This is a genomic window from Streptomyces sp. NBC_00104 (genome assembly GCF_045160825.1).
Classification (GTDB): Bacteria; Actinomycetota; Actinomycetes; order Streptomycetales; family Streptomycetaceae; genus Streptomyces.
Map to the genome: position 1 here is coordinate 10057343 of NZ_CP108215.1, position 57671 is coordinate 10115013.

40 protein-coding genes and 2 pseudogenes (2 of these 42 running past the window's edge) are annotated in these 57671 nt (G+C 72.8%); 18 read left to right on the forward strand and 24 right to left on the reverse strand.

All coding sequences use genetic code 11. The annotated features are described in order from the left end of the window. Window positions 1-785, reverse strand: the beginning of a protein-coding gene (locus tag OG272_RS44030) for a sugar ABC transporter ATP-binding protein (RefSeq protein WP_405895860.1). It extends 1201 nt beyond the left edge of the window; 785 of the gene's 1986 nt are visible here — the first part of the coding sequence; it begins with the start codon at window positions 783-785; its stop codon lies off the left edge, out of view. Window positions 786-794: 9 nt separating this feature from the next. After that, window positions 795-1832 carry a sugar ABC transporter substrate-binding protein gene (locus OG272_RS44035; RefSeq protein WP_405895861.1) on the reverse strand — a complete coding sequence of 346 codons (1038 nt, stop codon included), beginning with the start codon at window positions 1830-1832 and terminating at the stop codon, window positions 795-797. Between the two features lie 237 nt (window positions 1833-2069). Between OG272_RS44035 and OG272_RS44040 the strand changes: the two genes are divergently transcribed. Together OG272_RS44040 and OG272_RS44045 are read left to right on the forward strand one after the other, a co-directional pair. Beyond that, entirely contained in the window at window positions 2070-3086 is a 1017-nt protein-coding gene (locus OG272_RS44040; RefSeq protein WP_328224548.1) for a LuxR C-terminal-related transcriptional regulator, read from the forward strand. 35 nt (window positions 3087-3121) lie between these two features. Next, window positions 3122-3712, forward strand: a complete 591-nt coding sequence (locus OG272_RS44045) for a flavoprotein (RefSeq protein WP_327726489.1) — start codon at window positions 3122-3124, stop codon at window positions 3710-3712. On the opposite strand, the gene OG272_RS44050 is transcribed toward OG272_RS44045, so the two are convergent. The 4 genes from OG272_RS44050 to OG272_RS44065 form a co-directional block, all read right to left on the reverse strand. Further along, the gene (locus tag OG272_RS44050; protein ID WP_327726488.1) at window positions 3702-4493 is read right to left on the reverse strand and encodes an MBL fold metallo-hydrolase; all 792 of its coding nucleotides are present in this window, start codon (window positions 4491-4493) and stop codon (window positions 3702-3704) included. The genes OG272_RS44045 and OG272_RS44050 overlap by 11 nt on opposite strands. A gap of 63 nt (window positions 4494-4556) precedes the next feature. Then, on the reverse strand, window positions 4557-5354 hold the full coding sequence (locus OG272_RS44055) for an alpha/beta hydrolase (protein ID WP_327726487.1): 798 nt from the start codon (window positions 5352-5354) through the stop codon (window positions 4557-4559). A gap of 64 nt (window positions 5355-5418) precedes the next feature. Continuing rightward, the gene (locus OG272_RS44060) at window positions 5419-6243 is read right to left on the reverse strand and encodes an alpha/beta hydrolase (RefSeq protein WP_327726486.1); all 825 of its coding nucleotides are present in this window, start codon (window positions 6241-6243) and stop codon (window positions 5419-5421) included. A gap of 141 nt (window positions 6244-6384) precedes the next feature. Further along, window positions 6385-9147, reverse strand: coding sequence for an AAA family ATPase (locus OG272_RS44065; protein WP_327726485.1), 2763 nt, complete (start codon window positions 9145-9147; stop codon window positions 6385-6387). A 112-nt stretch (window positions 9148-9259) separates the two neighbouring features. On the opposite strand from OG272_RS44065, the gene OG272_RS44070 reads away from it, so the two are divergent. Together OG272_RS44070 and OG272_RS44075 are read left to right on the forward strand one after the other, a co-directional pair. Beyond that, window positions 9260-9901, forward strand: coding sequence for an ATP-binding protein (locus OG272_RS44070; RefSeq protein WP_327726484.1), 642 nt, complete (start codon window positions 9260-9262; stop codon window positions 9899-9901). After that, on the forward strand, window positions 9898-10563 hold the full coding sequence (locus tag OG272_RS44075) for a response regulator transcription factor (RefSeq protein ID WP_326574130.1): 666 nt from the start codon (window positions 9898-9900) through the stop codon (window positions 10561-10563). Before OG272_RS44070 ends, OG272_RS44075 begins: the two co-directional genes overlap by 4 nt. Before the next feature lie 19 nt (window positions 10564-10582). On the opposite strand, the gene OG272_RS44080 is transcribed toward OG272_RS44075, so the two are convergent. After that, window positions 10583-11377 carry a phytanoyl-CoA dioxygenase family protein gene (locus tag OG272_RS44080; protein ID WP_326574129.1) on the reverse strand — a complete coding sequence of 265 codons (795 nt, stop codon included), beginning with the start codon at window positions 11375-11377 and terminating at the stop codon, window positions 10583-10585. A gap of 64 nt (window positions 11378-11441) precedes the next feature. Between OG272_RS44080 and OG272_RS44085 the strand changes: the two genes are divergently transcribed. Then, window positions 11442-12431 carry a helix-turn-helix domain-containing protein gene (locus OG272_RS44085; protein ID WP_327726483.1) on the forward strand — a complete coding sequence of 330 codons (990 nt, stop codon included), beginning with the start codon at window positions 11442-11444 and terminating at the stop codon, window positions 12429-12431. Between the two features lie 37 nt (window positions 12432-12468). On the opposite strand, the gene OG272_RS44090 is transcribed toward OG272_RS44085, so the two are convergent. Both OG272_RS44090 and OG272_RS44095 read right to left on the reverse strand, forming a co-directional pair. Next, window positions 12469-13728, reverse strand: coding sequence for an SLC13 family permease (locus tag OG272_RS44090; protein ID WP_405895862.1), 1260 nt, complete (start codon window positions 13726-13728; stop codon window positions 12469-12471). A gap of 102 nt (window positions 13729-13830) precedes the next feature. Continuing rightward, window positions 13831-16245, reverse strand: coding sequence for a SpoIIE family protein phosphatase (locus OG272_RS44095; protein WP_327726481.1), 2415 nt, complete (start codon window positions 16243-16245; stop codon window positions 13831-13833). A 262-nt stretch (window positions 16246-16507) separates the two neighbouring features. Between OG272_RS44095 and OG272_RS44100 the strand changes: the two genes are divergently transcribed. From OG272_RS44100 to OG272_RS44120, 5 genes are all read left to right on the forward strand, one after another. Then, window positions 16508-19603: a glycoside hydrolase family 2 TIM barrel-domain containing protein gene (locus tag OG272_RS44100; RefSeq protein WP_405895863.1), complete on the forward strand. Its 3096-nt coding sequence runs from the start codon at window positions 16508-16510 to the stop codon at window positions 19601-19603. A 190-nt stretch (window positions 19604-19793) separates the two neighbouring features. Then, the gene (locus tag OG272_RS44105; protein ID WP_405895864.1) at window positions 19794-22037 is read left to right on the forward strand and encodes a glycoside hydrolase family 9 protein; all 2244 of its coding nucleotides are present in this window, start codon (window positions 19794-19796) and stop codon (window positions 22035-22037) included. A 126-nt stretch (window positions 22038-22163) separates the two neighbouring features. Then, entirely contained in the window at window positions 22164-22409 is a 246-nt protein-coding gene (locus tag OG272_RS44110) for a hypothetical protein (RefSeq protein WP_149830721.1), read from the forward strand. A gap of 3 nt (window positions 22410-22412) precedes the next feature. Further along, on the forward strand, window positions 22413-22790 hold the full coding sequence (locus OG272_RS44115; protein ID WP_326574123.1) for a toxin Doc: 378 nt from the start codon (window positions 22413-22415) through the stop codon (window positions 22788-22790). Window positions 22791-23336: 546 nt separating this feature from the next. Then, window positions 23337-25172, forward strand: coding sequence for an RICIN domain-containing protein (locus OG272_RS44120; protein WP_405895865.1), 1836 nt, complete (start codon window positions 23337-23339; stop codon window positions 25170-25172). Between the two features lie 92 nt (window positions 25173-25264). On the opposite strand, the pseudogene OG272_RS44125 reads toward OG272_RS44120, so the two are convergent. Continuing rightward, window positions 25265-25706, reverse strand: a pseudogene (locus OG272_RS44125) (alpha-hydroxy-acid oxidizing protein); the annotation flags it as partial. Between the two features lie 53 nt (window positions 25707-25759). Next, on the reverse strand, window positions 25760-27361 hold the full coding sequence (locus OG272_RS44130; RefSeq protein WP_327726477.1) for a cytosine permease: 1602 nt from the start codon (window positions 27359-27361) through the stop codon (window positions 25760-25762). A gap of 525 nt (window positions 27362-27886) precedes the next feature. On the opposite strand from OG272_RS44130, the gene OG272_RS44135 reads away from it, so the two are divergent. Further along, entirely contained in the window at window positions 27887-28321 is a 435-nt protein-coding gene (locus tag OG272_RS44135) for a protease inhibitor (protein WP_326574120.1), read from the forward strand. A 201-nt stretch (window positions 28322-28522) separates the two neighbouring features. Here OG272_RS44135 and OG272_RS44140 read toward each other — a convergent pair whose 3' ends face one another. The 4 genes from OG272_RS44140 to OG272_RS44155 all read right to left on the reverse strand — a co-directional run bounded on the left by OG272_RS44140 (window position 28523) and on the right by OG272_RS44155 (window position 30860). Beyond that, the gene (locus tag OG272_RS44140) at window positions 28523-28714 is read right to left on the reverse strand and encodes a hypothetical protein (RefSeq protein WP_326585499.1); all 192 of its coding nucleotides are present in this window, start codon (window positions 28712-28714) and stop codon (window positions 28523-28525) included. A gap of 109 nt (window positions 28715-28823) precedes the next feature. Beyond that, window positions 28824-29294, reverse strand: coding sequence for an anti-sigma factor antagonist (locus OG272_RS44145; RefSeq protein WP_405895866.1), 471 nt, complete (start codon window positions 29292-29294; stop codon window positions 28824-28826). A 319-nt stretch (window positions 29295-29613) separates the two neighbouring features. Then, the gene (locus OG272_RS44150) at window positions 29614-29778 is read right to left on the reverse strand and encodes a hypothetical protein (protein WP_405895867.1); all 165 of its coding nucleotides are present in this window, start codon (window positions 29776-29778) and stop codon (window positions 29614-29616) included. 59 nt (window positions 29779-29837) lie between these two features. Next, window positions 29838-30860: a Ppx/GppA family phosphatase gene (locus OG272_RS44155; RefSeq protein WP_327726474.1), complete on the reverse strand. Its 1023-nt coding sequence runs from the start codon at window positions 30858-30860 to the stop codon at window positions 29838-29840. A gap of 166 nt (window positions 30861-31026) precedes the next feature. Between OG272_RS44155 and OG272_RS44160 the strand changes: the two genes are divergently transcribed. From OG272_RS44160 to OG272_RS44175, 4 genes are all read left to right on the forward strand, one after another. Then, on the forward strand, window positions 31027-31578 hold the full coding sequence (locus OG272_RS44160) for a GNAT family N-acetyltransferase (RefSeq protein WP_326574117.1): 552 nt from the start codon (window positions 31027-31029) through the stop codon (window positions 31576-31578). An 86-nt stretch (window positions 31579-31664) separates the two neighbouring features. Beyond that, window positions 31665-33158, forward strand: a complete 1494-nt coding sequence (locus OG272_RS44165) for an ABC transporter substrate-binding protein (RefSeq protein ID WP_405895868.1) — start codon at window positions 31665-31667, stop codon at window positions 33156-33158. Window positions 33159-33457: 299 nt separating this feature from the next. After that, window positions 33458-34927: an ABC transporter permease subunit gene (locus OG272_RS44170; RefSeq protein WP_405896133.1), complete on the forward strand. Its 1470-nt coding sequence runs from the start codon at window positions 33458-33460 to the stop codon at window positions 34925-34927. Between the two features lie 221 nt (window positions 34928-35148). Beyond that, entirely contained in the window at window positions 35149-36435 is a 1287-nt protein-coding gene (locus OG272_RS44175) for an MDR family MFS transporter (RefSeq protein WP_405896134.1), read from the forward strand. A 304-nt stretch (window positions 36436-36739) separates the two neighbouring features. Here the strand turns inward: OG272_RS44175 and OG272_RS44180 are convergent, their stop codons facing one another. The 4 genes from OG272_RS44180 to OG272_RS44195 all read right to left on the reverse strand — a co-directional run bounded on the left by OG272_RS44180 (window position 36740) and on the right by OG272_RS44195 (window position 42983). Beyond that, window positions 36740-39622 (reverse strand): NHLP bacteriocin export ABC transporter permease/ATPase subunit, encoded by a 2883-nt coding sequence (locus tag OG272_RS44180; RefSeq protein WP_405895869.1) that lies wholly within the window; start codon window positions 39620-39622, stop codon window positions 36740-36742. Between the two features lies 1 nt (window position 39623). After that, on the reverse strand, window positions 39624-41861 hold the full coding sequence (locus tag OG272_RS44185; protein ID WP_405895870.1) for an NHLP family bacteriocin export ABC transporter peptidase/permease/ATPase subunit: 2238 nt from the start codon (window positions 41859-41861) through the stop codon (window positions 39624-39626). Then, a complete protein-coding gene (locus tag OG272_RS44190) occupies window positions 41858-42664 on the reverse strand; it encodes an HlyD family efflux transporter periplasmic adaptor subunit (RefSeq protein ID WP_327726469.1) in 807 nt (268 codons plus the stop codon). Before OG272_RS44190 ends, OG272_RS44185 begins: the two co-directional genes overlap by 4 nt. Before the next feature lie 103 nt (window positions 42665-42767). Further along, entirely contained in the window at window positions 42768-42983 is a 216-nt protein-coding gene (locus OG272_RS44195) for a type A2 lantipeptide (protein ID WP_326574112.1), read from the reverse strand. A 685-nt stretch (window positions 42984-43668) separates the two neighbouring features. Between OG272_RS44195 and OG272_RS44200 the strand changes: the two genes are divergently transcribed. Further along, on the forward strand, window positions 43669-45129 hold the full coding sequence (locus OG272_RS44200; RefSeq protein ID WP_405895871.1) for a S1 family peptidase: 1461 nt from the start codon (window positions 43669-43671) through the stop codon (window positions 45127-45129). 312 nt (window positions 45130-45441) lie between these two features. Here OG272_RS44200 and OG272_RS44205 read toward each other — a convergent pair whose 3' ends face one another. Continuing rightward, complete coding sequence (locus OG272_RS44205; protein WP_327726466.1) at window positions 45442-47583, reverse strand: SpoIIE family protein phosphatase; 2142 nt, start codon at window positions 47581-47583, stop codon at window positions 45442-45444. A gap of 185 nt (window positions 47584-47768) precedes the next feature. Here OG272_RS44205 and OG272_RS44210 point away from each other — a divergent pair. Next, window positions 47769-48383: pseudogene (locus tag OG272_RS44210) on the forward strand (LuxR C-terminal-related transcriptional regulator); the annotation flags it as partial. Here OG272_RS44210 and OG272_RS44215 read toward each other — a convergent pair. From OG272_RS44215 to lanKC, 4 genes are all read right to left on the reverse strand, one after another. Beyond that, window positions 48306-50234 (reverse strand): ATP-binding cassette domain-containing protein, encoded by a 1929-nt coding sequence (locus OG272_RS44215; protein WP_405896135.1) that lies wholly within the window; start codon window positions 50232-50234, stop codon window positions 48306-48308. The pseudogene OG272_RS44210 and the gene OG272_RS44215 overlap by 78 nt on opposite strands. A 299-nt stretch (window positions 50235-50533) precedes the next feature. Continuing rightward, window positions 50534-52621: an ABC transporter ATP-binding protein gene (locus tag OG272_RS44220; protein WP_405895872.1), complete on the reverse strand. Its 2088-nt coding sequence runs from the start codon at window positions 52619-52621 to the stop codon at window positions 50534-50536. Window positions 52622-52821: 200 nt separating this feature from the next. Next, window positions 52822-52938: a SapB/AmfS family lanthipeptide gene (locus OG272_RS44225; RefSeq protein ID WP_005483995.1), complete on the reverse strand. Its 117-nt coding sequence runs from the start codon at window positions 52936-52938 to the stop codon at window positions 52822-52824. Window positions 52939-53023: 85 nt separating this feature from the next. Then, complete coding sequence (lanKC, locus tag OG272_RS44230; RefSeq protein ID WP_405895873.1) at window positions 53024-55672, reverse strand: class III lanthionine synthetase LanKC; 2649 nt, start codon at window positions 55670-55672, stop codon at window positions 53024-53026. A gap of 253 nt (window positions 55673-55925) precedes the next feature. On the opposite strand from lanKC, the gene OG272_RS44235 reads away from it, so the two are divergent. Further along, window positions 55926-57671: the 5' portion of a SpoIIE family protein phosphatase gene (locus OG272_RS44235; protein ID WP_326574107.1), read on the forward strand. The gene runs 678 nt beyond the window's last position; 1746 of the gene's 2424 nt are visible here — the first part of the coding sequence; it begins with the start codon at window positions 55926-55928; its stop codon lies beyond the right edge, outside the window.

Here is a 57671-nt window from a genome sequence, read left to right on the forward strand (position 1 = left end):
TGGCCCCCTGTCGCCGCATGGTGGGCGACCCGGCCGTCGCGGAGCACGGTCACCGCGTCCGCGAGGCGTTCGACCTCGGCCAGGAGATGGGTGACGTAGACGATGGCGAGGCCCTGGGTGCGGAGATCCTCCACCCGGGTGGCGAGGGCGTCGCTCTCGGTACCGGAGAGGGCGGCCGTGGGCTCGTCCAGGACCAGGACCGAGGCGCTGCGGCTGAGGGCTTTGGCGATCTCGACCAACTGCTTCTGGCCCATGGGCAGTTCACCCACCCGGTCGCGGGGCGAGCAGCTCGCGGCGACACGGTCGAGGAGTTCGGCGGCCACCCTCTCCTGGGCCCGGCGGTCGATCCGGCCGTACCGGGTCCACTCCTGGCCGAGGAAGATGTTCTCGGCCACGGTCAGGGAGTCCACGACGCTCAGCGTCTGGAAGATGATCGCCACCCCGGCCGCGATCGATTCGCGCGGGCTGAGCCGGGTGTACGGGACACCGCCCACCTCGATCGTCCCGGCGTCCGGCGGGAAGGCGCCGCCGAGGCACTTGATCAGCGTGGACTTGCCGGCGCCGTTGTGCCCGAGGAGCGCGTGGACCTGCCCCGCGGGCACGGTGAGGTCCACCCCGTCCAGGGCCCGCACGCCACCGAAGGACTTGCTCAGGGAAGTGATCCGCAGATTCGGCGGATTGGCCACCGGGGCCGCCCCAGCCGCTGCTGTCGCCCCAGCGGCTGCCATCGTCCCGGCGGCTGCCATCGTCCCGGTGGTTTCGCTCGTGTCGCTCGTGTCGGCCATCGCGCGGCCCTACCCGTTCTGGGCGAGCAGCGCGTCGATCTCCGCCGTGTCGCCGCGCTGGATCAGCTTGACCGGCACCTCGACGCTGGGGTTCGCCTTCCCGGCGGCGACCGCGAGCGGCACGTCGACGATCGCGTTGGCGATGTCCAGCGGGGCGAGGGCGGCGGAGGCCCGGTAGAACGTGCCCTGCTTGATGGCGAGGAGGGAGGGGGCCGAGCCGTCCTGGCCGCCGACGAACGTCTTCTTGTCGCCGTTCTTCCGCCCGGCCTGCTGCAACGCCTTGAACCCGCCGTACGCCGCCGCGTCCGTGATGCCGAGGATGATGTTCAGGTCGGGGTGCTTGGCGAGGAGCGCGTTGGACTTCGACAGCCCCGTGTCGGGGTCGATGGCCTGCTCCTGCGCCACCACGTCGACACCGGGCGCGAGCTTCGTGAACGCGTCGATCATGCCCTTCGTGCGCTCCCGGCCCAGCTCGATCGTGTTGTCGACCAGGAACGCGATCTTCCCCTTCCCGCCCAGCTCGTCGTTGGCCCACTTCGCGGCCGACTCGCCCAGCAGCGTGCCGCTCTCGCGGAAACTGAACCGGATGTCGGCGCTCTGGTTCTCCAGTGTCCCGCCGTACGTCACCCAGATCAGGCCCGCGTCGAGCGCGGCCTTGGCGATCGACTCGGTGGCCTCGAAGACCATCGGGAACGACACGATCGCCTGCGTCTTCCGCGTGACCCAGGTGTTGAGGTTGCTGGCCTGGGTGTCGGGGTTGCTCGCGTCGCTCGTCGTCAGCAGCTTGACGTCGTGCTTCTTCGCGGCCGTCGTCGAGAGCTGCACCAGGGTGCTGTAGAGCGGGATCTGGGTGAAGGGGTAGTCGAGGCCGATCTGAGTGAGCTTCTTCGCGGAGGGGGACGCGCCCGCCGCCTTCGCCGAACCGGAGCTGCTCTCCGGGGCACTGCAGCCCGTGGCGGCCAGTCCGGTCGTGGCGATAGCTCCGGCGGACCACGCGAGGAACTGCCTGCGCGAGGCCGGGGTGACGGAAAGGGGGCGTCTGGTCATGGCGGGGATCTCCAAGGGGGACGGGGCCCGTCAGCGGCGGGCGTCCTGCTGTGCCGAACAGGAAAGACCCCGGCGCCCCGCCCCACCATCCGTACAAATACCGAGTGCGTACGGCGGGCGGCCGGCAGCGGGCCCGTACGTCACGGATCGGTGAATGCCTTGTCCACCGATCCGAGCCCCTCTATCGTTAGGGCCCAAAAGACCTCTCCGGTCTCGGGGCGGCCCCGGGAGGCTCGCATGCTCACCCATCACCAGATCGCGGCCGCCGCCCGTATCGGTATGCTCACCCGCGAACGCGACACCGCCTCCGCCTGTGCCGAGGCCCTCCACGAACTCGGCCGCGCCCTGCCCCTCGACGCCGCCACCCTCCTGGAGATCGACCCGATCACCGGCACCTACGTCCAGGTCGCGGGCGTCGGCTACGACGCCGACGTCTCCGAGGCCCTGGCCGCCGAGTTCGTGTCGACCCCCTGGTACGCCAACGTCCTGCGCAGCGAGATCCCGCCGTCCATCTGCGAGGACGTCGAGGACCCGGGCGAGCGCTACCGCGACGGCTGGTTCTACGCCGAGCGCATGCGCCCGGCGGGCGTCCGTGACGCGGTGACGGGCGCCCTGCGCCACCACGGCCGCCTCGTCGGCCTGATCACCCTGTCCACCGCGACCCCCGACGCCTACGACACCGGCACCCGCCACCTGCTGGCCTCCCTCCTGCCCGCCCTGGGCGTCCTCGCGGACCCCACCGCGCACGCGGGCGACCTCCCCGACCTCCCGGCGGAGGGCGGGGCGAGCCTGGTCGTCGCCGACGACACCCTCGAACTCCCCGGCCGGGACCCCGCCGTGGTCCTCCAGGACACCGAGTTCCACCGTGTCCTGCGTGCCTTCGCCGACTCGCACGGCAGCCGGCTGCGCCTGCTCTGGCCCGTCGGGCCCGACTGGTACCGGGTCACCGTCCGCCGCCACACCCTCGGCACGGCCGTCGTACGCCGGGCGGTCCTCGTACACGAGACGCCCGCCCCGCTGCCGTACGGCCTCAGCCCGCGCGAACTGGAGGTGCTCACCCGGGCGGCCACCGGTCAGACGAACCAGGCCATCGCCCAGGCGCTGTTCCTGTCCCCGCGCACCGTGCACACCCACGTCGAGCACCTGCTGCGCAAGACCGGCGCCGCCTCCCGCGCCGAGGCCACGGCCCTCGCCGTACGCGACGGACTGCTCCGGCCGACCGCCGCGGACGTCGAACGCTTCGTCGAGAGGTGACCCGGAGGCCGAGCCCCGTTCTATAGGGTTCGACGGTGACTGCGACTGGAGAAGCGACCGGAGCCGGGCCCGGACAGGGCGGGAGGCCCTTCCTCTACGTCGTCGTCTGCGCCGCCGGGATCGCCGTGGAGGTCGGCAAGCTGATCACGGCCGCCCAGGAGCGCGGCTGGGAGGTCGGGGTCATCGCGACCCCCGTCGCCATGGGCGGCTTCTTCGACACGGCCGCGATCGAGGCGCGGACCGGCCGCCCGATCCGCTCCGCCTGGCGGTCACCGGGCGACCCGCGCCCGTTCCCGCCGCCGGACGCCGTCGTGGTGGCGCCCGCCACCTTCAACACCGTCAACAAGTGGGCCGCCGGCACCGCCGACACTCTCGCCCTGGGCACCCTGTGCGAGGCGTACGGCCTCGGCGTCCCGATCGCCGTCCTGCCCTGTGTGGCCGACGCGCTCGCCGCCCACCCGGCGTACGGCGCGAGCCTGGAGCGGCTGCGCGGCATGGGCGTCCGGTTCGGCGATCCGTACGCCGGCGGGGTCGAGGAGGACGGCGGGCGCAAGACGTTCCACTGGGAACGGGCGCTGGACCTGCTGGAGGCGGGCGACGACGAGGGGACGGCCCTCACACGCTGAGCTCCGTCGCCGTCCCCATCGGCAGCCAGCGGAAGACGTCGCGCACGGCGGCCGGAGCCTCGGAGAGCGTCCGCTCGGCCGCCGCGCGGGCCTCGCGGAAGTGACTCCACCCTTCGTAGTGCACCGGCACGACGGTACGGGGACGGAGCAGCCGGCAGACGCTCACGGCCTCGGCGGCGGTCATCGTGTAGCGGAGCGGGCCGGTGACCGGGAAGCCGACGCCGCCGAGGTGGAGCAGGGCGGTGCCCACGGTCAGGCGGCGGCCCACCTCCCGGACGCCCTCGAAGAGGACCGTGTCGCCGGAGATCCACAGCACCCCGTACCGCTGGCCCGGCCAGCCGAGGGCGAATCCGGTGACCTCGCCGACGACGGGGCGGGACAGGGGCGGGCCGTGCCGGGCGGGGGTGGCGGTCACCTCGACGGTCGTACCGTCGGAGGAGGAGAGCTTCCAGGTGTCCCAGGGGGCGAGTCCGCGTGCGTTGCCGCCGAGCCGCCGGGCCCCGGACGGGGTGGTGAGCACGGTCTCCGTGCCGGGCAGCAGGGCGCGGCCGGCGTCGTCGAGGTTGTCGCCGTGGTGGTCGTGGGTGAGCAGCACCGCGTCCACCGGGGGCAGTTCGGCGGCGGACAGCGCGGGGCCGGCCGTCTTGCGGGACGACGTGCCCCAGCCGAAGGCGTAGCGGCGCCCCGGCGGGTCGAACGTCGGGTCGGTGAGCAGGCGCAGCCCGCCGATCTCGATCAGGGTGGTCGGGCCGCCGATGTGCGTGACACGGACACCGGTCATACGGAGATCCCTTCCGGAAGGGCCCGGGACGGCCGTGCCGACGGCCATCCCGAGGCACGAGAGCTACCGCGCGTGCGAGACCGCCCAGTCGAGGGCCTGGTCCGCGATCGCCTCCCAGCCGGGCGCGGCCGGCAGCAGATGCGGCATCCCGGGGTACTCCTTGACCTCGGTGACCGTGTGCGACTTGTAGTGCTTGGCGTTGGACTGCTGCACCTTGGGCGGCATCAGATGGTCCTTCTCGCCCGCGACGAACAGCAGGGGCGCCCGGTCGTCGTTGTGGTAGTTCACGTACGTGCTCTGATGGCCGGGACGCAGGGTGGCCAGGGCGCTGTCCCAGAAGATGCTGCCGGACGCGGGGACGGCGTACCGCTCGTACAGCGCCTTCGACTCCTCCTCCGGGAAGGTGTTGGTGAAGGCGTAGTGCCACTGCTCGAAGGTGAGACCGACCGCGCGGTGCCGGTTCGCGGGGTTCTTCAGCACCGGGAACGCCGACTTGATCTGGGTCAGGGGGAGTACGGCGACCCCCTCGGTGGGCGCCGAGTTGATCGCCACGCCCGCCGCGCCGAGGCCCCGGTCGAGGAGGAGCTGTACGAAGACGCCGCCCGCGGAGTGGCCGATCAGGACCGGCGGCTTGTCGAGGCCCTGGACGAGGGTCACCAGGTTGTCGACGATCTGGGGGACCGTCACCTTCTCGATCGGGGTGGTGTCGGCGTTGAGCGACTCGACCTCCACCTCGAAGCCCGGGTAGGCCGGCGCGAGGACCCGGTAGCCGCGCTTCTCGTAGTGGGCGATCCAGTGCTCCCAGCTCCGGGGTGTCACCCAGAAACCGTGGATCAGGACGATCGTGTCGGGACTGCTCATCGTTTTCCTTCCAGGGGCTGGAACGAGGTGAACGAGGTGACCAGGGCGAACAGGGCCTGTGTGCTCAGGAGTTGAGGAACTCCAGCAGATCCGCGCCGAGTTGCTCCTTGTGCGTGTCCGTGATGCCGTGCGGGGCGCCCGGATAGACCTTCAGCGTCGCGTTCTTGATCCGGGCCGCCGACGGCTTGCCGCCCACCTCGATCGGCACGACCTGGTCGTCGTCGCCGTGGATGACGAGGGCGGGCACGTCGACGGCGTCGAGATCGGGGCGGAAGTCGGTCGCGGAGAAGGCCGCGACGCATTCGTACGCGTTCCGGTGCCCGGAGTGCATGCCCTGGAGCCAGAACGAGTCCCGCGCTCCCTGCGACACATCGGCCCCGGGCCGGTTGTTGCCGAAGAACGGGCCGTCGGCGAGGTCCCGGTACAGCTGCGACCGGTCGGCGAGCGACCCGGCGCGGATCGCGTCGAACACCTCGACGGGGACGCCGCCGGGGTTGTCGTCGGTCCTGAGCATGAACGGGGGTACGGCGGAGACCAGCACCAGCTGCGCGATGCGCCCGGTGCCGTGCCGGCCGATGTAGCGGGTCACCTCGCCGCCGCCGGTGGAGAACCCGACGAGCGTGACGTCCCGCAGGTCGAGGGTGTCGATCAGCATGGCAAGGTCGTCGGCGTAGGTGTTCATCTCGTTGCCGTGCCAGGTCTGGGTGGACCGGCCGTGACCGCGCCGGTCGTGCGCGACGACACGGAACCCGTGCGTGGCCAGGAACAGCTGCTGCGCCTCCCAGCTGTCGGAGTTCAGTGGCCAGCCGTGACTCAGCACGACCGGGCGGCCCTGACCCCAGTCCTTGTAGTGGATCCGTGCCCCGTCTGCTGCGGTGACGTACGGCATGGGGTGCTCCCGTCTGCGGGCGTGTCCGACCCGTGCATCCTCCGGCGGGCCGGGGCGGCGCCGAATCCCGTGGAACGCGTAGTCATGACACGGGCCGTGCGTCGACGCTATGCCGCGGCTCCCCACCCCGCCACAGCGGCCTCAGAGCTTCGGTACCCGCGACAGCTGCCGCCGTGAGGTGACGTCGAGCTTCCGGAAGATCTTCCGCAGGTGGTAGTCGACCGTGCTCGCGCTGATGAACAGCCGGGCGGCGATCTCGGCGTTGGTCGCGCCGTCCTTGGCGAGCCGGGCGATGGTCAGCTCCTGCGGGGTGAGCGCGCTGCCCGCCCCCGCCGCACCGCGTCGCGGATGCTCGCCGGTCGCCGCCAACTCCTGCGCGGTGCGCGCCGCGTAGCCCTTGGCGCCCATGCCGTCGAACAGGGCCAGGGCCGTACGCAGCTGCTCACGGGCGTCCTTGCGGCGCTTGCGACGGCGCAGCCACTCGCCGTACAGCAGATGGGCGACGGCGAGATCGGCGCGGGCGCCGCTGCCGGAGAGCAGGGCGATCGCCTCGCGGTACAGCGCGTCGGCGTCGCCCGCGGGCGCGAGCAGGGCCCGGCAGCGTGCCAGCAGGCCGAGCGCCCACGGGGTGCCGGTGGCCGTCGCCCGCGAGGCGAGGGTCCGCAGGGTGGCCGTCGCGAGGACACGGTCGCCGCAGCGGACGGCCGCCTCGACCAGGTGGGGGAGGAGCCGGGAATGGTAGGCGAACACGTCGTGGCCGGTCAGCTCCTGGGTGATCGCGCGGGCCCGGGAGTAGTCGCCGGCGCCGAGCGCGAGGACCGCCATGCCTATACGGGCGATGGACTCCACCGCGCCGTTGCCCAGCCAGGTACCGGCCTCCATCGAGCCGCGCAGGACCGACTCCAGCTCCTCGGCGTCCGCGTGCCAGGCGAGCAGCTCGGGGTGCCGGTAGAGCTCCCACATGTCGTCGGTGGCGCCGATCGCGGCCCGTATCTGGTGGCCCTGGGCGTGCAGCTCGTCCGCGAGGGTCAGTTCGCCGAGGTTCGTCTCGTGCATCACCGAGCAGTACAGGGCGGTGTCCAGCTGCGACAGGGCGCCCGTGCCGCGGGCGACGTCGGCGGCCCGGCGCATGACCGCGCGCTGGGCCTCCTCTTCCCACAGCATCATCGTCAGAGTGGTGGTGGGCAGATAGGCGCGCAGCACGTCCTCGTCCGAGGTCCGCGGGTCCCGCAGCATCTCGTGGGCCCGCCGCATATGGGGCACGGCCCGCTCGTAGCCGTCGGTGACGAGGACGGCGAAGGCGCGCAGCACCACGTCGACGCCGGTCGCGGGCGTCGTGCGGGGCAGCAGGTCGTCCACGGCACGGGCGATGTCGGCGACAGTCGTGTCCCGCATGAGGTGCTCGGCGGTGATCGCCCGGTCGACCGCCCGCAGCAGCGCCTCCCGGGCCAGCTCCGGCGCCCCGTCGGCGAGGGCCCGCGCGGCGCGCAGACACAACGCGGGCGCCGCGGCGAACGAGCCCGCGTCACCGAGGAGCGTGACGGCGTGGGCGCGCACCAGCAGGGCCCGGCCCCGGCCGACATCGCCGAGAAGCCCGACGTCGATCGCGTCCAGCAGCGACTCCGCCTGGAGCGGGGCCCCCGCCGACAGCGCGGCCTCGGCCGCCGCCAGCAGCCGGCCGGCCCGGGCGACTTCTCCCGGGGTCAGCTCGGCGGCCCGGCCGAGGAAGGTGGCGCGGGCCGCGTAGCCGCCCCGGGAGCCCGCCCGGTCGGCCGAGCGCTCCACCTCGGCGGCCACCGCCTCGTCCGGCCCGAGGGCGGCCGCCGCCAGATGCCAGGCCCGCCGGTCGGAGTCGGCCGGCCGGTCCGTCACCTCGGCCAGCGCCCGGTGGGCCCGCCGCCGCTCCACGCTGGTGGCACCGCCGTACACCGCCGACCGCACCAGCGGATGCCGGAACTCGGCGGCCGTGCGCAGCACCACCAGCCCTGCCGCCTCGGCGGGACCCGAGTCCTCGGGCCCGATCCCGAGCAGCCGCGCCGCGCTCGTGACGTACCCGACGTCGCCGCCGGGTGCGGTCGAGGCCAGCAGCAGCCAGGTCTGTGCCGCCTCCGGCAGCTCGCGCACCCGCCGGAGGTAGTGCGCCTCCAGCCGGCCGCCCACGGGCAGCGGTTCGGGCAGGGCGAGCGAGCCGGACAGCTGGTCGGCGGTGAGCTCCTGCCCCAGGTCGGCCAGCGCCAGCGGGTTCCCGGCGGTCGCGGCCACGATCCGCGCGCCCACCCGGGCGTCCAGCGGCCCGGCGACGGCTTCCCGCAGCAGTTCCAGGGCGAACGGCTCCTCAAGACCGGCGACCTCGGTGACCGGCAGGCCCGCGGGCGCCTCGAACCCGGTCCGGGCCGCGAACAGCAGCCCGACCCCCTCGGCGTGCACCCGCCGCCCCACGAAGGCGAGGACGCCCAGCGACTCGTCGTCGAGCCACTGCGCGTCGTCGGCGCAGACCAGCACCGGCCGCTGTTTCGCGGCCTCCGCGAGAAGCGTCAGCGTCGCGAGCCCGACCAGGAACCGGTCGGCGGGCGGCCCGTCGGCCAGCCCGCACGCCACCCGGAGTGCCTCGGCCTGCGACGCCGGCAGCACACCGGGCTCCTTCAGCCCGTCCAGGAACGACGCGAGGAGCCGCTGCAACGCGGCGAACGGGAAGCCCGACTCCGACTCCACGCCCGCCACCCGTAACACCCGCAGATCGGCGGCCTCCCGGCCCGCGTGATCGAGCAGTGCGGTCTTGCCGATCCCGGCGTCGCCCCGCAGCAGCACGACCCCGCTCAGCCCCTGCCGTACCTCCGCCACCAGCCGGTTGAGCCGCTCACGTTCGCTGACCCGCCCCTTGAGAACCACGCCGACGCCCTTCAACGGGGGCCTCCTGTGAAGGCCGTATGAGGTTTTGGTGGAGCCGCCTCATTCAATCAGCGCGCGCCCCGGCGCACGCGGGCATCGGGCGAGAGCGGTACGGGGTGATCGATCCGTGACGGATGAGGCGCGGGGACGGGGTGCGGGGACGGGGTACACGCTCGCCCAGGAACGCGCCGGCAGCCGCATGCTCCTCCAGGCCGCCGACCGCGACTGGGACCGCCGCCCCGACCTCGCCAGGACCCAGGTCCGTGCGGTCGTGGACGCGCTCGGCGCCAACCTCGCCGAGACCCGCACCATCATCAGCGACCTCACCCCGCCCGCCCTGGAGCACGACGACCTCGGTACCGCGCTGCGCATCCTCTGCGCCCGCACCACGGCCACGCCCTCGCGGGTGGTGTTCCGCACCGAGGGCGAGCCGGGCGCCCTGCCCAGCGACCGGGCCGCCGCCCTGCTCCGCGTCGCCCAGGGCCTGCTGGCCAACGCCTGCGAGCACGCCCGCGCCCGGCACGTCTGGATCACCCTCGACCACCGCGACGACACAACCGTCGCCGTCGAGGTACGGGACGACGGCGTGGGCTTCGACACCGCGAGGGCGACGGCGAAGCCGGGAGACCGGGGCCTCGGTCTGACGGCCGGCCGGGAGCGCCTGGGCGCCCTCGGCGGCTCGCTCACCGTCCGCGGCGCACCCGGCCGCGGCACCCTCGCCCGCGCCAGCCTCCCCGTGGACGCCCTCGCCCTGGCGGGCAGCCGGTGAACGCCCCGAACGGCACCCCGCTGCGCGTCCTGATCGTGGACTACCACGTCGTCGTACGCGCCGGCCTGCGGGCCCTCCTCACCGGTGAACCCGGCTTCGCCGTCATCGCCGAGACCGGCGACGGTGAGGAGGCCGTCGGTCTCGCCACGCGACTCCGCCCCGACGTGGTGCTGATGGACCTCCGCCTCACCGACGACACCGCCCCCGGCGCCCGGGTCAACGGCCTCGACGCGACGCGGCGGATCACCGCCGAGGCCCCCGGCAGCCGGGTCGTCGTCCTCACCGGCTCCGCCACCCAGGGCGACGTCGTCCGGGCGATGGCGGCCGGCGCCCGCGGCTACATCCTCAAGGCGGGCCCGCCCGAGGAACTGTTCCGGGCCGTGCGCGCCGCCGCGGCCGGCGGCATGGGACTGGCCCCGGAGGCCGCCGGACACCTCGCCGGTCACCTCGCCGACCCCGGGACCGCCCTGAGCGACCGGGAGATCGAGGTCGTACGGCTGCTGGCGCTGGGGCACAGCAACCGGTCCATCGCCGCCTCCCTCCATCTCGCCGAGGCCACGATCAAGACCCACCTGGTCCGCGTCTACCGCAAGCTCGGCACCGAGAACCGGGCGAGCACGGTGTCCGAGGCGGTCCGGCGGGGACTGCTCGAACTGGGTTGAACCGGGGCCGGGGCCCCCGTCAGTGGGCGCCCATCGGCTCGAACTCCGTGCCGCACGGGCCCGCCCCCTCGCTCTCCGGCAGCGACACGGAGTCGCCGCTCATCGTCAGCGTCTCGTAGTAGCGGCCGATGCGTTCGGTGGAGCGGCCCACGTAGTGGCCGATGAAGGAGCGGCGGAAGCGGTCGGCGGTGCGGTTGGGCTGGGAGCCGTGGACGAGGCTGCCGTTGAAGAAGAGGACGTCGCCCGGGGCCATGTCGACGGGCACGGCGGTCAGGCCGGGCGGCGGCGCCACGTACTCGCGGACGAAGGACACCTCCGCGTCCGCCTCCTCCGGGCAGAACAGATCCATACGATGCGTCCCCGGCACGACCTCCAGACCGCCGTTGTCCCGGTCGATCACATCGCAGGCGATCCACGCGGCCACACACGTCCCCGGCTCGACCCGCAGATAGAAGTTGTCCTGGTGCAGCGCCTGCCCCCGGGCGCCCGGCGGCTTGAAGTAGAACATGCTCTGCGCGGCCAGGACCTCCTCCCCGAGCAGCCCTTCGAGGATGTCCCGCAGCCGTGCGTCGAGGAGCACCCGCAGCGAGAGGTCGTCGATGCGATGGGGGTGCATGACGCGGGGATGGACGTGCAGCGGGTCGGCCGGCGCGTCCGCCGTGGGCGGGCGGGGCTGGAAGTGCCCCGGGATCGGGCCGCCCTCCCGCAGGGCCGAGAACCGGTCGCACAGTTCCTCGATCTCGGCGGGCGAGAACAGTCCCCGCACCACCAGATAGCCGTTCTCCTCGAACCGCACCTTGTCTGTGGCTGCCATCCGCGCATCCCTTTCCGCCGTCGTCCTACGTGCCTCACGCTAGGTCCGCGACCCTTTGGGGAGGATGCCTGTGCATGCTGACGACCTGCCTGGAACTGCTGCGCCCGCGGATCCGTCGCCGCCGCCCGGCCAGGTGATCATCGGACGCTTCGACCAGCGGCCGCCGTACGCCGTGCACCGGCCGCGCGGCGCGGACAGCTGGCTGTTCACCTGGACCACGGGCGGCGGGGGACTGCTGCGGCAGGGCACGGCCGCGACGCCGGCCGCCCCCGGCGACCTGGTGGTCCTCGGCCCGGGTGTGCCGCAGCGCTACGCGGTCCGCCCCGGCGCCGGGCACTGGGCGTTCTGGTGGGTGCACTGCCAGGCCCGGGCGTCCTGGACGGCCTGGCTGCGCCCGTACGAGACCGCGGACCGGCTGTACGCCGTGCCGTCGGCCCCCGGCGGCGTCCGTGCACGCGTCGACGCGGCCTTCCGCCGGATGCTCGCCGACGCCCGCTGGACCGGTGAGGGCACACCGCCGACGCCTGTCACCGCCTCGGTGGGCGCCGAGGACACGCGGTCGGCGGCCGCTCCCGCCGGGCCGGAGACGTCGAAGCCCGGGGCCGTCCCGCTCGGCGGTGAGGTCGCCGTGGCGCACGGCACCGCCGCCCGCGAACTCGCCCTCTGCTCCCTGGAGGAGGTCGTGCTGCTCACCGCCGCCCGGGCCGAGCCGCGCCGGTCGGGGGCGGATCCGAGGATCCGCCGGGCGGAGGACCTGATCGCCGCCGACCCCGGAGCCCCGCACACGGTGCGCTCCCTCGCCGAGCGCGTCTCCCTCTCCCCGTCCCGCTTCGCACACCTGTTCACCGAGCAACTGGGCCACTCCCCGATGCGTGCCCTCCGCCACGCCCGCCTGCTCCACGCCGCCCGGCTCCTGGAGGCCACCGAACTGCCCGTCGAACGAGTGGCCGCCGCCTCCGGGTTCGGCAGCCCGTTCCACTTCAGCCGGGTGTTCCGACAGCGCTACGGGGTGCCGCCGGGGGAGTACCGACAGGGGCTGCGGGACGACGACTGACGGTCACCTCCCTCGTAGCCCCTCGCGCGTGGTCGTCTCAGCCCCCGAAGGCGAGCAGCGACAGCCACAGCGCCACCACCGAGGAGACCAGCGCCGCCGGGACGGTGAGCAGGCCGAGGCGGGTGAACTCGCCCAGGTCCACGTCGTGGTCGTGCTGGTGGACGATCCGGCGCCAGAGCAGGGTGGCCAGGGAACCGGCGTAGGTGAGGTTCGGGCCGATGTTGACGCCGAGGAGTACGGCGAGGACGGCGCCCGTGCCGAGCGGGGCGGCCGCCGGGATCAGGACGAGGACCGCGGGCAGGTTGTTGATGACGTTGGAGAGGAGCGCGGCGAGGGCGGCGACGCCGAGGAGGGCGAGCAGGCCGGTGCCCGACGGCATCACGCGGCCGAGCGCGTCGGCGAGGCCGTTGTCGACCACCGCGCGCACCACGACGCCCAGCGCCAGCACGAACGCGAGGAAGGGCAGGGAGACCGACCGGAACAGCGCGCCCGGGCTCGTGGTGCGGCGGACGAGCGCGCGGACCGACAGCACCACGGCCCCGGCCAGCGCCGCCCACACGGGCTCGATCCCGAGCGCGGACGTCACCACGAACCCCGCGAGCGTGCACAGGACGGTGACCAGCGCGAACATCGGCAGCTCGGGCGCCTCGGCCGGCTCCTCGGCAGACGGTGCCCCGGCGTCCAGATCGGCCGCGAAGAACCGGCGGAACACCAGGTACTCGGCGGCCACGGCCACCGCCCACGGCGCCGCCATCAGCAGCGCGAACCGTGTGAAGGTCAGCCCGCTCGCGGTGAACGCCAGCAGGTTGGTGAGGTTGGACACGGGCAGCAGCAGCGAGGCCGTGTTCGACAGGTGCGCGGTGGCGTACACATGCGGCTTGGGGCGGGCGCCCAGCCGGGCCACGGTCGCGAACACCACCGGCGTGAGCAGCACGACCGTCGCGTTCAGGCTGAGCACCGCCGTGATGCCGGAGGCCAGCGCGAACGTCGAGCCCAGCAGGTGCCGGGGCCGCCCCGCCGAGGCGCGCGCCATCCACGCCCCGCACGCCTGGAAGAGCCCCTCGTCGTCGCAGAGCCTGGCCAGCACGAGCACGGCGGCGAGGAACCCGAGCACCGGGCCCAGCAGTTCGGCCTCGGCACGGGCGTGGTCCAGGGAGACGGCACCGGCCGCGACGGCGATCCCGGCGGCCGGTACGGCGACCACCGCCTCCGGCAGTCCGAACGGGCGGGCGACCGCGCAGCCGAGGACGACGACGAGCAGGACGACGGACAGGACCTCGGCGAGGGCGGTGTTCACGGCGGGACTTTCGGGACGTTCGGGGGCGCGGAGACCGGTGCACCCTACAACTGCCCCCGGCCCGTCGACGAACGCGCGTGCGGCCCTACGGTGAGGCCCTTCTCACTCCTCCGACAGCGTCAGCTCCGCCCAGATCGTCTTGCCGTCCTCGGTGTGCCGGCTGCCCCACCGCTGGGTCAGCTGGGCCACCAGCAGCAGACCGCGACCGCCCTCGTCGAAGGTCTTGGCCCGGCGCAGATGCGGGGCGGTGCCGCTGCCGTCCGACACCTCGCAGATCAGGGTGGTGTCGTCGTGGATCAGACGCAGCTGGATCGGCGGGGCGCCGTGCCGGACGGCGTTGGTGACCAGCTCGCTCACCACCAGCTCCGCCGTGAACGCCGACTCGCTGATGCCCCACAACGCCATCTGCGTCAGCACGTACTGGCGGGTCCGGGCGACGAACGCGGGGTCGGCGGGTATCGACCAGGTCGCGACCCGCTCCGCCCTGAGCCCACGGGTACGGGCCAGCAGCAGCGCCACGTCGTCGGGGGCGCCGTTCGCGGGGAGCAGGGACTGGACGACGTCCTGGCAGATGTCGTCCAGTGGTCCCTTGCGGCCGGACAGGGCACGGGCCAGTAGCTCCTGACCGGCGTCGATGTCCCGGTCCCGGGTCTCGATCAGCCCGTCGGTGTAGAGGGCGATGACCGTGCCCTCGGCCAGTTCGAGCTCGGCGGACTCGAAGGGAAGTCCGCCGAGGCCCAGGGGCTGTCCCGACGGCACTTCCACCTCCATCGGCCGCCCGTCCGGGTCCAGCACGACCGGCGGCGGATGCCCGGCACGGGCGAAGGTGCAGCGGCGGGTCACCGGGTCGTAGACGGCGTACAGACAGGTGGCGCCGACCTCGCCGGTCACGCCTTCGCTGCCGGCTTCCGCGGACAGCCGTACGACGAGGTCGTCGAGGTGGGTCAGCAGTTCGTCGGGGGCGAGGTCGACGTCGGCGAGGGTGCGTACGGCGGTCCGCAGGCGGCCCATGGTGGCGGAGGCCTGGACGCCGTGGCCGACGACGTCGCCGACGACCATGGCGACCCGCATCCCGGAGAGCGGGATGACGTCGAACCAGTCGCCGCCGACCCCGGCCTGCGCCGCCGGGAGATACCGGGAGGCCGCCTCCAGGGCGGGCATGCGGGGGAGGGTCTGGGGGAGCAGGCTGCGCTGGAGGGCGAGGGCGGTCTCCCGCTCGCGGGAGTAGCGGCGGGCGTTGTCGATGCAGACAGCGGCCCGGGCCGTGACCTCCTCGGCCAGCAGCTCGTCGTCGGCGGTGTACGGGTCGAGCCGCTTGAAGCGGGTCAGGACGGCCACCCCGAGGGTCGTGCCCCGGGCCCGGATCGGCACCGACATGGTGGTGTGGACGCCCAGCTCCTTGACCCGTCGGCTGCGTATCGGGTCCCAGTCGAGCCAGTCCACCAGCGTGTTCGCCGGGTCCGTCGCCACGATCGTGTGCCCGACCGACAGGGACGCCGCCTGCGGGGAGGTGGCCGGGTAGACGTCGGTGCCGCCCACCTCGACGACCGCCTCGGGGCAGCCCGGGGTGACCGACTGATGGGCGGCGCGGCGCAGCGTGAACGGCGCGGAGAGCGGGCCCTCGTGCGGTTCGTCGCCGTGGTCGAGGGACTGCATGAGGTCGACGCTGACGAAGTCGGCGAGGACCGGGACGCACACGTCGGCCAGCTCCTGGGCGGTGCGCCGCACGTCGAGGGTGGTGCCGATGCGGATGCTCGCCTCGTTCACCAGCTGGAGCCGCTGCCGTGCCAGGTACTGCTCGGTGATGTCGTGCCCGGTGACACAGACCCCGATCGGCACCCCGGAGTCGTCCATGAGCGGGGCGATCGCCGCCGACCAGGCGTGGGCGCGGTTCTCGTCGGCGGCCCGCAGGAAGGTCTGCACGTCCTTGCGCCGGCCCAGGGCGAGCACCTCGCGCAACTGCTGCTCCAGCTGCTCGCCGCGCCGGCCGCCCACGATCTCGGACATGTGCAGGCCCCGGAGATTCTCCTCGGGCATCCCCACGGCGTCCGCCATCACGTCGTTGATGCCGCGCAGCCTCAGCCGGTCGTCGAAGACCGCCATGGCGCACGGTGACTGGACCATGACCGCCGCCGCCAGCGGATCGTCCTGCTTCAGAGGGCCGGGGTCGTCCAGCGGGCAGAGAACCAGCCAGCCACCGGTGCTGTCGCCGTCCTTCGGGCTGCGGTGGTGCGCGAGCAGCCAGGCGGTCACTGTCCGGCCGTCGCGGTGACGCAGGGTGAGCGTGCCGCTCCAGCTGGGGCTGCCCGGCGAGGGCGGCAGGAAAGGGTGCCCCGGAGCGAGCAGTTCTTCGGCGGGGCGTCCCACGACCTCCGCCGCGGGCCAGCCCAGCAGGCGTCTGGCGCCTTCGTTCCACTCGACGATCGTGCCGTCGCCGTCCATGGCCGCCCGCGCCGTGGCGGCACCGTCCAGGGCATACGCAGGGGCATCACCGTGCGTTACCTTGCGGCTCCTCATCGTCGCGAGTTCCATTCCGCCGGACCGAACGGGCTTACGGGTGAATTCAAGCCTATGTGCTCCGCCGGGAAAGCGGACTGGAAACCGTATTCCCCCCGGGATCTGTCGCACCCGTGTTCCCCGAGTGAGGTGAGGGGCTCTTGACGTCTCTGAGCCGCGTCGTCAGATTTTGTTTGGTCACGATCAATTGTGATGGCTTGTGGGGCCTTGCGCTTCACGGCTCCCCGGAACGTCCACCCGCACGTTCGACGAAGGGAACACCATGACCGTCACACGCAGGTCCTTACTCATCGCGGGCACCTCCGCCCCGATGGTGGGAGCACTGGCGGGCACCGCGGCCGCCGGCCCCCGGGCGAGACCCTCGTCCGCCGGCCGGGCCGTCCCGCTCCGGGACGGCTGGCGCTTCGCCCTCGTCGACCCGGACGGCATCACCGACCCGACCGGCGAGTACGCCGACGCCGCGAAGCCCGCGTTCGACGACTCAGGCTGGCGTCGGGTCGCCGTCCCGCACGACTGGAGCATCGAACTCGCCCCGACCACCCGGCACGGCACCACCAGCGGCACCGGCTTCTTCCCCGGCGGCCTCGGCTGGTACCGCACCACCTTCACCCTGCCGCCGTCTCTCGCCGGGAAACGGATCTCCGTCGAGTTCGACGGCGTCTACATGGACTCGTACGTCCACTGCAACGGCACCGAGGTCGGCCGCCACCCCTACGGCTACACCGGCTTCGCCTTCGACCTCACCGACCTGCTGCACGCCGACGGCACCACCGAGAACGTCATCGCGGTCAAGGTCCAGAACCGCCTGCCCAGCAGCCGCTGGTACTCCGGCAGCGGCATCTACCGCGAGGCCCGCCTGGTGGTCACCGACCCGGTGCACGTGGCGCGCTGGGGCACGTACGTCACCACGCCGGACATCACCGACGAGCGTGCCCTCGTCCGCGTCCGCACCTCCGTGGTGAACGTCTCCGGCGCCGGAGCGGACGTCGAGGTCGTCTCCCGGATCGTCGACGCCCGTGGCCGTACGGTCGCCCGTACCTCCTCCACGGTCGCCGTCACCGACACCGAGACCGCGACCGAGACCCACGAACTGACCGTTCGCGAGCCGAGGTTGTGGGACTTCGCGGACCCGCACCGCTACACCCTCAGGACCGAGCTGCGCGTCGGCGGCAGAACGACCGACACCCATCGCACGCCCTTCGGCATCCGCACCTTCCGCTTCGACCCCGACGAGGGCTTCCACCTCAACGGCACCGCTCACAAGATCAGGGGCGTCGACCTCCACCACGACCTGGGCGCGCTCGGGGCCGCCGTCAGCGCCGACGCGATCCGCCGGCAGATGACGATCATGAAGTCGATGGGTGTCAACGCCTTCCGCACCTCCCACAACCCGCCCTCGCCGGAGATGATCGAGGTCTGTGAAGAGCTGGGCATCGTGATGATGGTGGAGGCCTTCGACTGCTGGAGGAGCCCCAAGACCCGCTACGACTACGGGCGTTTCTTCGACGAGTGGGCCGACCGGGACGTCACCGAGATGGTGGAGGCGGCCCGCAACTCGCCCGCCGTCCTCTTGTGGTCGATCGGCAACGAGGTCTCCGAGTTCACCTCCACCTCCGGCCTGGCCATGGCGGACCGGCTGATCGCCGCCGTCAAGGCCGCCGACGGCACCCGCCCCGTCGTGATCGGCTCCCACCGCCACCGCAGCGTCCCCGCCCCCGGCACCCCGGGCGATCTGATCCTGGCCAAGCTCGACGGCCTCGGCCTCAACTACAACACCGCCAAGTCGGTGGACGCCCTGCACGCCCGCTACCCGAACCTGTTCCTCTTCGAGTCGGAGTCGTCCTCGGAGACCTCGACGCGAGGCGTCTACCAGGAGCCCGAACACCTCAACACCGGGGAGAACCACACCCCCGGCAAGCGGGGCGTCTCGTCGTACGACAACAACCTCGCCTCCTGGACCATGAGCGGTGAGTACGGCCACAAGAAGGACCGCGACCGGAAGTGGTTCGCCGGGCAGTTCCTCTGGTCGGGCATCGACTACATCGGCGAGCCCACGCCGTACGACGTCTTCCCGGTGAAGGCCTCCTTCTTCGGCGCGGTCGACACGGCCGGCTTCCCGAAGGACATGTACTACCTGTTCCAGAGCCAGTGGGTCGGCGAGCCGATGGTTCATCTGCTGCCGATGAGCTGGAACCACGACAAGGGCGACACCGTCGAGGTGTGGGCGTACTCCAATGTCGACACCGTCGAGCTGTTCCTGAACGGAAAGTCGCTCGGGACAAGGAAGTTCGACGAGAAGAAGACCGTGGACGGGCGAGCCTACCTGGAGACCACCGAGGCGACCGGCGACGACAAGACCTTCACCGACGGCCCCTACCCCGGTAGTTACACCAGCCCCAACGGCAGCGCGGGCAAACTCCACCTCACCTGGAAGGTGCCGTACACACCGGGCGAGTTGAAGGCCGTCGCGCGCCGGAACGGCAAGGCCGTCGCCACCGACGTCCTGCGCACGGCCGGCCGGCCGCACGCCGTGCGCCTGACCGCCGACCGCAAGTCCCTGGCGGCGGACGGGCGTTCCCTGGTCTTCGTCACCGCCGAGATCGTCGACGCCCGGGGCGTGGTGGTCCCCGACGCCGAGCATCTGATCTCCTTCGACGTGCGAGGAGGGTCCCTCGCCGGGCTCGACAACGGCCGTGAGGAGAGCGCCGAGCGCTACCAGGCCTCCACCCGTACCGCGTTCGGCGGCAAGGCGCTCGCGATCGTACGGTCCGGGGTCGAACCCGGTGCGGTGAAGGTGACGGCGCGGGTGGAGGGCCTGCGGACCGGGAAGGTGGGCGTCCGGGCCACGTCGGCGCCCGCTGAGTCCACCACCCCCGCTGCCGCGTTCACCCCCGACCACCCGGCCGCCGTGACCTATCCCTTCGCCGATGCCAGTTACTCCGGTCGCCCCGACACCCTGCCCGCCGCCATGCTGGACGGCGACCCCGCCACCGGCTGGTCCAACGCCTTCCTCAAGGCGGCCACCGCACTGCTGCCCGCGTTCGGCGGGGCGCGCCCCGAGGACTGGGTGTCGGTCGACTGGGGGCGGGCCGGGACGGTCGACCGGGTCGAGGCCTCCTTCACCGTCGACGCGGGACACACGCTGCCCGAGGCCGTCGGCGTGGAGGTGTGGGACGGCGAGCGGTACGTCCCCGCCGAGGGCGTGAAGACCGACTGGGCCACGACCTCCGACGCCCCCACGGTGATCACCTTCGCTCCGCTGCGCGGCTCCCGGATCCGGCTCACGCTGACGAGCCGCCATCCGGGCGAGGCGCGCGGCGCCGTGCGGATCAGCAGGCTGGACGTCCTCGCACTCTGACCGCGTGGGGAGACGTCACTTCGGTCCGGACGGGAAACCAGTCCCGTCCGGACCGTTGACGGGCTGTCATGTCTCTAACAGCATGGCCAACGTCCGCATCTGGGAGCGCTCCCACGCCTCTTGGTCCCCTGCGCCATCCGACACGACCCGTCAACGCTGTGCGCCCCCACCTCCCCCGAGGAGCCCAGACGTGAAACGACGCAGAACCACCCTGCTCGCCCTGACGGCCCTCCTCGCGGCGGCGCTCACCGCGCTGCCCGCCGGTCCGGCCCAGGCCGAGGAGGTCGAACAGGTCAAGAACGGCACCTTCGACACCGGCACCGCCCCCTGGTGGACGACCGGCAACGTCACCGCCGGCCTCACCGACGGCCGCCTCTGCGCCGACATCCCCGGCGGCACCACCAACCGCTGGGACGCCGCCGTCGGCCAGAACGACATCACCCTCGTCAAGGGAGAGTCGTACCGGTTGAGCTTCTCCGCGTCCGGCACGCCCCAGGGCAACGTCCTGCGGGCCATCGTCGGCCTGTCGGCGGCCCCCTACGACACGTACTTCGAGGTGAGCCCGCAGCTGAACGTCTCGGGCGACTCGTACGCGTACACCTTCACCTCGCCCGTCGACACCGCGCAGGGCCAGGTCGGCTTCCAAGTGGGCGGCAACGCCGACCCGTTCACCTTCTGCATGGACGACGTGTCGCTGCTCGGCGGGGTGCCGCCGGAGGTGTACGAGCCCGACACCGGGCCCCGGGTGCGCGTCAACCAGGTCGCCTATCTGCCCGCCGGGCCGAAGAACGCCACCCTGGTCACCGAGGCCACGGGGAAGCTGCCCTGGCAGGTGAAGAACGCCACGGGTGCCGTGGTCGCCCACGGGCGGACCACCCCGCGCGGCCTCGACGCCTCCTCCGGGCAGAGCGTCCACGCGATCGACTTCGGTGCGTACCGGGGGCGCGGCACCGGCTTCACCCTGGTCGTCGACGGCGAGAGCAGCCGCCCCTTCGACATCGACCCGGGCGCCTACGAACGCCTGCGGCTCGACTCGCTGAAGTACTACTACACCCAGCGCAGCGGCACCCCGATCAGCGACGAACTGCGCCCCGGCTACGGCCGCGCCGCAGGGCATGTCGACGTCGCACCCAACCGGGGCGACGGGAACGTGCCCTGCCAGCCCGGTGTCTGCGACTACACGCTCGACGTCACCGGCGGCTGGTACGACGCCGGCGACCACGGCAAGTACGTCGTCAACGGCGGTATCTCCACCTGGGAGGTGCTGAGCACCTACGAACGCGCGCTGTACGCCCGTACCGGGGAGCCCGAGAAGCTCGGTGACGGCTCGCTGGACATCCCGGAGAGCGGCAACAAGGTGCCGGACCTGCTGGACGAGGCCCGCTGGCAGCTCGACTTCATGCTCAGGATGCAGGTGCCGAAGGGGCAGCCGCTCGCCGGCATGGCCCACCACAAGATCCACGACGAGCAGTGGACCGGGCTGCCCCTGATGCCCGCGGACGATCCGCAGAAGCGCGAACTGCACCCGCCGAGCACCGCGGCCACCCTGAACCTCGCCGCCACCGCCGCACAGGCGGCCCGCCTCTACCGCCCCTACGACCACGCGTTCGCCGCGAAGACACTCGACGCGGCCCGCACGGCCTGGGCGGCGGCCCTGGCACACCCCGCGGTCCACGCCTCCGAGAGCGACGGCATCGGCGGCGGCACCTACTCCGACAACAACGTCACCGACGAGTTCTACTGGGCGGCCGCCCAGCTGTACCTCACCACCGGTGAGAAGGCGTTCCGGGAGTACGTCCTCACCTCGCCCGTGCACACCGCCGACATCTTCGGCCCCGTCGGCTTCGACTGGGGCCGCACGGCAGCGGCAGGCCGCCTCGACCTGGCGACCGTGCCGAACAGGCTCCCCGGCCGTGACAAGGTCCGCCGGTCCGTGGTCAAGGCCGCCGACCGCTACCTGGCCACCCTCAAGGCCCACCCGTACGGCATGCCGTACGCACCCGACAACAACCTCTACGACTGGGGCTCCAACCACCAGATCCTCAACAACGCGGTCGTCATAGCCACGGCGTACGACATCAGCGGGGCGTCGAAGTACCGCGAGGGCGCGCTACAGAGCATGGACTACCTCTTCGGCCGCAACGCCCTCAACATCTCCTACGTCACCGGCTACGGCGAGGTCGACGCCCGCAACCAGCACAGCCGCTGGTACGCCCACCAGCTCGACCCGGACCAGCCCAACCCGCCGGTCGGCACCCTCGCGGGCGGCCCCAACTCGAGCATCCAGGACCCCTACGCGCAGAGTAAACTCCAGGGCTGCGTCGGCCAGTTCTGCTACATCGACGACATCCAGTCCTGGTCGACCAACGAACACACGATCAACTGGAACGCGGCGCTGGCCCGCATGGCCTCGTTCGTGGCGGACCAGACCTGACACCTCGCTGCCCCTGTACGCGGCCGACGTCCTCCGGGGCGTCGGCCGCCCTGTTGTGGTACCGCGCCACATGCCACTTGACCTGCTGCTATTTACGAGTAAGTACCCGCGCGGTACCGTTGGCGCATGCCAGCTCTGAATGTGGAGTTCAGCGACCGCGAGCTAGAGGATCTGCGGCAGATCGCCAAGGAGCGCGGTACGTCGATGAAGGCGCTCGTGCGGGAGGCGGCCGCGGCCGACATCGTGCGACACCGGGCGCTGAAGGAGGGCGCGGAGGCCTTCCGGCAGTTCTTCACCGCGCACGCCGACGAGTTCGCCGCCGCCTTCCCGGACGACGAACCCGCCGCCAAGGTGGAAGGACGGGCCGTCTGACCGATGGCTCCCGTCATCCACATCGACGTGCCCTGGCTGCTCCAGCGACACGAAGAGGTCATGCCCGAGCAGCCCACCATCAACGACTTCTCCGCGCTCGTCGCCGCCGTCGCCCGGCATCGCGTCGACCCCCCGCGTCTCGGTGTCGACTCCGACCCGGCCTGGCGGGCCGCCGCGCTGCTGCACACCCTCGCGGTGCTCAAGCCCCTGCCGGCCGCCAACGCCCGTTTCGCCTGTGCGACGGCCGTGGCGTACATGTTCGTCAGCGGTGTCGGCATCGACCCGCCGTACGGGTCCCTCGTGGACCTCGCGCGCGACCTGATCTCCGGGAGGACGGACGTCTACGGGGCGGCGGACCGGCTGCGGTCCTGGCAGATCTGAGCGAGCCGGAGCCGACCTGTCTCCGGGGCCGCCGACCGAGGGCGGGAGGATCAAGGTCGGCGGCCCGTTTCGCGCGGGAGAGCCGCCGTTCCGCGCGGGGCCTTCCGAGTTGGCCGCCCCAAGTGAACAACGAACCGTCGGTGCGCCGGGAGCGTGCGCGGGCGGTCGGGGTGTGCGTACGCTTCACACGGGGTGCTTGAACCCTTGAATATCCAGGAACCGGAAGGCTTCGTTCTGCGAAGCGGAATCGCTCGTACCGGTCATCTGACCTGCTTTTAGTGATGCGGATGTTGCACAAGCGCCTTGTTAGTCATGAGTAACTTGTGCAAGGGTGAACTTCCTGCGCAGGGCAATGGCCCGGTCAGAAAGGCCACTTGGCTTTTCCGGTCGCCGAAGGGCCCAAAAGGCTCAAGGATCACGGTCATCGAGCGGCTCCGTCCCCGGCCGCTTTCCCAGCGCCCGCCAAAAAGGTACGCACCAATCCAGGGCCCTTTGCGGCGGCCAGAACTCCGTGTGCCATCTTGTGCCTTGGAAGGAACCCGCTCTGTGCACACCCCCCACCCTCCCCGTCCCGCTTTTCCGCCCGCTCCCGGGCCGGTTCCCGGAGAGTCCGACGAGACTCTCGCCGCCCGGCTGAGAGGCTGGCCGGAGGGGGGCACCGGCGATCCCGTCGCCCTGTTGATGGCACGGCACTGGCAGTCGACGTACGACTACGCGGTGATCTGCCTCGCCACCCAGTCCGGTGTCGCCTCGATGGTGACCGCGACCGCCTTTCACCGGGTGCTCGACGGCCTGATGCGGGGCGAGTCGGGCGTCGCCCTGCGGCCCCGGCTGCTGGTGGCCGCGCGCGACACCGTCAAGGAGTGGTCCGCGGAAGGGGGCGTCTCCGGTGTTCTGCCGGATCTGAGGAAGCCCGCGGGCGGGCGCGGTATGCGGGCGGCGAAGTCCATGACGCCCGAAAACCGCAAGCTCGTCGAGCGCTCATTCCAGGCGCTCCCGGCGGTCGCCCAGTGCCTGCTGTGGCACACCGAAGTAGAAGCCGAAATGATAACCATACCCACTGGTCTGCTGGGGCTGGACACCGACAGCGCGGTGGCCACACTGGAGCAGGCGCGCGACAAATTCCGCGAGGGATGCGTCCGCGCCCATCGGGAACTCGCGCCGTCCAAGGATTGCCGCTTCTACAACCGCCTGCTGGACGTACCCATTCGCCGCGGTGGCGCTCTGCTGCCGGATGTCCAGCAGCATCTGCTGGAGTGCCGCTACTGCCGCTACGCCGCCGAGCAACTCAGCCATTTCGAGGGCGGACTTGGCGGGGTCATCGCCGAAGCCGTACTCGGCTGGGGCGCCCGGCGCTATCTCGACTCCCGGCCCGGCCGGTTGCCGCAGAAGGGGAACTCGAGACGCCCGGGGAGCGGCGGCCGGCACCGCCTGCTCTCCCAGATCCCCGCGCAGCGCCGCCGGATCACCTCCGGAACGCGCAATCCCAGAGCCCTGATCACCGTCGGCATCTCCTCGGGGGCGCTGCTCGCGGCCGTCCTGGGTGCCGCGTTCCTCTCGGACGACGGCAGCGGAGCCGATCCCGCCGCCTCGACCAGCGCCACCGGCGGCATCGCCACGGCGCCGGACACCGGCAACGACACCACCACCGACACCGCGTCGCCGACCCCGCCCGCCATGGCCGGACGGCCCACGGCACCCCAGCAGACGCGGCTGCGCAACCAGGCCGCCGACCTGTGCCTCGACATCCACGGCGGCAAGGCCGAGAAGGGCGCCTCGACCGAACTCGCGGAGTGCGACTCCGCCTGGACCCAGAAGTGGTCCTACGAGGAGGACGGGCTGCTGCGCAGTGTCGCCAACCCGGAACTGTGCCTGGACTCCCAGGTCGACGCCGGAGTGGTCGTCCTCAACAAGTGCGCCGACGAGGACTCCCGGCGCGGCGACGACGTGCGCTACGACTTCACCGTGCAGGGCGAGTTGCTGCCCCGGTGGAGCGAGGGACTCGCCGTCGCCCCCGTCACCACGGGCACCGAGGCCGACGTCGTCGTCAAGGTTCGGGACGACTCCACCACGCAGCGCTGGCTCACCGACGGCGTGACCGCCAGCCCCGAGTCCCTCTCCGTCTCCGGCTCCGGGGCGCCCACGCCCGAGAGCGAGCCGATCTCCGAGGACCCGGACGCGGACGACGTCTCCCCGGCGCCGGGAGCGGAGAAGTCCGGCTCTCCCGCGCCCGGTGCCTCCCCGGATGCCGAACAGGGCGGTTCCATCATGTCCGTGGGCGACGACACGAGCACGGACACGGAGCCCGGGACCGGCGACGAGCCGGTGCTGCCCCTGACGTCCGTCCGGCTCCCGGACCTTCTGACGGGGCTCGGGCTCTGAGGGGGGCCGGTGCGAGGGCGCGGGCCGGGTGTGGTAGCCCGCGTCGTTCCCCGCGCCCCTGAGAAGGGGGCGGCGGGGGTGGCCATCGGCCCTCAGACGGCCCCGTCGACGAGGCTGTCACGGTCGATCGTGGCGGGCGTGCGATGGCCGGACAGGGCGAGCGTGAGGTCGAACTCCGCGAGCAGACAGCGGATGACGTGTTCCACGCCCGGCCGTCCGTCGAGGGCGAGACCGTAGACGTAGGGCCTGCCGAGCGGTACCGCCTTGGCCCCGAGCGCCAGGGCCTTGAAGACATCGTGACCGGCGCGGACACCGCTGTCGAAGAGTACGGTCAGCCGGTCGCCCACCGCTCGCTCGGGCCACCCGCGGCAGCGCCTCGGCGGCCCCGACGCCGCCCGCCACCTGCGGCCCCCGTTTCGCCGACGATCCTGACGAGCCGGGCGGGCATCGTCCACCGTTGTGCGCACGCACGCACCCACGCACGCACGCACCCAAGCACGCGCACGGTCGGCCGGAGCCGGGGCGGAAGGGGCCCCAGGTCGCCCTGTCGCGCTCCCGCCGGGCCGGTGACCGCCCCTCGGCTCCCCTCAGCCTCCTTCGGCGGCGAGTACCGGCGCCGCGGTGTCCGTCGGTGCCCCCGGCCCGGTGATCGGCGGCACCGGCACGTCGGCCGTACGGACCAGCCGGGCGCCCTCGGGGCCGTACACCGCGCGCGGTTCGGGGAACAGGCGGAGCAGAGTGAGGAAGAGGACCGCCGACACGGCCAGGGAGAGCGGGAGGCTGATGTCGACGCCGCCCGCGAGGTCGCCGAACGGGCCCACGAACTGGCCCGGGATGTTGGTGAACAGCACGCCGAGCAGGGCCGAGACCCACCACGCGGTCATGCCGCGCCAGTTCCAGCCGTGCGCGAACCAGTAACGCCCGCCGCGCTGGCGGCGGTTGAAGACCTGGAGCGCCTCGGGGTCGTACCAGCCGCGCCGGGTCCAGAAGCCCAGCATCATCACGACCATCCACGGAGTGGTGCAGGTGATGATCATCGTGGCGAAGGTGGAGATGGACCGGACGAGGTCCAGCCCGAACCGGCCGACGAAGATGAACCCGATGGACAGGACGCCGACCAGCACCGTCGCCCGCACCCGCGACAGCCGGGGGAAGACCGAGGAGAAGTCCAGACCGGTGCCGTACAACGACGTCGTGCCCGTCGACAGGCCGCCGATCAGGGCGAGCAGACACACCGGCAGGAAGAACCAGCTCGGTGAGATCGCCAGCAGTCCGCCGACGAAGTCGGGAGCCGCCGGATCGACGTACTCCGGGGCCTTCGCCGCGATGATGCTCGCCGTGGACAGTCCGAAGAGGAACGGCAGCAGCGTCGCGATCTGCGACAGGAACGCGGCCCCGATCACCTGGCGGCGTGGGGTGCTCGCCGGGATGTAGCGCGACCAGTCGCCCAGGAACGCGCCGAACGACACGGGGTTGGACAGCACGATCAGGGCCGCGCCGATGAACGACGGCCAGAACAGCGACTGGGTCGCCGCGTCCGCCGAGTCCGTGAAGACACCGGCGTACGACGGGTCGAAGTCACCGGCGAAGGCGATCGCGCCGAGCAGGAACAGCAGGCTCGCCGAGGTCACCGCGACCTTGTTGACGAGGAGCATGAACCGGAAGCCGTACACGCACACCGCGAGGACGAGAACCGCGAAGAGGGCGTACGCGACGACGTACGAGGGTGTCGAGCGCTCCAGGCCGAAGAGCCGGTGCGCGCCGCCGACCAGGGCGTCTCCGGAGCTCCACACCGAGAGGGAGAAGAACGCGACGGCCGTCAGCAGGGAGAGGAAGGAGCCGACCACCCGGCCGTGCACACCCAGATGGGCGGACGAGGAGACGGCGTTGTTGGTGCCGTTGACCGGGCCGAACACCGCCATGGGGCAGAGGATCAGCGCGCCGACGACGACGCCGAGGAGGGTGGCCGCGAGCCCCTGCCGGAAGGAGAGGCCGAACAGGATCGGGAAGGCGCCCAGCACGCAGGTGGAGAACGTGTTGGCGCCGCCGAACGCGAGCCGGAACAGGTCGAGCGGTGTCGCGGTGCGGTCCGCGTCGGGGATGCGCTCGACGCCGTGCGACTCGACCTCCGTCAGGGGCGGAGGCGCTACGGCGGGGGAGTGCTCGGTGGTCGGGGACGTCTCGGACAAGGGGGCTCCAGCGGAGGACCGGCGGCGGGGCGTGTCGTGGCGCGGTGGGCGGGAGGGGCCGGTGTGTCGCAGGGTGAGCGACAGGAGCGGGAGCCGTCCTCAGGGGGGTGAGGCGACGTTAAGGGGCCCCGTCACGCCGACACCAGAGGGCGCTTCGTCCATTCTCCGGGGCCGAAGTGGATGAAGCGTCCATCACCCCCGGTCGCGCGGGGGTCGTTCGGGGGGTGGTCGCGAGGGGAAGCGGAATGTTTCAGGCCGATTGCTCAGCCGGGGAGATCCGGCCATTCGTGATCATGTGGCGATCGGGAACCGCTCAGAATCGGGGTTCGCGCGGTCGGGTTCTGTTACTTCGAGCCACTGATTCAATACTCAAAGTTACCGAAACCTGTGGGTTCGATGTGTGTTCCGGCCCAGGACCCGGCAGACTCGCGCTCGCCGATCCGGCACCGTCCGGGCCGGCTTCGTACACGCGACCGATGTGACGGGGCCGTCCGGGCACTCCTACAGAGCGGAAGGATGCACACCATGCCGAAGACCGCGCGTTGGGCAGCGACTCTCACCCTGACGGCCACCGCCGTCTGCGGTCCCCTCACGGGCTCCGCGCTCGCCGCCCCCGAAGCCGCCGCGTCCGGGCTCTACGCCCCCTCGGCCCTGGTTCTGACCATGGGCCACGGCGAGACCTCGGCCACCGTCACCCCCGAGCGCGCGGTCACCCTGACCTGTGCGCCGAAACCTTCCGGCACGCACCCGGCGCCCGTCGACGCCTGCGCCGAACTCCGTCTCAGCGGCGGCGACTTCGACGCCCTGGCCGGCCGTGCCGGGGTGATGTGCAGCAAGCAGTACGACCCCGTGATCGTCACCGTCCAGGGCGTCTGGCAGGGCAAGCGCGTCGCGTACGAGCGCACCTTCGCCAACGAGTGCCTGAAGGACTCGGCCGCGAGCGTCCTGTACGCCTTCTAGCCGCCGCGTCGGATAGGACCAGGCCGCTTCGCGGCCGACAGACCGGGGGTTGCGTGGCCCCGTGAGTGATGAGCGAGGGCCCGTGGCTGGGGAGCGCGAGCCCTGTCGCGGTGTGTCACGCGATCCCCGTCCGGGGGCCGGCCAAGCGGAGTGGGGCCGCAGGCCGGCCCCCGGCATCGCATGCCGGGGGCCGCCGGTCGGTCACTCGGAGGATACGGTCCAGCGGCCGACCTCCTGATGGCCGGAGTCGTACAGGGGCTGGCCGTCCCCGGGTTTGATCTCGCAGTGCCGGAGGTTGCCGCCCCAGTAGCGCAGGATGCGCTCCAACTCCTGGACAGTGGTGCCCTCGTCCCAGTCCGTGCTGTCCAGGTCGACTTCGAGAAGGAACTTCACTTCGCGCGTCTCCACTTCTGTATCGCTTCTGTATCGCTCGGATTCCGTGCCGGTGGTGGCCGGAACGGTGTGTGCCTGCCGCAGGTCCTTCAATCGTTTCATTGAACTGCTACTTGAGACTTGGCCGTTGCGGCGGCGGGGACGGCGGAGGGGGACCGGGCGGAAGGTCCGGGAGCGGCGGGAAGCGGCCGAGCAGCCGGGCGGCGCGCAGCAGCCGGTACATCCGGGGCTGGTCGGCGACGAGACGGAGGCGGCCGCCACGCGCCGTGGCCGCCGCCTCCGCCCGGCACAGCACGCGCAGGCCCGAGCAGTCGAAGAAGGAGACGCGGCGCAGGTCGACGAGCACGTCCGGCGCGGCGGACCCGGTGGCGGCGGCCGTCAGATGCTCGGCCACCAGGCCTGCGGACGCCATGTCGATCTCGCCGGCGACCTCGATCACGGTGAACGGGCCGATCCGGCGGGTGCGGGCGTACGGGTTCGCCGCCACCGTCGGCTCGGGTCCGGGGCCGGGGCCGGGTCCGGGGCCGGTGGCCGCGTCCTCGGGCCGAGGGGCGGCACGGTCATGGGCATCCGGAGTCATGGCGGCTCCACCTCGTCAGGGGTAGGGCGCATTCGATCCCGGTGACTACCCCGGCACGGACCCGCCCATCCCTTTCGCACCCGGCGCAAGATCTACGACACTCGAAAAGGTGAATTCCTGTTCCGCGTATTGACTTTCAAGGTCTGTTGTCGCAGGTCGGCGACCCGACCGGCGCGGACGCGCCGGAGGGGTGCGGGCGCGCCAGGGGATGCGGTGCGGGATCGTCGCATCGCCCCCTGGCCGTGGTGGGAATCCTCCTGTGCGCGCTCGTTGGGCGTGACCGCGTCGCCCGCCTCCCCGCCTCGCCTCGGCGCCGCCGTCACCTCTCGGAGTCGGTGACGCGCGTCTCGGCCTGCTCCGCCTCCCGCAGGACGTCGTCCCAAGACGTGTCGGGCTTGTCGTGGCCGCTGTGCTCGTCGTGCCCGTCGTGCCCGTCGTGCTCGTAGTGCTTGTTGTCCGGGTTCCGCTGGTCGTGGTGGGTCATGAGGGTGCTCTTTCCAGCGAGGTGAGGTGAGGTGACGTGAAGGGAGGTGTGAGGTCGGGTCAGCGGGCCGGTGCGGCGATGCGCAGGGGTACCGCGCCCGGCGCGCTCGAACCGGCCCGCCCGGTGTCCTCGATGTCCCGCGCCACCTCCGACCACCACGCCGGGCCGTCCTCGATGTGCCGCAGCAGTACGCCTTCGCGGATCGCCCAGGGGCAGATCGTCACGGCCTTCAGACCGGCGAGCTTCATCGTGGTGTGCCCGACCAGCGCCCCGGCGAGGCTCTGTGTGGCCCGGGGCGCGGAGATGCCCGGGAGGGCGGCGCGCTCCGCCGCGGGGAGGGAGGCGAGGCGGGTGATGGCAAGACCCAGGTCCGCGCACCTCAACTCCCGTTCCACGAAGGGCCCGTGGCGGCCCGGCGCGGATCCGCACAACCGGGAGAGCTGCTGGAAGGTGCGCGAGGTGGCCACGGCCGTGCGCGGCCCCTCCCAGCGGATGCGCGCCGATACGTCCCGGAGCTGATGACGGACCTTGCGCCGCAGTGCCTTGATGCTGTCCGCCGACGGCGGGTCCTGCCCCTGGAAGAACTCATGGGTCAGCCGGTTCGCGCCCAGCGGCAGCGAGGCCACGAAGTCCGGCAGCCGGCCCCGCCCGAAGGCCACCTCCAGCGAACCGCCCCCGATGTCCAGCAGCGCGAGCGGCCCCGACCGCCAGCCCATCCACCGCCGGGCCCCGAGGAAGGTGAGTTCGGCCTCCACCTCGCCGGGCAGGGTGCAGATCAGCACCCCGGTCTTGGCGCGCACGGTCCGCAGTACGTCCCGGCAGTTCGGCGCGGAGCGCACCACGGCGGTCGCGAACGCCAGTGGCGTCGACGCCCCCCATTTCTCCGCCGTGCGGGCCGCCGCCGTGACCGCGTCGCACAGCTGTCCTACCGCCTCGTCGGGCACCTCGCCCCCGGGCGGCACCGACTGGGACAGCCGCAGGCGCCACTTGGCGGTGTGCACCGGCAGCGGCACACCGCCCTCGGCGTCCGCCACTACGAGTCTCACGGTGTTCGATCCCACATCCACCACGCTCATCCGCATGCCCCACGGAGTACCCGGTGGCAGCCTCAACACGCGTGTTCCGCACGGCGGCTGGTGGCACAGGGGCGCATCGAGGCGACTGTGCGCCACCGCTCACCATCCCGGTGGAGGGTCGGCCGCTCGGACCGCTGGTCGGATGATCAGACTTATTGCCTATGATGCGCAGGTGCAGAACTATGACATCAGGGTGGCGGGACCCGGCGACCTCGACGGCGCCCGTACGGTGATGCTCGACACCGTCTACCGCGACTTCGGCACGGGCTATGTGCCGCGCTGGCACGAGGACATCATCGATCTGCGCGGCGCGTACGTCGCCCCCGACCGGCATGTCCTCCTGGTCGCGGTCGACGGGCGGGACGGCGCGGTCGTCGCCACCGGCGCGCTGGACTCCCGGGGCCCCGCTCATCCGCCCAACCCCCGCTGGCTGGCCGAGCGTTACCCCTCCGGCGAGACCGCCCAGCTGCGCCGTGTGTATGTGCGGGCCGAACATCGCAGGCGGGGGCTGGCCCGGCGGCTGGTCGCCGCGCTGCTGGACTTCGCGGCGGCCGACGGTGCTTACCGCTCCGTCTACCTGCACACCGACCCCGGGGTGCCCGGCGCCGAGGGCTTCTGGCGCTCGCAGGGCGTGGCCGTGTGCGACGAGCGCGAGGTGACCGGAGAACGGGTCGTGCACTTCGAGATCCCGGTGCGCGCGGGGGCCCGCACTCTCACCGCTTAGATGAAAATCATTCTCATGTAGGCTGTGTCGCGCCCCACCCGCCGCTCCCGTCCCCCACCCGCGTCCCCCACACAGAACCAAGGACCATGCGCTCTCCCCGCCGCCGTCGCGTCGCCGCCGGCCTGCTCCTCGCCCCCGTACTGACCGGCTGCTTCGCCTCGGGCGGTGGCACGTCCGACGACGACTCCGCCGACGGCTCACGGCTGCGCGTGGCCCTCGCCTTCCCGCCCGCCGAGAACTTCTCCCCTTACGGCGCCGACGCCACCCTCCTGAGCCGGCTCGGCGTCACCGAGGGCCTCACCAAGCTGGACGCGAACGGCGCCGCGGCTCCCGCACTCGCCGAGTCCTGGACGCGCGAGAACGACCGGAACTGGCTTTTCACCTTGCGTGAGGCCACGTTCCAGGACGGTACCGAGGTCACCCCGGCCACCGTCGCCGCCGCCCTCGCCCACGCCGCCGAGGCCGAGCCGGTCACCGCCGCGCTCTCCGGCATCACGCTCACCGCGAAGGCGAGCGGCGACCGCCAGGTGCGCGTCACCACCGGGGACCCGGACCCCGCCCTGCCGTTGCGCCTCACCGGCCCCGGCCTCGCGATCCTGTCCGCCAAGGCCTACGGCGGCAAGCGGGTGAACCCGGTCGGCACGGCCACCGGCCCGTTCGAGGTCACCGAGGTCACCGGCACCACCGCGGCCACCCTGGACCGCTACGACGCGTACTGGGGAGGCCGCGCCCAGGCCTCCGGCATCGACGCCAAGTTCATAGCCGACGGCTCCGCCCGCACCAACGCCCTGCGCACCGACCAGGTCGACATCGCGGAGGCCGTTCCCGTGGCGCAGGCGTCCACCCTCGACAAGGGCACCCGGCGCGAGACGGCCACCACCCGCACCACCAGCCTCCTCCTCAACACCAAGTCCGGCGCCTTCAAGGACCCGAAGCTCCGGGCCGCCGCCCGCGAGGCCGTCGACGGCTCCGTCCTCGCCAAGGACGTGTACGAGGGCTACGCCGACGCCGGCGTCGGTGTCTTCGGGCCCGCCGTGACCTGGGCCGTCGGCAAGCGGGTCGAACCGGCCGGGCGCGCGAAGGCCGCCGACCCCGACGGCACATCCGTGACCATCGCCACGTACGACAACCGTCCCGAACTGCCCGAGGTAGCCCAGGTGCTGCAACAGCAGCTCCGCCGGGCCGGATTCAAGGTGAAGCTGGAGGTCCGCGAGTACTCGCGGCTGGAGAGCGACGCCCTGGCCGGGACGTTCGACGCCTTCGTCGGTGCCCGCAACTCCCTGCTCGACACCGGCGACCCCGTCTCCGTCCTCGCCGGCGACTTCACCTGCGACGGCAGCTACAACCTCGCCCTGCTGTGCGACAAGAAGGTCGACCGGGCCGTCGCCACCGCCGAGAAGGAGTCCGACACCGCCAAGCGCCGGCAAGCGGCCATGAACGCCGAGGCGGCCATCCTCGGCACCGACGCCACCGTCCCGCTCGTCCACCAGCAGATCATCACCGGCGTCGCCGGCTCGGTGCGGGGCGTGATCCTCGACCCCTACGAGCGCACACTGGTCGGAACGGGGACCCGGCGCTGATACGGGCACTCTGGCGGGCCCTGCTCGCCGCCACGCTGCTGTGCGGCATCGGCCTGCTGCCGTGGCTGTCGCGCACCGACCCGGCGCTCACCGTCCTCAAGGCACGCTCGGCCGAACGTGATCCCACGCCGGACGTGCTGGCCGCCGTACGGGACGAACTCGGCCTCGACGCCGGCCCGTCGAAGCTGCTGGGGGAGTGGTTCGGCGGGCTGGCGCGCGGTGACGCGGGCCGCTCGTGGATCTCCGGCGCCGAGGTCACCCCCTCCGTCGTCCAGGCCCTCGGTGTCTCCCTGCTGCTGATGGCCGCCGCGCTCCTCGTGGCGACGGCCACGGCCGCGGCGGTCTGCGCCCGCACCCTGTGGCTCGGCGCGCACCGCCGCCTCGACGACCGCAGCGGCGGCGGCAGCGTGGCCGCGATGCTCGCCGCGCTGCCCGAGTTCCTCACCGCGTCCGTGCTGGCCGTCGTCGTCGGGGTGCATCTCGGCTGGCTGCCCGCGCTCGGCTGGTACGGGCCGCGGTGGATGGTGCTGCCCGCCCTCGCCCTCGGTCTGCCCGCCGGCGCGCTGCTCGGCCGCATGCTCGACGACCTGCTGCCCGGCGCCTTCGCCGAGCCCTGGGAACTGGCCGCCGCCGCACGCGGCATACCCGGGCGGGCCACCGCCCGCCAGGCCGTACGCCGCTGTGTACCCGGACTGCTGCCCAACCTCGGCCTGTTCGTCGTCGGCCTCACCGGCGGCGCCGTCACCGTCGAGCAGATATTCGACATCCCCGGCCTCGGCCGCACCACCCTCCAGGCAGCCATCGCCCAGGATCTCCCCGTCCTCCAGGCCGGCACCCTCGCCCTCGTCCTGCTGGCCGCCCTCGCCGGAGCCCTCGCCCGCCTCGCCGCCCGCCAACTCATCGGCCCCGCCCTCCGCGACGGCGCCCTCCACTCCCTGCACCGCCCGAAGCCGCCCGCACCACGCCGCACGCCCCTGCTCCACGGCACCCTGCTGCTCGCGGTCGTCGTGTTTGGCCTGACCCGCGACCCGCTCGCCCTCGACACCGGCGACCGGCTCCGACCCCCGTCCTGGGCCCACCCGTTCGGCATCGACGCGCTCGGCCGCGACCTCCTGGCCCGCATCGGCCACGGGGCGTTCACCACCCTCGCCCTCGCCGTCACGATCAGCGCGGCCGCGCTGCTGACGGGCGTCCTGCTCGGGCTGCTGCCCCGCCTCTGCGGACCCCTCGTCGACACCGTCAACGCCGTACCGGCGGTCCTCGCGGGCCTGCTCGTCGCCGGAGTGGCCGGCAGCGGAGCGGCGACACCCGCGCTGGCCGTGGCCGCCGTCGCCTGGGTGCCGCTCGCCGCGCACACCACGGCCCTGCTCGAACAGGAGCGGGCCACGACACACATCACGGCCACGAAGGGGCTCGGCGCGGGTGGTGCCCATCTGCTCCGCCGCGAACTGCTCCCCGCCGTCCTGCCGCCCGTCGCCCGCCACGCCCTCCTCCGACTGCCCGGCGTGGCCCTCGCCCTGACCTCCCTCGGCTTCCTCGGCCTCGGCGCACAGCCGCCGGACCCGGAATGGGGCCTCCTCCTCGCCGAGAACCAGCCCTACGCCGAGCGCGCCCCCTGGGCCGTCCTCGCCCCCGCCACCGCCCTGGCCGTCCTCGGCGCGCTGGCGGTCACGGCGGCGGGCGGGGTGCGGTGGCCGCGCCGCCGCTTCGCCGGAGCCGTACGCCGACCCGAGCCCGCCGTCGCCACGACCGTCGGAGAGACCGGATGACCGAGCCGACCGAGCGGCGACCGAGCGGGACGCCCCGGCGGCGCTCGGCCGGGGAGACGGCCGCGAGGTGGGCGCCGAGCGAGGAGCGGGAGAGACGAGCGGTGGGTGAAGTGCCCGAGAGGAAGGTCGAGAGGAAGGTGACGAGCAAGGTGCCCGATCAGCAGGCGGCGAACGAGACGCGGGCGGCGCACGAGATGCCGGGGCCGCGGGCGGCGCACGAGATGCCGGAGACGCGGGCGGGGAGCGGGGTGCCGGGGCCGCGTGACGTGCCCGGGGGGTGTGAGGGCAAGCCCTCCCGTCGCGGTACCTGGGCGCGTCTCGATCCGCTGCTTCGCTTGCTGATTCTCACCCAGCTCGCCTTCAACATCGGCTTCTTCGCCGTGCTGCCGTTCCTCGCCGAGCATCTCGGCACGGCGATCGGCATGGCCGGCTGGATGGTCGGTTTCGTGCTCGGGCTGCGGACCTTCAGCCAGCAGGGGCTGTTCGTGGTGGGCGGTGCGCTGGCCGACCGGTACGGCGTACGGCCGGTGGTGCTGGCGGGGTGTGTGCTGCGGATCGCCGGGTTCGCCTGGCTCGGGTACGCGGACGCGGACTGGTCGGTCATCGGGTCCGTTCTGCTGATCGGATTCGCCGCCGCGTTGTTCTCCCCGGCCGTCGAGTCCGAGGTCGCCCGGCAGGCGGTGGTGTGGGAGGAGTCGGGCCGCGGTCCCCGTACGAGCGTGCTGGCGCTGTTCACGGTGGCCGGGCAGGCCGGGGCGTTCGTCGGGCCGCTGATCGGCGCGTTGCTGCTGGCCGTGGACTACCGCGTGGTGTGCCTCGCGGGGGCCGGGGTGTTCGTCCTCGTCCTCGCCGGGCACGTCTGGTTGCTGCCCCAGCACATTCCGGGGCGGGAGCGGGTCGAGGTGAAGGGGGGCCTCGGCGGGCTGCTGCGCAACCGGCGGTTCCTGGCGTTGTGCTGCGCGTACGGGGCGTACCTGCTGGCGTACAACCAGCTGTACCTTCTGCTGCCCGACGAGGTGGAGCGGGCCACGGGGTCGCAGTCGGCGCTGGCCTGGCTGTTCGGGCTGTCCTCGCTGCTCGTCGTGACGGCGCAGCTGCCGGTGACGCGGTGGGTGGCGGAGCGGCTGGATCTGCGTCGGTCGATGACGGTGGGGCTGTTGCTGATAGCCGCCGGGTTCGGGGTGGTGGCCGTGGCGCTGCCCGCCGGGTGGACGGGGGGTGCGGGGCTGTTGCCCGCTGCCGGGTTCGTGGTGTTGCTGACGGTGGGGCAGATGTTGGTGGCTCCGGCCGCGCGGGCGTGGGTGCCGGATCTTGCGGCCGAGGGGCGGCTCGGGCTCTATACCGGGGCGCTGTCGTCCGTTTCGGGGTTGATCGTGTTGGTGGGGAGTGCGGGGGCCGGGGCCTTGATGGACGCGGAGGTGCCGGGGGTTGTGCCGTGGGTGGTGCTCGCGGTGGTTCCGGTTGCCTCGGTGCTGCTTCTGCCGCGACGGCATTCCACTCGGCCGTAGGTGACTTCGCGGGTTTTCCCGCCCCCGCCGCCCCTACCCGTCCCGTCCTCCAGGGGCGCTGCCCCTTCGACCCCCCGGCGCGGGTCCGGTGGGGGCTGGTCGCGCAGTTCCCCGCGCCCCTGAAGGGCCTACGGCCCTTTCGGGCCGAAAAGCACGGGGCGCAGCCCCTGCTTTTCAGGGGCGCGGGGAACTGCGCGACCGGCCCCCACCCACCCGCACCCGACGACGAACCCCTCGGGGTCGAAGGGGCGCGGCCCCTGGAGGACGGGACGGGTAGGGGCGGCGGGGGCGAGAGTAGAGGCCCTCAGGTCATCTGGCGGCGTACCAGCTCATGCAGGCGGCCCGTCGGGTTCGCCAGCAGCTCACCCGGTGCCCCCACCTCCGCCACCTTCCCGTCCTCCATGACCACCACCCGGTCCGCGTCCATGACCGTGGACAGCCGGTGGGCGATGACGATGCGGGTCGCGTTCAACGCCCGCGTGCTCTCGATGACCGTCCGCTGCGTCTCGTTGTCGAGCGCGCTGGTGGCCTCGTCGAAGAAGAGGATGCGGGGGCGGCGGATCAACGCCTGGGCGATCATCAGGCGTTGGCGCTGTCCGCCGGAGATCGCGCCGTTTCCCTGCACGATGGTGTGCAGGCCCATCGGCATGCGCTGGATGTCCTCGGCGAGACCCGCCATCGCGGCCGCCGCCATCGCCTCCTCGGGCGTGAACGGCTCGGTGCCGCAGATGACGTCCAGGATGGAGCCGGTGAACGGCTGGGCGTGCTGGAGGACGACACCGCACTGGCGGCGTACGGCGGACTGGTCCAGGGCGCCCAGATCCTGGCCGTCGTACAGGACACTCCCGGAGACCGGCTTGTCGAAGCCGATGAGCAGACGCAGGAGGGTTGATTTCCCACAACCGCTCGGGCCGACGATCGCCACGAACTCGCCGGGCTCGATGGCGAAGGACACGTCGTCCAGCACCAGGGGGCCGTCGTCCGCGTAGCGGAAGGCGAGACGGCGGGCCTCCAGCGCGCCGGACAGCACACCCGGGCGGGTGCTGGCCGTGCGGACCTCCGGGGTCGCCTCCAGCACCGGCTTGATCTCCTCGAAGAGGGGGAGCACGGCGACCGCCGACACGAACGCGCCGGTGAGCTGGGTGACCGAGGTGAGCAGCATCGTCACCGAGGTGTTGAAGGTCAGGAACTCCGCCGCCGACATCGAACCCCGGGCCGGGCCCGCCAGCAGCATGAACATCAGCAGGGTGCAGAGGGGGAGATACACGGTGCCCAGCACCGTGTTGAGGTTCTTGATGCCGCCGACCTTCTGCTGGAGCTCCCGGCTGCGCGCGAACTCGCCCGCCCAGGCCGCGTACGCGTAGTTCTCGGCGGCCGCCACCCGGAGCTTCGGCAGACCCCGCAGGGTCTGGAAGGCCTGGTTGTTCAGTTTGTTGCTCAGCACCACCAGGCGGCGCTGCCAGCGGACCTGCCACAGACCGAGGCCGAGGAACACGGCGGCCACGACCGCCAGCATCCCGATCGCCGCCAGGGCCATCGGGACGCTGTACCAGAGCAGCAGACCGAGGTTCACGGCACCGACGGTCACCGACTGGGCGACCACCGGGCCGACCCCGGCCAGGGTGCGGCGGATCGCGCTGATGCCCATGGCCGCGCTGGCCAGTTCACCCGTCGAGCGGGAGGCGAAGAACTTCGTGGGGAGTCTCAACAGGCGGTCCCAGACCGCCGGTTGGAGGGTCGCCTCGATACGGCCCTCCATGCGGAGGATCGTCAGATTCTGGAGCAGCAGGAACGCGGCCGACACCACACTCGCGAGCATGATCGCCAGGCAGACCTGCACGATCAGGTTCTCCTGCGCCTTCGGCACGTACTCGCCGAGGATCTTGCCCGTCGCGATGGGGACGAGAGAACCGAGCACGACCGTCACCAGGCCACTGAGCAGCAGGCCCGTCATGTCACCGCCGGTGCCGTGGAGGCTCCAGCGCATCAGGCGCAGCGGGGTCGGTACCCGTTCGGGCAGCGGCCGGTAGAACATCACCGCCCGCGGCTCGAACTCCGCCGCGTTCGCCTTCTCGATCGGCGTCTCCCGGCCGGACGACGGCTGCACGGCCACGTATCCGCCGCGCCGCCACAGCAGCGCCACCGGAGCACCGGACAGGGCCCGGTGCCCGACCAGCGGGCCGACGTTCTCCCGCCACCAGCTCCCGGCGAGGCGTACGGCGCGGACGCGGACCCGGGAGGCGAGCGCGATGCGTTCCACCGGGTCGAGCCGGTCGCTCTCGGTGCCGCTCTGCGCGGGCTCGGACAGGGTGATCCCGGCCGTCCGGGCGACGAGTTTGCAGGCCGCGTACGTGGCGTCCGCGTCGGCGGCCGTGGTACGCCGGGACGCGGAGGACTTGCCGATGGACGCCAGCAGTGTGCGGTCGGCCTGGACGCGTACGGCCTCACCGGCCTTGATACCGGCGGCCGTACGGTCCTCGTGGGTGCGCTCCAGCTGCTCGATCCAGCGGTCCAGCGTGGCCAGCAGCCGGTACTGCTGGTCGACCATGCTCTGCCAGACCCCCGGGTCCATCAGCAGATCGGCCGCCGCCTCCGCGCCGTACAGCGAGCCGTACTGGACGCTGCCGGGCGGCACCTGCATCCAGAAGATGTCGTCGTCGGTGGGCGCGGCGGCCTGTTCGGTGGCCATCGGCGCCTGGAAGAGGATGGAGAGGCCGCGGCCGACGCCCAGGGCGAGGGCGTATTCGAGGGGGCTCGTCCGCGGGGGCACCAGCTGGGGGTTGCCCCACGCGTCGTACGACCAGGTCTCGGTGTTCACCTGCTGGTACAGCTCGCGCAGGCCGATGCGCCGGACCACGCAGTCGCGGAGCGGGCGGGCGACCAGCGTGTGCTGGGGCCCGGCGACCGGGCCGAGCAGCAACGAGCCCGCTTCGAGACGGCCCAGGTGGTGCCAGTGGCCCTGCTGCCCGGCGTCGACCGCGAACAGGTCCAGGGCGCCGGAGGCCACCAGCCACAGGGTCTGCGGGCCTTCGAGGTCGAGGCGGGTGTGGCCGGCGCAGTCGAGGGGCGTGCCCATGGCGCCGAGCGCACCGAGGACGAGGTCGCCGTCGGGACCGCCGGGCCCGCCGTGGCCTCCCTGGCCCCCGTGACCGCCCTGGTCCCCATGACCTTCGTGGACGGAGGTCATCTCATCGCTCCCTGACCAGCTGGGCGTACGCGCCGCCGCGTGTCACCAGCTCCTCGTGCCGGCCGCGCTCCACGATCGTGCCGTGCTGCAGGACGACGATCTCGTCGCTGTCGCGGACCGTGCTGAGCCGGTGGGCGATCACCACGCAGGCGCAGCCGCGCTTGCGCAGGTTGTCCATGACGGTCAGCTCGGTCTCCGCGTCGAGCGCGCTGGTCACCTCGTCGAGGACCAGGATGCTGGGCCTGCGGACCAACGCCCGCGCGATCTCCAGGCGTTGCCGCTGACCGCCGGAGAAGTTGCGGCCGTCCTGCTCGACCCGGCTGTTGATACCGCCCGGGCGGCGGGTCACCACGTCGTACAGGGCCGCGTCCCGCAGCGCCTCCACCACGGCCTCGTCCGGGATCGACGGGTCCCACAGGGCCACGTTGTCGCGGACCGTGCCCTCGAAGAGGAAGACCTCCTGGTCGACGAAGGAGACGGAGGCGGCGAGCGCACCCCGGGGGATGTCCTCCAGACGTCGGCCGTCGATACGGATCACGCCCTCCCAAGGGGTGTACAGGCCCGAGATCAGCCTGGACACCGTCGACTTGCCGCTGCCGGAGCCGCCGACCAGCGCCACCTGCCGGCCCGGGCCGACGGTGAGGTCGAAGCCGGTGAGCAGGGGTTTGTCGAGGGGGCTGTAGCCGAAGGTGATGTTCTCCAGCTCGACGTGGCCGTGCAGCCGGCGGGTGGACTCGGCGGCGTCCGGGCGGGCGTACAGCGGGTCCGCCTGGAAGTTCTCGACGTCCTTGAGACGGGCCACGTCGGCCGCGAAGTCCTGGATGCGGCCCGCGACGCCGTTGAGCCGGGTGATCGGCGCGGTGAACCGGGTGACCAGCGCCTGGAAGGCGACCAGGAGGCCGACGGACAGGTGGCCCTCGACCGCGCGCATGCCGCCGATCCAGAGGATGAGCGCGCTGTTGAGCGTGGCGAGGGTCGGGGCGACGACCCCCAGCCAGGCGCTCGGCACCCCGAGCCGCTGCTGCTCCTCCAGCGTGGTGGCGTGCTGCCCGGCCCACTTGCGGAAGTAGCCCTCCTCGCCGCCGGTCGCCTTCATCGTCTCGATCAGCTGGAGGCCGGTGTACGCCGTGTTGGTCAGCCGGGCGTTGTCGGCGCGCAGCTTCGCCGTACGGGTCGCGCGCAGCCGGATCACCACCCGCATCGCCACCACGTTCAGCAGCGCGACCGCGATGCCGACGAAGGTGAGCTGCGGGTCGTACGTGTAGAGGAGTACGGCGTAGAGGACGACGACGACCGCGTCCACCCCTGCCGCCGCGAGATCGCGGGCCAGGGTCTCGGCGACCGCGTCGTTGGACTGGAGCCGCTGGACGAGGTCGGCGGGGCTGCGCTGCGAGAAGAAGGTGACGGGCAGGCGGAGCAGGTGCCGCAGGAAACGGGCGCTGGACAGGGTCGAGGAGATCAGCCGGCCGCGCAGCAGGTTGGCCTGTTGCAGCCAGGTCAGCAGGACCGTCAGCAGCACGCAGGCGCCCATCGACGCGAACAGCACGCCCAGCAGGGAGGTCTGGCCGCCGATCAGGAACATGTCGATGTAGGTGCGGCTCAGCGCGGGTACCGCCGCACCGACCGCCACCAGGAGGAGGCTGGCGAGGACGGCGGCGGGCAGGGTGCCCGAAGTGCCGCGCATCCGGGCGGGCATGGCGCCGAGGACACCGGGCCTGCGGCCGCCCTTCTCGAAGCCGTCGTCCGGCTCCATGACGAGGACGACACCGGTGAAGCTGGAGTCGAAGTCCTCCATCGGCACGAACCGGCGGCCCTTGCCCGGGTCGTTGATGTGGACGCCGCGCCGGCCGAAGCGGCGCCCCATGCCGTCGTAGACGACGTAGTGGTTGAACTCCCAGAAGAGGACGGCCGGCGCCTTCACCTCGGCGAGGGCGGCCACGTCCATCTGCATGCCCTTGGCGGTGAGGCCGTAACTGCGGGCCGCTTTCAGCAGGTTGCTGGCGCGCGAGCCGTCCCGGGAGACACCGCAGGCGATGCGCAGCTCCTCCAGCGGGATGTGCCGTCCGTAGTGGCCGAGGACCATGGCGAGGGAGGCGGCACCGCACTCCACGGCCTCCATCTGCAGGACGGTCGGCGTGCGGACGGTCTTCTGCCGGCCCTTGGGCACCGGGCGCTTCTGCGGGGCGGCCTTGCGTCTGCCGCGCGCGGGTGGCGGGGCGGTGTCCTGGGATGCGGTCACGGGAGCAGCCAATCGATCGGACGCTCGTCGGCCAGCCGGATCGAGCCCGTGGCCATGGTCATGGAGGTCAGCTCGAACGGTGGCCCGTCCTGCGAGGACCACCGGTAGCCCGACTCGGTCGACGCCTTCCGGTCCAGCCGTACGGTGACGGCCACCGGCCGGCCCTTCTTGGTGAACTGCTCGCCCAGCTGGTCGTCACCGAGGAACGCGGCGATCGACTGCGGGGTCTGCGTGGTGCGGTCCACCTTCTTCACATGGCCGCGCAGCACGCCGTACCGCTGGGTGGGGACCGACTGCACGGTCAGGTCGACCTCGGCGTCCTTCGGGATGGAGGCGGCGTTCTCGGCGGGGACGTACACCGTGGCGTAGAGCGGGTCGTCGGCGTCGGCGACCTTCTCGATGGCCGCGACGTCGGCGCCGGTCTGGATGATCTGGCCGATGGTGGCGGCGAGCGCGGAGACCCGGCCGGCCGCGACGGAGCGGACGACGGTCTCGCCGTCGGCGGTGGCGACCTTCAGGACGGGGGCCCTGGCGGCCAGTCGCCGGCCCTGCTTCGCGAGTACGGCGGTGACCTGGCCGGCGACCGGGCTCTGCAGCACGTAACTGCCCTGCCCGTGGGTGAGGACGGCGGGGGCGCCGACCGTGGACGCGACGGAACCCGTGACGGCCCACACGGACGCGGCGGCCATGGCGACCACCGTCACGGACAGCACCAGCCAGCCCTGTGGGCGTGCGAAACGCACCGGAAGGTCGAGTTCCTCCGGCGACTGGAGCTTGGCGAGGGCCTGTTGGCGGAACTGCACGGGACTTCCCTCACCTGCGCGACTCGGGACAGCGGACGTTCGGGCACCCGAGAGTCCCGGAACCAGTCAGGCGGTTCCGGGACTCAGCGGCGCCAGGGCTCGATCAGAGACCGGCGACCAGGCTCGTGACCGGGGCGGTGTTCAGACCGGTGGCACCCTCGACCGTGCCGACGGCCGTGTTGACCAGGCCGGAGACCGGGGCAATGCCGTCCACCAGGCCGGTGACGGTGCCGACGGCGTTGACCGACAGGCCACCGGAGACGGCGTCGAGGGCGGAGTCCGAGATCTCGGCGGTCTCAACCTGGGGGGTGGAGTTCATGATGGAACTTCCCTTCGTATAGCTATTCATAAGGGGGGAGCGGCCCCCTTCTGGGGACAGAACGACGGCCGCACACGTGGGTAACCACTTCTCGTTTCCGAGAGCTTGGCGGCCCCCGCGGTGCGATGGATCAAAGCAGATCGCCGCCGCGCACATCCAATCAACACGGCCCCTCACCAGGGCACTTGGTGACCATGACGGTTCATTGGTGCAGGCCTGCGCACGCGTTGGGGGCAGCTTCTTCACACGGATCGCGGCATCGTCATAGGTCGTTCATTGCCAGCCGGAAAACGAATTGGACAGTCCCGCCTCAAAGGCGCGGTGCGCGAGTCGCCCTTGTGCAGAACCCCCCTCGGGCGTGACCTCACTGGGCATTCGGTGTGGAGATTCGCTGAAGCCGGTTTCCCGGCCGAAGTGGGGAACAGGCCGCTACAGGCCGGTCGCTGTACGTGGCGTCCCGGGGGCGGGTCGTCGGGCGCCGCCGATTCTCCGTGGGGAGCACGGGCGGGAAGTCGTGACATGCCCGGCGAACGGGGGGCGTAGCGCACTTTGCGAAATGGAAGATCGAAATCTTTTTGCGGAGCGTTGAACACCCCACCGGAACCATCCGTACCAACTGGCAACCAGGCGCCCCCAGTTCACCCGCCGGACGGCGGCACGGACCCCGTCCCCAGGAGGTCAAGAGTTGAGTCACAAACGAGCCACCAAGCGTAAGGCGTTCATAGCCGCAGGCGGCGTGGCGGCACTCGGAGCGGCGGCGCTCATCCTGCCGAACGCCATGGCGTCGCAGACGGAGTCGAACGAGGCTGCCCCGAAGACGCTCGCCGCGAGTGACGCGCCGGATCTGGCCGCCCAGCTGCAGGAGTTGCTCGGTGACGCGTTCGCAGGCGCGTACTACGACTCGGGCGAGAAGCAGCTCGTCATCAACGTCATCGACGGCCTCGAGATCGACGGCGACGACAACAACGTGATCATCCAGGCCAAGCAGGCCGGCGCGGAGGTCCGTGAGGTCGACAACAGCTGGTCCGAACTCCAGGAAGGCGCGGCGACGCTGAAGGAGCAGGCCAGCGTCCCGGGTACCGCCTGGGCGATCGACCCCCGCACGAACAAGCTCCAGGTCACCGCCGACTCCACGGTCACGGGCGAGAACTGGGACACCATCGAGTCGACCGTCAAGTCGCTCGGCACGGGCATGGCGACCATCAAGAAGTCCGCTGGCACGTTCAAGACCTTCCTGGAGGGCGGCGACGCCATCTTCGGCGGTGGCGCACGCTGCTCGGCCGGCTTCAACGTCGTCAACGCCGAAGGCGCCCCGGCCTTCCTGACCGCCGGTCACTGCGGTGTCGCCGAGGCCGAGTGGTCCGAGGAGGAGGGCGGCGCGCCGATCGCCACGGTCGACGCGGCGACCGCCACGTTCCCCGGCGCCGGTGACTTCGCCCTGGTCAACTACAACGACCCGGCGACGCAGGCGGCCAGCACGGTCGACCTCGGCAACGGCCAGACGGTCAACATCAACGCGGCCGGCGAGGCCGCGGTCGGCCTGCAGGTCTTCCGCATGGGCAGCACCACCGGTCTCGCCGACGGCCAGGTCACCGGCCTCGAAGCCACGGTGAACTACCCCGAGGGCACGGTCACCGGCCTCATCCAGACCGACGTCTGCGCCGAGCCCGGCGACAGCGGCGGCTCGCTGTTCACCGAGGACGGCCAGGCCATCGGTCTGACCTCCGGCGGCAGCGGCGACTGCACCGTCGGCGGCGAGACCTTCTTCCAGCCGGTCACCACCGCCCTCGCGGCGGTCGGCGCGACCCTCGGCGACGCCGGCGCGGGCGCCGGTGAGGAAGCCGCCGGCGGTGCCGGCGACGCCGCGGGCGCGGGCGAAGCGGCCGACGGTGGCGCGGCCGCGGCCGCGGGCGCGGGCGAGGAAGAGGGCGCCGCAGCCGCCGGCGCCGGTGAGGAAGAAGGCGCTGCCGCAGCGGGCGCTGGCGAGGAAGAGGGCGCCGCGGCGGCCGGTGCCGGCGATGCCGCCGGTGCGGGTGACGCGGGCGACGCGGGTGCCGCTGCCGGTGCCGGTGACGCCGGCGCGGGCCACGAGCAGGGGCAGGGCGTCGACGAGCAGGGTGTCGACGAGCAGGGCGTCGAGCAGTAGGCGCACGCCACCCAAGACCCCAAGACGTGGACGACGGCCCCGGGTTCAGCGGCCACTGACCCCCGGCCGTCGCCCCACGACCCACTTGTCGGCCACACCACAGCGGTTCCGTCCGACAGGTGGAACGGTCCGGCTCTCCGGCGGGAGGGCCGGACCGATTCTCGTTCCGGGACCCGTGGATCCGGGAAGCCGTCGCAGGGGCTCTCAGGCCCAGGACGGGGGCGAATCCCCTCCAGCGGCGCGAGGAGCCACGCGATCAGCCACGACGCACCCGCGGCCGGTGAACGAACCGGCGGCCCCCGGGCTTCACGCTCACCCGGTGCCAGTAGCCCGAAGCAACAGCAACGCCACGTCGTCCGCCCGCTCCTCCGCCGCAGCGATCTCCCGTACGAGACTGTCGGCCAGTTCGTCCAACGGCCGTTCCCCGGCCGTCGACAGCCGCTCCCCGAGATCCGCCAGCGCGTCCTCGATGTCGACGCCGGGCGACTCGATCAGCCCGTCGGTGTACAGCGCCAGCACGGACCCCTCGGTCAGCGCCACCTCGGTCGTCGGATAGGTCGCCGCCGCGTCGATGCCGAGCAGCGGACCGCCCGCGAGGTCGAGCACCCGCACCTTCCCGTCCGGCCGGCGCAGCAACGGCGGCGGATGCCCCGCCCGCGCCATGACGGCCGTTCCGTGCTCCGGGTCCAGCCGCAGATACAGACAACTGGCGAACAGCTCCGAACCCAGGTCGATCAGCAGCCGGTTGGTGCTGCTCATCACCTCCTCCGGCGCCTGCCCCACGGTCGTGTACGCGCGAACCGCCGTACGGATCTGCCCCATCAGACCCGCCGCCGTCACGTTGTGCCCCTGCACGTCGCCGATCACGGCCGAGGCCCGCCCGTGCGAGAGAACCAGGTCGAAGAAGTCGCCGCCGATCTCCATGCCCCGGGTGGCGGGCAGATAGCGGGAGGCCGCCTCGATCCCGGGGATCGACGGCAGCGAGTGCGGCAGCAGCGCCTGCTGCAGCCCGTGCGCCAGCTGGTGCTTGGCGTCGTACAGCAGAGCCCGCTCCAGCGCCTGGGCGATGAGACCGCTGAGGCTGGTCAGCACCGCGCGCTCGTCGGCCGGGAAGGGATGCGGCTCCGCGTACCCCAGGACCCAGGTGCCCACCGGCCGGCCCGAGGCGATCAGCGGGATGTACGCCCAGGCGCCCAGCCCGTCCGGGGTCTCCCGCCGCATCGGATAGAGGTGCTCCAACTGCTGCCGGGACTCGAAGAAGGCGGGCACCCCGGTGGTCAGGGCGTGCGCTCCGGGCATCGGCGCGGTGAGGGGCATCCCGTCGAAGCGTTCCACGAGGTGCGGGTCGGCGTAGCCGCGGTGCCCGAGCACATGCAGGCGCCCGGCACGCGAGCCGAACATCACGAGGGCCTGGCTGCCGATGGCCGGGGCGATCTCGTCGGCGACCAGTTCCACCACGTCCTGCACGCTCACCGCCTCGGTGAGCGCGCTCGCCAGCGCCAGTACGTGGTGGATGGTCACCAGGCGGCCCGGCCCGTCGTCCTCCACCCGCCCGGCACGCTCGGCCTCGGCGACCGCCCGGGCGCGCGAGATCCGTACGCTCAGCCCGTTCGTCCCCGGATACAGGCGGAACGACAGCCAGTCGCTCGGCGGTCTGAGTGCCACGAACGACGTCACGTGCTGGCTCATCAGCGCCGCCCGGTACCGGTCCTCGTACGCGGGATCGTTGAGCCACGGCACGGACACCCAGAGCTGGGTGCCCAGCAGACCGCTCACCGGGATGCCGAGCAGCTCGGCCGTGGCCGCGTTGGCGAAAGTGATCCGTCCGTGCAGATCGAGCGCGCACATCCCGTACGGCAGCCTTGCCACCATCCGCGCCGCCTCCACCGTGCCGAGCGTCCCCGCGACCGTGGTCGCCGACGGCGCCGACAGGTCCGGCTCGGGTCGCACCGGCCGCCCCTCCTCCTCCGCGCGCCGCAGCCGGACCGCGAGTCGGTCGCAGGCCGAGGTGAGATGGTCCCGCTCGCGGTCGCTGAGTTCCGGCGGGTGGGAGCCGGGCCAGGTCAGGAAGACGGCGCCGTAGGTCGTGTCCCGGGTCGCCACCGGCAGCGCGGCCAGGGCGAACGGGTAGGGCAGGACCACGGCGATCCGGGGATAGCGGCGGGCCATCTGCTCCTCGCCGTTGACCCACACCAGCCGCTGCCCCCGTACGGCCTCGGAGACCGGGACCGGCGCGCTCAGCCCCACCCGCTCCCACGGCGCGGCGAACGATCTCGGCAGCCCCGCCATGACCGCCATCTCCAGGACCGGCTCGTCGGGCGCCAGCAGATACACCGCGCCGGAGTGGGCCCCGACGTCGTCCATCATCGCGGCCAGCGCCAGCGACAGCAGGGGATGGCCGACGCGGGACGTCTCGACGGTCGTCCGCCCTCCGGACGCGTGGACGTCGGACATCGCCGACCACCTCCTCGCACGACCGCGCGACAGCCCCAGGGTCAAGGCTCCCCCCTGCGGGCCGCCCGCGCACGGCGAGCGCCGTGCGCGGGCGGCCCGCCGTACCCCCTCTTTCCCGCGCCATGCCCCCTCGGTGATGCGCGGCAACGCGCGCGGGCGCTGTGAGTGCGCCCCCACGCACCCCGATGGCTGGTTCTTCGCGCCCGGGCGTGGTCGGGGGCGCCAACAATGGGCACGCGCTGAGGCGAAGGACATCGGTGGCCGGGAGGCGGAGGGCGAACGTGATCGGGGTACTTCTCGTGCACGACGAATGTCTGGTCAGGTCGGTACTGGCGGAGTGGCTGCGCCAGGAACCCGACCTGGTGGTGTACGACGCGTCCTGGCGTGCGGCACCGGGACGCGTACGGTCCCTGCGGCCCGACGTCTGCGCGGCGGACCTGGACTGCGCGGACGCGGTCGGTATCCCGCCCCTCGCCGACCTGCGCGGCGCGGGCGGCCCCGCCCCCGGCCTCCTGGTCCTCGCCCACGCAGGCAGACCCGGGCTCCTGAAGCGTGCGGCGGAGGCCGGGGCCCTCGGGTACGTGGACAAGGAGGGCTCGCCGCAGCGGCTGGTGTCCGCGATCCGCGAGGTCGCCCGAGGGAAACGTTTCGTCGACGACTCCCTCGGCTTCGGTTTCCTCAAGGCCGCCGAGATGCCGCTGACACGCCGTGAACTGAGCGTCTTATCCCTGGCCGCCGAGGGGGCCTCCGTCGCGGAGATCGCCGGCAGCCTGCACCTTTCGCACGGGACCGTGCGCAACTACATGGCCGCCATCACCCGCAAGACGGGGGCGCGCAACAGGATCGACGCCATCCGGATCTCGCAGGGGGAGGGCTGGCTCTGAGGAACGCCCGCCGCGTGGACGCGGCGAGCCCGACACGGGGGACCAGGCGCCGACCAGGTCACGGTAGAGCGGCGAGCGGGCCAGCAGTTCGTGGTGCTCCCCGTAGGCGGCGCACCGCCCGTCCATGACCAGCACCTTGTCGGCGCGGCGGGCCGAGCTGACGCGATGGGCGACCACCAGGAGGGTCGTACCCGGGCGCCGGGCGAAGGCCCGCTCGGCGCGTTCCTCCGCCTCCGCGTCCAGGTGACAGGTCGCCTCGTCGAGGATCACGACCGACGCGTACGACAGATACGCCCGGGCCAGTGCGACGAGCTGCCGCTCCCCGGCGGACAGCGCGCCCGGGTCCACCTCGGCCGCCGGACCGCCCAGCCGGACCATCACTTCGGCGAGCCCCACCGCTTCCGCGGCGGCCCACAGCTCCTCCTCGGGCACGGGTTTCGGCCGCAGCTCGCCGAGGTTTTCCGCGAGGGATCCCCTGAAGACGTACGCCTCCTGCGGAATGAGCACCCGGTGTGCGCGGGATATGGCGCCCGGTACCGGCTGCCCACACAAGCGGACGGTGCCGCGCCGGGGGCGCAGGAGACCCGCGACGAGCCCGGTGAGGGTGGACTTGCCGATGCCGCTGGGACCGACGACGGCCAGATGCGTGCCCTGGGGGAGGCGGAGGTCGAGATCGTCGATGACAGGGGCGCCGGAGGAGCCGTAGGCGAACGTGACGGAGGAGAGGACGAGGGCGTCGAGGGTGTCGGGGGTGTCGGGGGGTGGGTGGGGCGGGGGAGAGGTCGCGCCGGGGCCGGGGCCGGAGCCGGGATCGGTGAGTGGGCCGGGCCGCGTGGCGCTCGCGGTCCGCGGCGAGCGGGCTGAGGCCGACGAGGGGTTCGCCGGGGACGGGGAGTGGGCCGGGGGCGGGGCGTGCGCCGTATGCGGAGGGTCGCTCGATGGGACCAGCCTGCGCAGCACCACCGCGAGGCGGGAGCCGCTGGTGCCCAGGCCGTGGACCAGGTTCTGGAGGGCGGGGAGGAGGGACTGCGTGACGTAGGCGAGGGCGCCGATCAGGGCGCCCGCGGTGACTCCACGGTCCAGCAGCCAGGGCGTGGTGGCCAGGAGCAGGACGACGGGCAGCTGGCCGCCGATCGCGAGGGCGGCGACCCGTACGACGCCCCACCGGGCCAGTGAGCGTGCGGCCCGGTGCTCGGCGTCGACACGGCGACCGGCGTCGGCGGCGACCATGTCCTCCGCACCGGCCGCCGTGATGTCCCGCAACCCCGGGCAGACGGTGCCGAGTCGGTCGGCGAGGGCCTCGTCGGCGACGAGGAAGGTCTCCTGCCGGCGGGCCAGCGGCCTGAGCGTCGCCAGGAAGAGGGCCACGCCGACGACCAGCGGGGGGCCCACGACGAGCAGCAGGGGCGGGGCCAGCGAGAAGAGGCCGAGGAGCGCCCCGGCGGAGGTGAACAGGAACGAGCGGGACACCATCACCAGTCCGGCGAAGGTGTCCCGGGCGATCTCCACCTGCTGGGTCAGCCCGGACAGGGCCCCGCCGTCCGCCTCCCGCACCCCCCGCTCGACCACCCCTCGCACCAGCCGGTCGCGCAAGGGCTCCACCAGCCCCGCCACGCACCCGTAGACCGGCCCGGTCCCCAGTGCCCCGACGACCACCGCCCCCGCCCCGACGCCCAGCCAGCCCAGCCCGACCCCGGCCCGCCCCGCGAGAAACCCGTCGTCGAGGGCACGCGCGAGGGCGTACCCCATCAGGAACGTCTGGCCCATCTCCAGCACGGACCACAGGGCCAGCCGCACGACGACACGCACACGCCGCCGCAGATAGCGCAGACCGCGCCGCGGGAGGCCGAGCGGGGGGACGTGACGTCGCGGCGCCCCGTGGACGTCCCGGGTCCCTGCGGGAGGCGGGGGCGGGGTGACTCCGGACTCCGCACGGGGACCCGCCGGTTCGGCGGAGCTCTCGATCCACTCGGATGCGGGGTCCGCACGGCGCGACGTCGGACCCGGCGCCGCCGCCGCTCCGGCCTTCAGCGGGCCGGCGGACCGCGGCACCTCCCGACGGCCCTTCACCGGCCCCCTCCACCCGAGGAACCCTGCGACCCGGCGGCGCCCCGGGCGATCTCCGCCCCGCCCATGCCGGTCCCTGCCCGGGTACCTCCCTCCGCCTCACGCTCGCGGCCCGGCCGGCCGGCCGCGTCGGCTGATGCGCGGGCGCCGCGCTCCGGCTCACGCTCGTGGTCCGGCCCGACCCGCGCGTCGGCCGATGCGCGGGTGCTGTTCGGGGCCTCGGGTTCGCTGTCTGTCCCGTCGCCGCCGGTGCCGGTCGTCGTGGGGGCACCGATCTCCGCCTCTCGTCCGCCGCCGGACGCGTCGGCGCGGTCGTCCGCCTCGGTGTCACCCTCCGCCCCGAACAGTTCCCGGTACCCCGCCACCCGCCACAGCTCCGCGTGCGGGCCCGTCGCCCGTACCTTTCCCCCGTCCAGCCACGCCACCGTGTCCGCGCGGGCGGCTGTGGCGGCGCGGTGGGCGATGATCAGGCGGCTGCCGCCGGTGGTGGGGCGCAGGAGGACGTCGGTGATGTGGTGCTCGGTGACGGTGTCGAGGCTGGAGAGGGCGTCGTCGAGGACGAGGAGACGGCTGTCGCGGGCGAACGCCCGGGCGAGGCCCAGGCGTTGGGCCTCACCACCCGACAGGGGGGCGTCGGCGCAGGGGGTGGCGTAACCGTCGGGGAGGCGGCGGACGAAGGCGTCCGCGTGCGCCGCGCGGGCGGCTTCCCGGATGCGGGCGGGGGAGGGGCGGGGGGAGCCGAAGGCGATGGTGTCCTCCACGGAGTCACCCAGCAGGGCCGGCCGTTCGAAGGCGTGGACGATCGCTCGGCGCAGCTCCCGGCGGTCCAGTTCGGGCAGCGGCACCCCGTCGAGCCGTACCTCTCCCTCGTCCGGATCCACGAGCCGCCCGGCCACGGCGGCGAGCAGCGACTTGCCCGCCCCCGAGCGGCCCACGACGGCGAGCGTGGTCCCGGCCGGCACGACGAGGTCGACACCGTCCAACACGGCGCGCCCACCCCGCCGGACGGTCACGGAACACAGCTCCAGCCGCCCCGGCCCGCAGGGGTTGTCCGACTCCGGGCGCCCCGGGCCGGAAGGCGGGAGCAGGCGATCGCCGTACGTGGTCGGCGGCTCGGTCAGTATCTCGGCGAGGCGTTCGGCCCCTGCCCGGGCGCGGACCAGGCCGGAGAGTTGGCCGACCAGCACGCCGACGCCCGCGGCCAGCACGGCGTAGCGGGACGCCGCCAGCAACTCGCCCACGGAGAGGTGCTGTCGGGTGAGCAGGACGCCCGCGGTGGCCACGACGGCGAGCTGCGACAGCGGCGCCACGGCGGCCGCCCGCGCGGCGGCGCGGCCCTGGACGTGCCACATGCGGTGCCCCTCGCGGGAGAGTTCGGTGAGGGGTCGCAGGACGCGGGCGACGGTCCGGTCGGCGGTTCCGGCGGCGGCGATCGTGCGGTGCCCGGCGACGGCCTCGGCCAGGCCGCCCGCGATACGGCCCTGGGCCCGCTGGTAGCGCGTCACGCACGCGGAGGAGTCCCGCGCGAGGGTGCGCAGCACCAGGGCGAGCAGCGGGGCCCCGATCACGAACACCGCGGCGAGCCACGGGTCGATGAGTCCCAGTGCCACCACCGCGCCCAGCGGCCCGGCGAGCGCGGCGAGAAGCGCGGCGACCGTGGCGGGTGCCGTTCCCGCCTGGGCCGCGTTCCCGACGAGCCGGGCCACCAGGTCCCCCGGCCCGAACCGGGCGACGGCCCGTGGCCCCGCGGCCAGCACATGCCCGACCAGACGGTGGCGCAGCCACGCGGTGGCCCGGGCGTCGGTGGTCCCGCCGAGTACGGTCTCGACCGCGTCCAGGGCGGCTACGGCGAGGATCAGCCCGGTGCACCACAGCACCCGGCGCGAGCCGTCCGGGTCGCCGGCCAGCAGCAGATCCAGGGCCCCGCCCAGCGCGACCGGCAGCAACAGGTTCGCCCCCGTCGCGGCCAGGGACACGAGCGCCAGGGCCGTACAGCGGGGGCCGGAGTGCCGCACGGTCGAGCGCAGCAGGGGGACGGACGTGGCTGCCGGGCCCGGGGCGCCGGCTTCGGTGAGGGTCGTCGTCATACCCGTCCTGACGTGGGATGACCGGATGAATGAGCGGATGAGTCGATCGGAATGGGCTGATCGGATGGGCTGATCGGATGAGTGAGCCCCGGACGGCCCCTCCCCGGACAAGGGAGAGGAACCGTCCGGAGCCGCCGGCGCGACTCAGCTGCCGCTGCGGTCCGACGGACGTCCTGAACGAGCCGGACGCCCTGTTCGGGTCAGAGGCAGAGCGTGATGCTGGCCGCGCTCACACAGGACAGCACGCTCAGGGAGCTGGGGCCGCCGGTGCCGGTCGTCTCGTCGGCTTCCATCGTCTGCAGGTCGAGAAGTGCCATGTCGATTCCTTTCGATCGGTGGCCCGCACAGGGCCCTTGGGGACGGGGGTGTTGCGTCACGACTCCGCCGGCCGGCGGAACCGCGTCATCGGGGCCGCCGTCGCAGCGGCGGCAGGAAGGGCAGTCGGGCCGTGGCGTCGTCGGCGGCGGCGTGTGCCGCGCCGAGCGCCAGCAGGCACCCCGCCGTTCCGGTACCGAGGTCCATGGAGAGCCGCATCAAGTGGTTGCCGGGGAAGGCCAGTTGCCCCTGGTAGGGCATCGAGTGCCAGCCGAGCGCGGCGATCTGTCGCGTCAGCTCCGCGCGCGGGGCGCCTGTCCGGGCGAGGTGGAGGATCATCCCGGCGCGGCCCTCGAACAGCCCCGGCTGCGCGTAGAAGCGGTAGGCCGCGGCGGTCAGGACGCCCGCACGGATCCGCGTGAGCTCGTCCGTTCCGGTGCCGGTCGCGGCCAGGTAGTCGTCGAGCACCATGCCCACGCCCACGCTCCCGTCGCCGAGGTAGGGCATCGTCCGCCAGCCCTCGTCGACGGCCAGCCCGCCGTTCTTCTGCTCGACCAGGCACTCCAGGTCCTGCCGCAGGGCCTCGCCCGCCGCGTCGAGCAACGCGGGGTCGCCTGTCGTCTCGTACCGGCGCAGCAGGAACAGCGCGGGACCGCTCGCGCCGCGCAGCAGGCCGGCGCGGCGGCGGGGCGGTGCCGGGCGGGGCTCGGTGAGGCGGCGTACGAGGAGTCGTGCGGCCTCGGCCGCGTGGTCGCGCAGTGCGGACTCACCGGTGGTCCGCGCCAGCTCGTCGAGGACCAGACCGAGCCCGGCGAGCCCGCCGCGCAGGTCGGACGACAGCTTGTGCCACTTCTCGGAGAGGATCTGTTCGACCAGGTCCAGGGCGCGCTGCCGGTGGCCGAGCCGGTCCAGGGTGTGGGCGACGCCCGCGAGACCGTCGTACAGGCCGAGCGGGGTTCCGATCGGCACCGGGTCGGTGTGGTCGAGCAGCCAGCGCTCGCCCTCCTCGTAGCGCTCGGCGCCGACCTCCGCGAGCGTGTACAGGACGCCCGCCGCGCCGTGCGCGAGTCCGAGGCCACCGCCGTCGGAGAACTGGGCGACGTCCCCGGGGAAGAGCCGGTCGTCGCGCTCCGGCGTGGCCGAGGCCAGGATCGCCTTGACCATCGAGTCACGGCTGTACGGCCAGTCCGCGGGCTCGGCGAGCGACCAGCCCCCTTCGAGGACGCCCGCCCCCTCCGCACGCGCCCGGGCCCGCTCCTGCCGTACCGGCGTGTGCTCCAGGGCCCCGCTCCCACGGGTGATCTCCGCGACCGCCTCGTCGAGGAACGCGCGCGGCACCTCGGGAAACTGCCCCGCGACGACCGCGGCCAGATGCGCGGCCTTCTCCCGTTCCACCACGAACAGGGACGTGACCGGCAGGAACAGCGCCAGGCGCAGACACGCGAGGGCGTAGCGGTCGACGGCCGGGCCGGTGCGGTCCGGGGGTGCCAGGAAGCCGGGGTGGGCGACGATCTGGCGGCCGTCCTCCTCTGCGGGCGCCGCCGCCTCGAAGTCCAGCAGGGACACCGACCGGTCGTCGGGCGCGACCATGATGTTGAAGACGTGCAGGTCGTTGAAGACGATCCCGCGCGAGTGCACCGCCTCGACCGCCTGCTCGACGGCCCGGTGGACGTGCAACGCCCAGGCCGTGTACGCGGCGACCGCACCGGGCTCGGGGTCCGCCGCCAGCAGGGGGTGCCGTTCGGCGACGCAGGAGTTGAGCGGGCGGCCCTCGACGAAGTCCATGACGAGGAAGCGGTGGTCGCCGAGGGTGAACCAGTCGCGCACCTCGGGGACGACGCCCAGCCCGGCCAGCCGCTCCAGCGCGGCCTTCTCCCGTTCCAGCCGGGTGACGGCGTCGGCCCCGTCGGCGGCCAGCCCGGCGTGCGGGCGCCCCTCCTTGAGGACCACCCGGCGGCCGTCACGGGTGTCGGTGCCGACGTACACCCCGCCGCCGTTGGAGAAGTGCAGCGCCTTCTCGATGCGGTACGGCAGATCGCCGACCGTGGTCGTGTTGCGTGCCGCCAGCTGCGGTTCCAGGAAGGCGGGCAGGGTCACCCAGTCGGGCACATGGAAGGTCGGCTTCCGCTGGTCCGGCACCAGGGTGCCCTCGCCGTCGCGGACGGCCGGGACGAGCGTGCCGCGCTCGTCGACGACGAAGGAGCGGGCGAATGCGCCGTAGCGGACGTACAGCGGTCCGTCGTTCCAGCGCAGGTCGGTGAGGATGTACGGCCCGTCGAGGCCGTCCAGGAGCGCGCCGAGCTCGCGCAGGACGAGGTGCAGCTGCTCCTCGTCGGCCGGGTACACCGTCACGAACTTGCCGCTGGTGTCGCGGGCCGCGTACTTGGCGTTGCGCAGATGCAGCAGATGCGGGCCCGGCACGAACTTGAACGGGATCAGCCGGGGCACGCAGTAGTCCCACACGATCGCCGCGATCCGGTCCGCGTTCGCCCGGGTGGCGGAGGCGTGCACTTTCCATCCCTGGGTGGGTCCGGGACGGGGCCGTCCGCCGTCGTCGACCGGGGTCAGTGTCAGCCAGTCCCCGATCCGGGCGGCCCGCCAGCCCTCGGGGACCGCGCGGCCGGCCGTCTCGTAACCCGGCGCCGCCGTGCCCGCGCGGTCACCGGCCGACAGCCGGTCGGGTGTCTCGTAGAAGTGTCTGTCGGCGAGCGCGTAGGCCTCGTACCGCTTGTCCACGCCAGTCCCCCCGCCTCGTGTGCCGTCGCCCCTGGGCCTTGGTGACGACGAGCCTTCCAGCCCGCCGGAGTGCCCGACAGTCACGGCTGTCACCACAAAGCCGTCACGGCTGTCACGCGACCACCGTGCGAAACGCATGCGTAAAGATTTGTTCGGCGCCTTTCGAGGCTGGGCGCGCCCAGTGGGGCCCGCGGGCCCCGCCGAACCGTCCCAGGGGCTGCGCGCGCGGGCTGGAAGCGCTGTAATTGCGGACGTGGTCAGTGAGGGCGCTGCGGAACACGGAACGAGGACGCTGCGTGCCGAACTCGCGCTCAAGACGCTCGGCGGCGAGCTCGATCCGCAGGAGCGCCTGCATGCCATTCTCGAACAGGTGCTCGTCTTCACGGGTGCGACCGTCGCCGCCGTCTACATCCCGGACGGCGAGGGCGACGCGCTGTCCCTGGCAGGCGCGGCCGGGGTACCGAGGACCCTCTACGGCCTCCGCGACAGCTACCCCGCCTCGGGGACCGCCCCGGTCGCCGAGACCTGCCGTTCGGGCCGGCCGCGCTGGCTCGGCTCCGGCGACCTCCAGCAGGACGCCGACGTCCGCCGCGCCCACGCCGAGGACTTCTCGCTGGGCGTGCTGCCGCTGCGCGAGCGAGGCTGCCTCGTGGCCGTCGGCGACGGCACGGACGGCTTCGACGCCGAGGAACGCCACTGCCTCGACCTGTTCGCCGAGGCGGTCATCAGCGTCGCCCCCGCCCCGCCCGCCGGGCCCGGCGCCTCGTTCGACCTGGCCATGGACACCGGACGGGTCGTGGTCGACGACGGACTGCTGGAACTGTTCGGCATGGGACCGGACGACTTCGACGGCCGGGTCGAGACGCTGATCGCGCTGACCGTCCCCGAGGACCTGCCCGCGCTGATGTCCGTCGTGGAGGCGGACCACATGTCGATCGGCGACCGGGAGCTGGAGTTCCGCATCCTGCAGCCCTCCGGCGAGCAGCGGTGGCTCAGGCTGCGCGGCCGGATGCTGTCCGGGGGCGGGGACCGGCCCACCCGTCTCGTCGGCACCGTCGCCGACGCCTCCACCCTGCGCACCGGCCGCGGCGACGTGGCCCGCATCCAGCGCCTCGCCGCCGCCCTGGCCACCGCGGGCACCGTGCGTGACGTCAGCCAGGCCGTCGTGACCGCCCTGCGCAAGCCCCTCCGGGCCGACCGGATCGCCCTCGCCGAACTGGAGGGCGACCGTCTCGTCGTCACCGTCCTCGATCCGCCGCAGCCGGAGATCTGGCCCGAGGTGTGGCGCTCCGAGTGGCGTTCCGAGTGGCCGGACGCGCCGGTGCGCACCATGCCGACGCTCGCCACCGCGCTCCGCGAGGGACGCGCGGGGATCTGGCCCGCCGGGGCCGATCTGGAACCGGCCCTCGCCGACGTCGGCCCCGGCGGCCTCGCCGTCCTCCCGCTGCCCGCCGGCGGCGGCCGTATGGCCGGGGCCTGTCTGATCGGCTGGGACAACCCCCACGACTTCGGCCCCGAGGAGCGCGCCCTGCTCACCGCCGCTTCGGGCCTCGCCGGGCAGGCCCTGATGCGCGCCCACGCCTTCGACGCCGAGCACGAACTCGTCGGCATGCTCCAGCGCACCCTCCTGCCACGCCGGCTGCCGCAGCTGGCCGGCGCGGTCGCCGTCGCCCGCTATCTGCCCACCACCGCCGGTCTGGAGGTCGGCGGCGACTGGTACGACGTCATCCCGCTGCCCGACAACCACGTGGCCCTCGTCATCGGAGACGTCCAGGGCCACAACGCGGGCGCCGCCACGATCATGGGCCAGATGCGCACCGCCCTGCGCGCGTACGCCGTCGAGGGGCACCCCCCGGACGTCGTCGTCTCGCACGCCAACCGGCTCCTCGTGGACATGGAGACCGACCTCTTCGCCACCTGCTGCTATGTCGACATCGACATGGAGGAGGGCTCCGCCTGGTACGTCCGCGCCGGACACATCCCGCCCGTGCTGCGTCAC

What these genes read in the sequence shown, in the direction of transcription:
- OG272_RS44035 (WP_405895861.1), bottom strand. Translation starts at nt 1,832, where the DNA reads ATGACCAGACGCCCCCTTTCCGTCACCCCGGCCTCGCGCAGGCAGTTC.
- OG272_RS44040 (WP_328224548.1), top strand. Translation starts at nt 2,070, where the DNA reads ATGCTCACCCATCACCAGATCGCGGCCGCCGCCCGTATCGGTATGCTC.
- OG272_RS44050 (WP_327726488.1), bottom strand. Translation starts at nt 4,493, where the DNA reads ATGACCGGTGTCCGTGTCACGCACATCGGCGGCCCGACCACCCTGATC.
- OG272_RS44055 (WP_327726487.1), bottom strand. Translation starts at nt 5,354, where the DNA reads ATGAGCAGTCCCGACACGATCGTCCTGATCCACGGTTTCTGGGTGACA.
- OG272_RS44060 (WP_327726486.1), bottom strand. Translation starts at nt 6,243, where the DNA reads ATGCCGTACGTCACCGCAGCAGACGGGGCACGGATCCACTACAAGGAC.
- OG272_RS44080 (WP_326574129.1), bottom strand. Translation starts at nt 11,377, where the DNA reads ATGGCAGCCACAGACAAGGTGCGGTTCGAGGAGAACGGCTATCTGGTG.
- OG272_RS44085 (WP_327726483.1), top strand. Translation starts at nt 11,442, where the DNA reads ATGCCTGTGCATGCTGACGACCTGCCTGGAACTGCTGCGCCCGCGGAT.
- OG272_RS44095 (WP_327726481.1), bottom strand. Translation starts at nt 16,245, where the DNA reads ATGAGGAGCCGCAAGGTAACGCACGGTGATGCCCCTGCGTATGCCCTG.
- OG272_RS44100 (WP_405895863.1), top strand. Translation starts at nt 16,508, where the DNA reads ATGACCGTCACACGCAGGTCCTTACTCATCGCGGGCACCTCCGCCCCG.
- OG272_RS44110 (WP_149830721.1), top strand. Translation starts at nt 22,164, where the DNA reads ATGCCAGCTCTGAATGTGGAGTTCAGCGACCGCGAGCTAGAGGATCTG.
- OG272_RS44115 (WP_326574123.1), top strand. Translation starts at nt 22,413, where the DNA reads ATGGCTCCCGTCATCCACATCGACGTGCCCTGGCTGCTCCAGCGACAC.
- OG272_RS44135 (WP_326574120.1), top strand. Translation starts at nt 27,887, where the DNA reads ATGCCGAAGACCGCGCGTTGGGCAGCGACTCTCACCCTGACGGCCACC.
- OG272_RS44145 (WP_405895866.1), bottom strand. Translation starts at nt 29,294, where the DNA reads ATGACTCCGGATGCCCATGACCGTGCCGCCCCTCGGCCCGAGGACGCG.
- OG272_RS44150 (WP_405895867.1), bottom strand. Translation starts at nt 29,778, where the DNA reads ATGACCCACCACGACCAGCGGAACCCGGACAACAAGCACTACGAGCAC.
- OG272_RS44155 (WP_327726474.1), bottom strand. Translation starts at nt 30,860, where the DNA reads ATGCGGATGAGCGTGGTGGATGTGGGATCGAACACCGTGAGACTCGTA.
- OG272_RS44165 (WP_405895868.1), top strand. Translation starts at nt 31,665, where the DNA reads ATGCGCTCTCCCCGCCGCCGTCGCGTCGCCGCCGGCCTGCTCCTCGCC.
- OG272_RS44170 (WP_405896133.1), top strand. Translation starts at nt 33,458, where the DNA reads ATGGCCGCCGCGCTCCTCGTGGCGACGGCCACGGCCGCGGCGGTCTGC.
- OG272_RS44175 (WP_405896134.1), top strand. Translation starts at nt 35,149, where the DNA reads ATGCCGGAGACGCGGGCGGGGAGCGGGGTGCCGGGGCCGCGTGACGTG.
- OG272_RS44180 (WP_405895869.1), bottom strand. Translation starts at nt 39,622, where the DNA reads ATGACCTCCGTCCACGAAGGTCATGGGGACCAGGGCGGTCACGGGGGC.
- OG272_RS44195 (WP_326574112.1), bottom strand. Translation starts at nt 42,983, where the DNA reads ATGAACTCCACCCCCCAGGTTGAGACCGCCGAGATCTCGGACTCCGCC.
- OG272_RS44205 (WP_327726466.1), bottom strand. Translation starts at nt 47,583, where the DNA reads ATGTCCGACGTCCACGCGTCCGGAGGGCGGACGACCGTCGAGACGTCC.
- OG272_RS44215 (WP_405896135.1), bottom strand. Translation starts at nt 50,234, where the DNA reads ATGGGCCAGACGTTCCTGATGGGGTACGCCCTCGCGCGTGCCCTCGAC.
- OG272_RS44220 (WP_405895872.1), bottom strand. Translation starts at nt 52,621, where the DNA reads ATGACGACGACCCTCACCGAAGCCGGCGCCCCGGGCCCGGCAGCCACG.
- OG272_RS44225 (WP_005483995.1), bottom strand. Translation starts at nt 52,938, where the DNA reads ATGGCACTTCTCGACCTGCAGACGATGGAAGCCGACGAGACGACCGGC.